Origin of the sequence: Pseudomonas muyukensis (assembly GCF_019139535.1) — a bacterium.
Classification (GTDB): domain Bacteria; phylum Pseudomonadota; class Gammaproteobacteria; order Pseudomonadales; family Pseudomonadaceae; genus Aquipseudomonas; species Aquipseudomonas muyukensis.
The window spans coordinates 137,501-194,468 of the sequence record NZ_CP077073.1; the positions used below are offsets into that span (position 1 = coordinate 137,501).

At 64.8% G+C, this 56,968-nt stretch carries 51 protein-coding genes and 1 tRNA gene (2 of these 52 cut by a window edge); 29 read left to right on the top strand and 23 right to left on the bottom strand.

Annotated features, from left to right (window positions below; translation table 11 throughout):
- Positions 1-492, bottom strand: the 5' portion of a protein-coding gene (gene tyrS, locus KSS95_RS00725; protein ID WP_217850671.1) for a tyrosine--tRNA ligase. Its footprint begins 708 nt before the window's first position; 492 of the gene's 1,200 nt are visible here — the first part of the coding sequence; it begins with the start codon at positions 490-492; its stop codon lies off the left edge, out of view.
- Between the two features lie 222 nt (positions 493-714).
- Between tyrS and KSS95_RS00730 the strand changes: the two genes are divergently transcribed.
- Together KSS95_RS00730 and KSS95_RS00735 are read left to right on the top strand one after the other, a co-directional pair.
- On the top strand, positions 715-2,130 hold the full coding sequence (locus tag KSS95_RS00730; protein ID WP_217850673.1) for a peptidoglycan DD-metalloendopeptidase family protein: 1,416 nt from the start codon (positions 715-717) through the stop codon (positions 2,128-2,130).
- 4 nt (positions 2,131-2,134) lie between these two features.
- A complete protein-coding gene (locus KSS95_RS00735) occupies positions 2,135-3,226 on the top strand; it encodes an anhydro-N-acetylmuramic acid kinase (RefSeq protein WP_217850674.1) in 1,092 nt (363 codons plus the stop codon).
- Between the two features lie 61 nt (positions 3,227-3,287).
- Here the strand turns inward: KSS95_RS00735 and erpA are convergent, their stop codons facing one another.
- Together erpA and argC are read right to left on the bottom strand one after the other, a co-directional pair.
- Entirely contained in the window at positions 3,288-3,638 is a 351-nt protein-coding gene (erpA, locus tag KSS95_RS00740) for an iron-sulfur cluster insertion protein ErpA (RefSeq protein ID WP_134689776.1), read from the bottom strand.
- A 145-nt stretch (positions 3,639-3,783) separates the two neighbouring features.
- Entirely contained in the window at positions 3,784-4,818 is a 1,035-nt protein-coding gene (gene argC, locus KSS95_RS00745; RefSeq protein ID WP_217850676.1) for an N-acetyl-gamma-glutamyl-phosphate reductase, read from the bottom strand.
- A gap of 140 nt (positions 4,819-4,958) precedes the next feature.
- Between argC and hemJ the strand changes: the two genes are divergently transcribed.
- From hemJ to KSS95_RS00775, 6 genes are all read left to right on the top strand, one after another.
- The gene (gene hemJ / locus KSS95_RS00750; RefSeq protein ID WP_134689778.1) at positions 4,959-5,384 is read left to right on the top strand and encodes a protoporphyrinogen oxidase HemJ; all 426 of its coding nucleotides are present in this window, start codon (positions 4,959-4,961) and stop codon (positions 5,382-5,384) included.
- A 31-nt stretch (positions 5,385-5,415) separates the two neighbouring features.
- Positions 5,416-6,369, top strand: coding sequence for an NAD(P)H-dependent flavin oxidoreductase (locus KSS95_RS00755; protein WP_217850678.1), 954 nt, complete (start codon positions 5,416-5,418; stop codon positions 6,367-6,369).
- A 51-nt stretch (positions 6,370-6,420) separates the two neighbouring features.
- Entirely contained in the window at positions 6,421-7,197 is a 777-nt protein-coding gene (locus KSS95_RS00760; RefSeq protein WP_217850679.1) for an SDR family NAD(P)-dependent oxidoreductase, read from the top strand.
- 63 nt (positions 7,198-7,260) lie between these two features.
- On the top strand, positions 7,261-7,599 hold the full coding sequence (locus tag KSS95_RS00765; protein WP_134689781.1) for a histidine triad nucleotide-binding protein: 339 nt from the start codon (positions 7,261-7,263) through the stop codon (positions 7,597-7,599).
- 66 nt (positions 7,600-7,665) lie between these two features.
- On the top strand, positions 7,666-8,313 hold the full coding sequence (gene coq7, locus KSS95_RS00770) for a 2-polyprenyl-3-methyl-6-methoxy-1,4-benzoquinone monooxygenase (protein ID WP_217850681.1): 648 nt from the start codon (positions 7,666-7,668) through the stop codon (positions 8,311-8,313).
- 10 nt (positions 8,314-8,323) lie between these two features.
- Complete coding sequence (locus KSS95_RS00775; protein WP_217850683.1) at positions 8,324-9,364, top strand: DUF2157 domain-containing protein; 1,041 nt, start codon at positions 8,324-8,326, stop codon at positions 9,362-9,364.
- An 82-nt stretch (positions 9,365-9,446) separates the two neighbouring features.
- On the opposite strand, the gene KSS95_RS00780 is transcribed toward KSS95_RS00775, so the two are convergent.
- Positions 9,447-9,869 carry an OsmC family protein gene (locus tag KSS95_RS00780; RefSeq protein ID WP_134689784.1) on the bottom strand — a complete coding sequence of 141 codons (423 nt, stop codon included), beginning with the start codon at positions 9,867-9,869 and terminating at the stop codon, positions 9,447-9,449.
- A 187-nt stretch (positions 9,870-10,056) separates the two neighbouring features.
- On the opposite strand from KSS95_RS00780, the gene crp reads away from it, so the two are divergent.
- Positions 10,057-10,701, top strand: a complete 645-nt coding sequence (crp, locus tag KSS95_RS00785) for a cAMP-activated global transcriptional regulator CRP (RefSeq protein WP_217850690.1) — start codon at positions 10,057-10,059, stop codon at positions 10,699-10,701.
- Here the strand turns inward: crp and KSS95_RS00790 are convergent.
- From KSS95_RS00790 to KSS95_RS00805, 4 genes are all read right to left on the bottom strand, one after another.
- Positions 10,698-11,402 carry a lipoate--protein ligase family protein gene (locus tag KSS95_RS00790; protein WP_217850692.1) on the bottom strand — a complete coding sequence of 235 codons (705 nt, stop codon included), beginning with the start codon at positions 11,400-11,402 and terminating at the stop codon, positions 10,698-10,700. The genes crp and KSS95_RS00790 overlap by 4 nt on opposite strands.
- 70 nt (positions 11,403-11,472) lie before the next feature.
- Positions 11,473-12,306, bottom strand: coding sequence for an indole-3-glycerol phosphate synthase TrpC (trpC, locus tag KSS95_RS00795; RefSeq protein WP_217850694.1), 834 nt, complete (start codon positions 12,304-12,306; stop codon positions 11,473-11,475).
- Positions 12,303-13,352 carry an anthranilate phosphoribosyltransferase gene (gene trpD, locus KSS95_RS00800; protein ID WP_217850696.1) on the bottom strand — a complete coding sequence of 350 codons (1,050 nt, stop codon included), beginning with the start codon at positions 13,350-13,352 and terminating at the stop codon, positions 12,303-12,305. The genes trpC and trpD overlap by 4 nt, the downstream gene beginning before the upstream one ends.
- 9 nt (positions 13,353-13,361) lie before the next feature.
- Positions 13,362-13,955 (bottom strand): aminodeoxychorismate/anthranilate synthase component II, encoded by a 594-nt coding sequence (locus tag KSS95_RS00805; protein WP_217850703.1) that lies wholly within the window; start codon positions 13,953-13,955, stop codon positions 13,362-13,364.
- A 373-nt stretch (positions 13,956-14,328) separates the two neighbouring features.
- Between KSS95_RS00805 and estP the strand changes: the two genes are divergently transcribed.
- On the top strand, positions 14,329-16,230 hold the full coding sequence (gene estP / locus KSS95_RS00810; protein ID WP_217850711.1) for an esterase EstP: 1,902 nt from the start codon (positions 14,329-14,331) through the stop codon (positions 16,228-16,230).
- A gap of 123 nt (positions 16,231-16,353) precedes the next feature.
- On the opposite strand, the gene trpE is transcribed toward estP, so the two are convergent.
- The 9 genes from trpE to KSS95_RS00855 form a co-directional block, all read right to left on the bottom strand.
- Positions 16,354-17,835: an anthranilate synthase component I gene (gene trpE, locus KSS95_RS00815; RefSeq protein ID WP_217850713.1), complete on the bottom strand. Its 1,482-nt coding sequence runs from the start codon at positions 17,833-17,835 to the stop codon at positions 16,354-16,356.
- 69 nt (positions 17,836-17,904) lie between these two features.
- A complete protein-coding gene (locus tag KSS95_RS00820) occupies positions 17,905-18,723 on the bottom strand; it encodes a phosphoglycolate phosphatase (protein WP_217850715.1) in 819 nt (272 codons plus the stop codon).
- Positions 18,720-19,394, bottom strand: coding sequence for a ribulose-phosphate 3-epimerase (rpe, locus tag KSS95_RS00825; RefSeq protein ID WP_217850717.1), 675 nt, complete (start codon positions 19,392-19,394; stop codon positions 18,720-18,722). The genes KSS95_RS00820 and rpe overlap by 4 nt, the downstream gene beginning before the upstream one ends.
- A gap of 198 nt (positions 19,395-19,592) precedes the next feature.
- Positions 19,593-20,420 (bottom strand): ABC transporter permease, encoded by an 828-nt coding sequence (locus KSS95_RS00830; protein WP_217850719.1) that lies wholly within the window; start codon positions 20,418-20,420, stop codon positions 19,593-19,595.
- Between the two features lie 11 nt (positions 20,421-20,431).
- Entirely contained in the window at positions 20,432-21,679 is a 1,248-nt protein-coding gene (locus KSS95_RS00835; RefSeq protein WP_217850720.1) for an ABC transporter permease, read from the bottom strand.
- Between the two features lie 116 nt (positions 21,680-21,795).
- Entirely contained in the window at positions 21,796-22,830 is a 1,035-nt protein-coding gene (locus tag KSS95_RS00840; RefSeq protein ID WP_217850722.1) for an ABC transporter substrate-binding protein, read from the bottom strand.
- Between the two features lie 40 nt (positions 22,831-22,870).
- Positions 22,871-23,983, bottom strand: a complete 1,113-nt coding sequence (locus KSS95_RS00845) for an ABC transporter ATP-binding protein (RefSeq protein ID WP_217850724.1) — start codon at positions 23,981-23,983, stop codon at positions 22,871-22,873.
- A 280-nt stretch (positions 23,984-24,263) separates the two neighbouring features.
- Entirely contained in the window at positions 24,264-24,893 is a 630-nt protein-coding gene (locus tag KSS95_RS00850; protein WP_217850732.1) for a response regulator, read from the bottom strand.
- A complete protein-coding gene (locus tag KSS95_RS00855; protein WP_217850734.1) occupies positions 24,890-27,292 on the bottom strand; it encodes a PAS domain-containing sensor histidine kinase in 2,403 nt (800 codons plus the stop codon). Before KSS95_RS00855 ends, KSS95_RS00850 begins: the two co-directional genes overlap by 4 nt.
- A gap of 95 nt (positions 27,293-27,387) precedes the next feature.
- Between KSS95_RS00855 and KSS95_RS00860 the strand changes: the two genes are divergently transcribed.
- Positions 27,388-28,398, top strand: coding sequence for an alpha/beta hydrolase family protein (locus KSS95_RS00860; protein ID WP_217850735.1), 1,011 nt, complete (start codon positions 27,388-27,390; stop codon positions 28,396-28,398).
- 96 nt (positions 28,399-28,494) lie between these two features.
- Here the strand turns inward: KSS95_RS00860 and KSS95_RS00865 are convergent, their stop codons facing one another.
- From KSS95_RS00865 to KSS95_RS00875, 3 genes are read right to left on the bottom strand one after another with little or no spacing between them, the layout of a single operon-like run.
- On the bottom strand, positions 28,495-29,259 hold the full coding sequence (locus KSS95_RS00865) for a TerB family tellurite resistance protein (RefSeq protein ID WP_217850737.1): 765 nt from the start codon (positions 29,257-29,259) through the stop codon (positions 28,495-28,497).
- 1 nt (position 29,260) lies between these two features.
- On the bottom strand, positions 29,261-29,932 hold the full coding sequence (murU, locus tag KSS95_RS00870) for an N-acetylmuramate alpha-1-phosphate uridylyltransferase MurU (RefSeq protein ID WP_217850739.1): 672 nt from the start codon (positions 29,930-29,932) through the stop codon (positions 29,261-29,263).
- A complete protein-coding gene (locus KSS95_RS00875) occupies positions 29,929-30,948 on the bottom strand; it encodes an aminoglycoside phosphotransferase family protein (RefSeq protein WP_217850741.1) in 1,020 nt (339 codons plus the stop codon). Before KSS95_RS00875 ends, murU begins: the two co-directional genes overlap by 4 nt.
- 131 nt (positions 30,949-31,079) lie before the next feature.
- On the opposite strand from KSS95_RS00875, the gene KSS95_RS00880 reads away from it, so the two are divergent.
- From KSS95_RS00880 to KSS95_RS00930, 11 genes are all read left to right on the top strand, one after another.
- A complete protein-coding gene (locus KSS95_RS00880) occupies positions 31,080-33,887 on the top strand; it encodes an LPS-assembly protein LptD (RefSeq protein WP_217850748.1) in 2,808 nt (935 codons plus the stop codon).
- On the top strand, positions 33,868-35,187 hold the full coding sequence (gene surA / locus KSS95_RS00885) for a peptidylprolyl isomerase SurA (RefSeq protein ID WP_217850750.1): 1,320 nt from the start codon (positions 33,868-33,870) through the stop codon (positions 35,185-35,187). The genes KSS95_RS00880 and surA overlap by 20 nt, the downstream gene beginning before the upstream one ends.
- On the top strand, positions 35,184-36,173 hold the full coding sequence (gene pdxA / locus KSS95_RS00890) for a 4-hydroxythreonine-4-phosphate dehydrogenase PdxA (protein ID WP_217850757.1): 990 nt from the start codon (positions 35,184-35,186) through the stop codon (positions 36,171-36,173). Before surA ends, pdxA begins: the two co-directional genes overlap by 4 nt.
- Entirely contained in the window at positions 36,170-36,970 is an 801-nt protein-coding gene (gene rsmA / locus KSS95_RS00895; protein ID WP_134689806.1) for a 16S rRNA (adenine(1518)-N(6)/adenine(1519)-N(6))-dimethyltransferase RsmA, read from the top strand. Before pdxA ends, rsmA begins: the two co-directional genes overlap by 4 nt.
- 157 nt (positions 36,971-37,127) lie before the next feature.
- Positions 37,128-37,508 carry a Co2+/Mg2+ efflux facilitator ApaG/CorD gene (gene apaG, locus KSS95_RS00900; RefSeq protein WP_134689807.1) on the top strand — a complete coding sequence of 127 codons (381 nt, stop codon included), beginning with the start codon at positions 37,128-37,130 and terminating at the stop codon, positions 37,506-37,508.
- Positions 37,508-38,365: a symmetrical bis(5'-nucleosyl)-tetraphosphatase gene (locus tag KSS95_RS00905; RefSeq protein WP_217850759.1), complete on the top strand. Its 858-nt coding sequence runs from the start codon at positions 37,508-37,510 to the stop codon at positions 38,363-38,365. Before apaG ends, KSS95_RS00905 begins: the two co-directional genes overlap by 1 nt.
- Before the next feature lie 13 nt (positions 38,366-38,378).
- Positions 38,379-38,708 (top strand): thiosulfate sulfurtransferase GlpE, encoded by a 330-nt coding sequence (gene glpE / locus KSS95_RS00910; RefSeq protein WP_217850765.1) that lies wholly within the window; start codon positions 38,379-38,381, stop codon positions 38,706-38,708.
- Positions 38,709-38,991: 283 nt separating this feature from the next.
- The gene (locus KSS95_RS00915; RefSeq protein WP_217850767.1) at positions 38,992-40,914 is read left to right on the top strand and encodes a PrkA family serine protein kinase; all 1,923 of its coding nucleotides are present in this window, start codon (positions 38,992-38,994) and stop codon (positions 40,912-40,914) included.
- 125 nt (positions 40,915-41,039) lie between these two features.
- The gene (locus KSS95_RS00920) at positions 41,040-42,311 is read left to right on the top strand and encodes a YeaH/YhbH family protein (protein WP_217850769.1); all 1,272 of its coding nucleotides are present in this window, start codon (positions 41,040-41,042) and stop codon (positions 42,309-42,311) included.
- Positions 42,308-43,876, top strand: a complete 1,569-nt coding sequence (locus KSS95_RS00925) for a SpoVR family protein (RefSeq protein ID WP_217850771.1) — start codon at positions 42,308-42,310, stop codon at positions 43,874-43,876. The genes KSS95_RS00920 and KSS95_RS00925 overlap by 4 nt, the downstream gene beginning before the upstream one ends.
- A gap of 54 nt (positions 43,877-43,930) precedes the next feature.
- Positions 43,931-45,028: a tRNA nucleotidyltransferase/poly(A) polymerase-related protein gene (locus KSS95_RS00930; protein ID WP_217850773.1), complete on the top strand. Its 1,098-nt coding sequence runs from the start codon at positions 43,931-43,933 to the stop codon at positions 45,026-45,028.
- Between the two features lie 105 nt (positions 45,029-45,133).
- Here the strand turns inward: KSS95_RS00930 and folK are convergent, their stop codons facing one another.
- On the bottom strand, positions 45,134-45,643 hold the full coding sequence (folK, locus tag KSS95_RS00935; protein ID WP_217850774.1) for a 2-amino-4-hydroxy-6-hydroxymethyldihydropteridine diphosphokinase: 510 nt from the start codon (positions 45,641-45,643) through the stop codon (positions 45,134-45,136).
- Positions 45,634-45,990, bottom strand: coding sequence for a dihydroneopterin aldolase (gene folB, locus KSS95_RS00940; protein WP_217850776.1), 357 nt, complete (start codon positions 45,988-45,990; stop codon positions 45,634-45,636). Before folB ends, folK begins: the two co-directional genes overlap by 10 nt.
- Positions 45,991-46,064: 74 nt before the next feature.
- Between folB and plsY the strand changes: the two genes are divergently transcribed.
- Entirely contained in the window at positions 46,065-46,634 is a 570-nt protein-coding gene (plsY, locus tag KSS95_RS00945) for a glycerol-3-phosphate 1-O-acyltransferase PlsY (protein WP_217850778.1), read from the top strand.
- 26 nt (positions 46,635-46,660) lie between these two features.
- Here plsY and tsaD read toward each other — a convergent pair whose 3' ends face one another.
- On the bottom strand, positions 46,661-47,686 hold the full coding sequence (gene tsaD, locus KSS95_RS00950) for a tRNA (adenosine(37)-N6)-threonylcarbamoyltransferase complex transferase subunit TsaD (RefSeq protein ID WP_134689816.1): 1,026 nt from the start codon (positions 47,684-47,686) through the stop codon (positions 46,661-46,663).
- A gap of 205 nt (positions 47,687-47,891) precedes the next feature.
- Here tsaD and rpsU point away from each other — a divergent pair, with 205 nt between their 5' ends.
- The 6 genes from rpsU to KSS95_RS00980 all read left to right on the top strand — a co-directional run.
- A complete protein-coding gene (rpsU, locus tag KSS95_RS00955; protein ID WP_003255575.1) occupies positions 47,892-48,107 on the top strand; it encodes a 30S ribosomal protein S21 in 216 nt (71 codons plus the stop codon).
- A gap of 282 nt (positions 48,108-48,389) precedes the next feature.
- On the top strand, positions 48,390-50,381 hold the full coding sequence (gene dnaG, locus KSS95_RS00960) for a DNA primase (protein ID WP_217850780.1): 1,992 nt from the start codon (positions 48,390-48,392) through the stop codon (positions 50,379-50,381).
- Positions 50,382-50,448: 67 nt separating this feature from the next.
- The gene (gene rpoD, locus KSS95_RS00965; RefSeq protein ID WP_217850782.1) at positions 50,449-52,299 is read left to right on the top strand and encodes an RNA polymerase sigma factor RpoD; all 1,851 of its coding nucleotides are present in this window, start codon (positions 50,449-50,451) and stop codon (positions 52,297-52,299) included.
- Positions 52,300-52,418: 119 nt separating this feature from the next.
- Positions 52,419-56,162 (top strand): bifunctional diguanylate cyclase/phosphodiesterase, encoded by a 3,744-nt coding sequence (locus tag KSS95_RS00970; protein WP_217850784.1) that lies wholly within the window; start codon positions 52,419-52,421, stop codon positions 56,160-56,162.
- Between the two features lie 17 nt (positions 56,163-56,179).
- A tRNA-Ile gene (locus KSS95_RS00975) sits at positions 56,180-56,256 on the top strand.
- Between the two features lie 150 nt (positions 56,257-56,406).
- Positions 56,407-56,968 carry the 5' portion of a TetR/AcrR family transcriptional regulator gene (locus tag KSS95_RS00980; protein WP_217850786.1) on the top strand. 20 nt of this gene lie beyond the right edge of the window, so 562 of the gene's 582 nt are visible here — the first part of the coding sequence; it begins with the start codon at positions 56,407-56,409; the stop codon falls past the right edge of the window.

The window sequence follows — 56,968 nt, forward strand, 5'->3', positions numbered from 1 at the left end:
GATCGCAATCGGCTGGTTGCTGCTGTAACGCTTGTCGAAGTCGTCACGCTCGAGCATGCGCGCAACCGTGTACTGCGAGGCCAGACGAATGAAGTCAGCGGGGGTCAGCTGGTCCATCCAGGTGGAGTTGAACGCGACCTCGGTCTTGGCCGGATCGAGAATCTTGAACACCTGCTGCTTGTAGGTCTCGGCGTTGTCCAGCACCTGCTCACGGGTCAGCGGCGGACGGGTGGCACTTTTGCCGCTCGGGTCGCCGATCATGCCGGTGAAGTCACCGATCAGGAAGATGACCTGGTGGCCCAGCTCCTGGAACTGGCGCAGCTTGTTGATCAGCACCGTGTGCCCCAGGTGCAGGTCGGGCGCGGTTGGGTCGAAGCCCGCTTTAATGCGCAGCGGTTGGCCGCGCATGAGCTTCTCCACCAGTTCCGACTCGACCAATACCTCTTCCGCACCGCGCTTGATAAGCGCCAGCTGCTCTTCAACCGACTTCATAGACAGACCCGCAAGGCTCAGATTCAAGGGGAGCCAACCATACAAGATCGGCCATCAAATACAAGTTTCGCAAAGGAATGTGACCCGAACGGCGTACCGCGGCGTCTACGCGCCCTTGCGCGAGAATGGATTTGGTTATATTTTATACAGTTATTTCATCTTCATCATGTCATTCATCTTTTCCATTTCATTTTTCATTCACTTTTCAAAGTCACCTTACCTATGACCAACGAACCGCCTAAAGCGCCCCCGCTTTATCCGAAAAGCCATCTGTTGGCCGCCAGCGGCATCGCCGCCCTTCTCAGCCTGGCCTTGCTGGTCTTTCCTTCCAGCGAAGTCGAAGCCAAGAAAACCACCCTCAGCCTCGAGCTGGAAAGCCCGGCCGAACAGCTGAAGGACGAGTCCCGCGCCGCGCCACTGGTGCAGGCCGAGCAGAACAGCGACTCGCCCTTCGCCCAGATCGAAGGCGAACAGGCCACCACCGCCGAGACCAAGGCCGCGCCAGCCGCCGTCGCCAAACAGGAAGAAAAAGCCCCCGGCCACCGCGAAGTGGTCGTGGCCCGCGGCGACACCCTTTCCACCCTGTTCAACAAGGTCGGCCTGCCGGCCAACGTGGTCCACGACCTGCTGGCCAGCAACAAGCAGGCCAAGCAATTCAGCCAGCTCAAGCATGGCCAGGTGCTGCAGTTCGAACTGGACAAGGACGGCCAGCTGACCAGCCTGCACAGCAAGGTCAGCAACCTCGAGACCATCCGCCTGACCCGTACCGACAAGGGCTTCAGCTTCGATCGCGAGATCAGCAAGCCAGTAGTGCGCACTGCCTATGCCCATGGCGTGATCAAAAGCTCGCTGTCGGCCTCGGCCCAGCGCGCCGGCCTGTCCCACAGCATGACCATGGACATGGCACGCATCCTTGGTTATGACATCGACTTCGCCCAGGACATCCGCCCCGGCGACGAATTCGACGTGGTCTACGAACAGAAGATGATGGACGGCAAGGTGGTCGGCACCGGCAACATTCTGTCGGCCCGCTTTACCAACCGCGGCAAGACTTACACCGCCGTGCGCTACACCAACAAGCAGGGCAACACCAACTACTACACCGCCGACGGCAACAGCCTGCGCAAGGCGTTCATCCGCACCCCGGTGGACTTCGCCCGCATCAGCTCGCGCTTCTCGGCCGGGCGCAAGCACCCGATCCTGAACAAGATCCGCGCCCACAAGGGTGTCGACTATGCCGCCCCGCGTGGCACGCCGATCAAGGCCGCCGGCGATGGCCGCATCGAGCTGGCCGGCCGTCGCGGTGGCTACGGCAACACCGTGATCATCGCCCACGGCAACGCCTACAAGACGCTGTATGGCCACATGCAGGGCTTTGCCAAGGGCATCAAGACCGGCAGCTCGGTGAAGCAGGGCCAGATCATCGGCTATATCGGCACCACTGGCCTGTCCACCGGCCCACACCTGCACTACGAGTTCCAGGTCAACGGTGTGCACGTCGACCCGCTTAGCCAGAAAGTGCCGATGGCAGACCCGATCGCCAAGGCCGAGCGCCAGCGCTTCAACCAGCAGAGCCAACCCCTGATCGCCCGCATGGATCAGGAAAAAGCCACCCTGCTCGCCGCCAACAAGCGCTGAGCCCATGGCCCTCTATCTGGGAGTGATGTCCGGGACCAGCCTCGATGGCCTGGACATCGCCTTGATCGAACAACACGAGCAGCCCCGGCTGCTCGCCACCCATTACATCCCCATGCCCGTCGACCTGCGCCAGGACCTGCTCGAGCTTTGCGCCAGCGGCCCGGACGAGATCGCCCGGGCGGCCCTGGCCGAGAATCGCTGGGCCACCCTCGCCGCCCAAGGCATCGAGCACCTGCTGGCCGGCCAGGGGCTTGCGCCCGCCGCCATCCGCGCCATCGGCAGCCACGGCCAAACCATCCGCCACGAACCTGCCCGCGGCTTTACCGTGCAGATCGGCAACCCAGCCTTGCTGGCCGAGTTGACCGGAATCTGCGTGGTCGGTGATTTCCGTCGACGTGATGTCGCCGCCGGGGGCCAGGGCGCGCCGCTGGTGCCCGCTTTCCATGAGGCGCTGTTCGGCCACCTTGGCCAGCGCCTGGCAGTGCTCAATGTAGGCGGTTTCAGCAACCTGAGCCTGATCGCCCGGGACACTCCGGTGCATGGTTTCGACTGCGGGCCGGGCAATGTGCTGCTGGACGCCTGGATCGAGCGCAAGCGCGGCCAGCCCTTCGATGCCGATGGCGCCTGGGCGGCCAGTGGCGTAGTGCAGGCCGACCTGCTCAATACCCTGCTCGGCGACCCCTTCTTCGCCGGCAGCGGCCCAAAGAGCACCGGCCGCGAAGTGTTCAACCTGGCCTGGCTGGACAGCCACCTGGGCGCCCTTCCCGGCTACCGCGACGAAGACGTACAAGCCACCCTGCTTGAGCTGACGGCACGCAGCATCATCGATTCGCTGCGCCAGGCGCAGCAGGGCACCGAAGCCTTGCTGGTCTGCGGCGGTGGCGCACGCAATGCTGCGCTGATGGCGCGCCTGGCGCAGTTGCTGCCCGGCGCCCAGGTGTCGAGCACCGCGGCGCAAGGTATCGACGCGGACTGGGTCGAGGCCATGGCCTTCGCCTGGCTCGCCCACTGCTGCCTGGAAGGCATTCCCGCCAACCGCCCGAGCGTGACCGCTGCCAAGGGCTTGCGCGTCCTCGGCGCGATCTACCCCGCCTGAGCACCCCGCAGAATGCAAAACGCCGCGCAATAGCGCGGCGTTTTGCATGACGGCACAGCGATCAGATCGAGAACGACGAACCGCAACCGCAGGTGGTGGTGGCGTTCGGGTTCTTGATCACGAAGCGCGAACCTTCCAGGCCTTCCTGGTAATCCACTTCGGCGCCAGCCAGGTACTGGTAGCTCATCGGATCGACCACCAGCGCCACGCCTTCGCGCTCGACGATGGTGTCGTCGTCGGCGACGTCTTCATCGAAAGTGAAACCGTACTGGAAGCCCGAGCAGCCGCCGCCTGTCACGAATACCCGCAGCTTCAGCCGGTCGTTGCCCTCTTCACTGACCAAGGTCTTGACCTTGTGCGCGGCCCCGGGGGTGAACTCCAAGGCCGTGGGGGTGAAGGTTTCGACGCTCATGTTGATTCTCCCGGCGCAATGCCGCCATAAAACTCGATGGGGCGTATTATCCGCTTGTCCGAGAAAATCGGTCAAGAATTGTGCGGCTTTAGTCGTGCCCATGAAAAAGGCCCGCACAAGGCGGGCCTGTTCATCCAGCGTGCGGTTATGGCAACAGGCCGGCGTGGGACAGCCCCATGCGCTCATCCAGGCCGAACAGGATGTTGAGGTTCTGCACGGCCTGGCCCGACGCGCCCTTGACCAGGTTGTCGATGACCGACAACACCACCACCAGGTCACCGCCCTGAGGCCGGTGCACGGCGATACGGCAAACGTTGGCACCGCGCACGCTGCGGGTTTCCGGGTGGCTGCCGGCCGGCATCACGTCGACGAACGGTTCATCGGCGTAACGCTTCTCGAACAGTGCCTGCAGGTCGACCGAGGTGTCGGCGACGGTGGCGTAGAGGGTGGCATGGATACCGCGGATCATCGGGGTCAGGTGCGGCACGAAGGTCAGGCCGATGTCCTTGCCTGCGGCCAGGCGCAGGCCCTGGCTGATTTCCGGCAGGTGCCGATGCCCTTTGACCGCATAGGCCTTCATGCTTTCGCCAGCTTCGCAGAACAGCGAGCCGACCGCGGCGCCGCGGCCAGCGCCACTGACACCCGACTTGCAGTCGGCGATCAGCCGGGACGGGTCAGCCAGGCCTGCTTCCAGCAGCGGCAGGAGGCCCAGCTGGGTGGCGGTGGGGTAGCAGCCAGGGACGGCGATCAGACGTGCCTGGCGGATCTTCTCGCGGTTCACTTCCGGCAGGCCGTAGACCGCGTCCTTGAGCAGCTCAGGCGCGCCGTGGGGCTGGCCGTACCACTTGCCCCACTCGTGGGCGTCCTGCAGACGGAAGTCCGCCGACAGGTCGATGACCTTGGTGCCAGCGGTCAGCAGCTCACCGGCCAGGGCATGGGCCACGCCATGGGGGGTGGCGAAGAACACCACGTCGCAGGCGGCGAGGGCCTTGCTGTCCGGCACACTGAAGGCCAGGCCGTCATAGTGGCCGCGCAGGTTCGGGTACATGTCGGCAACCGCCACGCCCGCCTCGGAGCGCGAGGTGATTACCGCCACCTCGGCCTGTGGGTGCTGCGCCAGCAGACGCAGTAGTTCGACACCGGTGTACCCCGTGCCGCCGACGATACCGACCTTGATCATGACACTTGCCCCTTATCAACCAGACCACTGGAAAGCGCACGATAATAGGGGCGCCGAGCGCCTGTAACAACTCTTCGGATGACCCTTCGGGCCCTTGGCCTCTACTATCTGACGACCGTGAAAACCTGAAGGAACCCTCCATGCTCTATCTATGGATCAAGGCGCTGCATATCGTCAGCGTGGTCTGCTGGTTCGCCGGCCTGTTCTACCTGCCGCGCCTGTTCGTCTACCACGCCCAGAGCCAGGACAGCATCAGCCTCGAGCGCTTCATCACCATGGAGCGCAAGCTGTATCGCGGCATCATGAACCCGGCAATGATCGCCACCTATGTATTCGGCGGCTGGATGCTGTACCTCAACCCGGGCTGGCTGAGCCAAGGCTGGCTGCATGCCAAGCTGACCCTGGTCGCCGTGCTTACCGTTTACCATCACATGTGCGGCGCCCAGCGCAAACGCTTCGCCGCTGGCACCAATACCCGCAGCCATGTCTACTACCGCTGGTTCAACGAAGCCCCGGTGCTGATTTTGCTGGGCATCGCAATTTTGGTGGTGGTCAAGCCGTTCTAAGGGTAACCCGTTCTTTACAAGGAGTTTCACCATGTCCCTGCCCGCGTCGCTACAACACCTGCGCCTGCCCCTGGTGGCCGCGCCGATGTTCCTGATCTCCAACCCCGAGCTGGTACTGGCCTGCTGCGCCAACGGCGTGGTCGGGAGTTTCCCGGCCCTCAACCAGCGCGACACTGCTGGTTTCAAGGCCTGGCTCGAAGAGATCGAGGCAGGGCTGGCGAAACTGGACCAGCCAGCGCCCTACGCCGTGAACCTGATCGTGCATGCGAGCAACCCCCGCCTGCAGGCCGACCTGGCCTTGTGCGTCGAACACCGGGTACCGATCGTCATCACCAGCCTGGGCGCGGTGAAGGAAGTAGTCGATGCGGTGCACGGCTATGGCGGCCTGGTGTTCCACGACGTGACCACCCGCCGGCACGCCGAGAAGGCCGCCGAAGCTGGCGTCGACGGCCTGATCGCCGTGGCCGCGGGCGCAGGCGGCCATGCCGGTAGCTGGAGCCCGTTGGCGCTGCTGGCCGAGATCCGCCAGTTCTTCGACAAGACCGTGCTGCTGTCGGGCTGCCTCAACCACGGCCATGAGCTGCTGGCTGCCCAAGTCCTGGGGGCCGACCTCGGCTACATGGGCACGCGCCTGATCGCCACCCGCGAAAGCCAGGCCCAGGACGCGTACAAACAGATGATCCTCGGCGCCAAAGCCGCCGATGTGGTACTGACCCCGGCAGTCTCCGGCATCCCCGCCAGCTTCCTGCGCCAGAGCCTGGAACAGGCCGGCTACGACCAGGCGGCGCTCAAGGGCAGCCACCAGGCCGGCAAGCTCAAGCCGATCGGCGACGAGGCCAAGGCCTGGAAGACCATCTGGTCGGCGGGCCAGGGGGTCGGTGACATCAACGACCTGCCCAGCATCGCCGAGCTGGTCGAGCGCCTGGGCCGCGAGTATCGCGCGGCACTGGAACGTACCCAGCAGCTGCGCAGCAACGTCTTGTAGCAAAGCGGCCAGGCTGTACACTAGGCGCCCCTCACGCCCCAGGAGCCTTGCATGACCCGTTACGCCATGATCACCGGTGCTTCCAGCGGCCTGGGCCTGGCCCTGGCGGAAGCGCTGGCACGGCGCGGGCGCAACTTGATCCTGGTGGCGCGCCAGCGCGAGACGCTGGAGCCGGTGGCCATCGAACTGACCCAGCGCTTCGGCGTCGAGGTGCTGTTCCGGGCCTGCGACCTCAGCCAGCCCCTGCGCCTGTCGGGCTTCGTCCTGGAGCTGGAGGAAGGCGAGCGGCGCATCGACCTGCTGGTCAACTGCGCCGGGCAGCGCACTTATGGGCCGTTCCTGGCCCATGAGTGGGCCGACGAGCAGGACCTGCTGGAGGTCAACATCCTGGCCCTGAGCCGGCTGTGCCACGCCATCGGCAACCTGATGGCAATCCAGGGGGGCGGGCAGATCCTCAATATCGCCGGCCTGGCCGGTGTCGCTCCCGGGCCGTGGATGGCCGCCTATGCCGCCAGCAAGGCCTATGTGCTGAGCTTTTCCGAGGCACTGCGTGAAGAACTGCGCCGCACCGGCATCAAGGTCTCGGTGCTGTGTCCGGGCCCGGTACGCTCCGCGAAGCGCCCTATCCCCCGCCTCGACGCCAGCAGCCCCAGCCCCGAGGAGATCGCCCTGTACACCGTGCGGGCGCTGGACAAGAACCGCGCGCTGATCCTGCCTGGGCGCGGCAATCGCTGGCTGGCCTTCGCCCCACGCCTGCTGCCGCGCTGGCTGACGCGCAAGCTGGCCGGGGCGATCCACCGCCGCTACTGCCCCGCCGGCCTGGAATAAGCACTGGGCGAGCGCCCCCCGCCTCAGTACACTCGGGCCCACACTCACCATGGAGCACGTGCTGTGGACGATCTATTCCTCAAAATCATCAACCGGGAAATCCCGGCGGATATCATCTACGAAGACGAGCAGATCCTCGCCTTCAAGGATATCGCCCCCGCGGCGCCGGTTCATTTCCTGGTCATCCCGAAGAAACACATCCGCACCCTCAACGACCTGACCGAAGAGGACAAGGCCCTGGCCGGGCACATCCTGTTCACCGCCCAGCGCCTGGCCGTCGAACAAGGCTGCGAGGAAGGCTTCCGCGTGGTCATGAACTGCAACCCGAAAGGCGGCCAGACCGTCTACCACATCCATATGCACGTGCTTGGCCAGCGCCAGATGAACTGGCCTCCGGGCTGACCCAAGGCAAGCTCCACCTGGACGATTGAGGTAGACTGTCGGGCATCACTTCAGCGGAGGTGCCCGATGGCTACCGAACGTCACTACTCGCCGCTCGACCGCTTGTTGCTGCAGGCCGATACCGCCATGCGCACCTTGCTGCCCTTCAGCGGCCAACCCGCCCGTCCCTCGCCGGCCATCGTCCAGCCGGACGCCGAGCTCGACGAACAACAGGCCCGTCATGTCGCCGGCCTGATGCGTATCAACCATACCGGCGAAGTCTGTGCCCAGGCGCTGTACCAGGGCCAGGCCCTGACCGCCAAGCTGCCCCAGGTGCGCAAGGCCATGGAGCATGCGGCGGAAGAAGAAATCGATCACCTGGCCTGGTGCGAACAACGCATCCGCCAGCTCAACAGCCACCCCAGCGTGCTCAACCCGCTGTTCTACGGCATGTCGTTCGGCATCGGCGCCCTCGCCGGCCTGGTCAGCGACAAGGTCAGCCTGGGCTTCGTCGCGGCTACCGAGCACCAGGTCTGCAAGCACCTGGACGAACACCTGGAACAAATCCCGGAGAACGACGGCAAATCGCGCGCGATCCTCGAGCAGATGCGCGTCGACGAGGAGCATCACGCCGAATCCGCCCTCCAGGCCGGTGGCTACCGCTTCCCGGCGCCGGTGCGCTTTGGCATGAGCCTGCTGGCCAAGGTCATGACCAAGAGCACCTACCGCATCTGAGGAACCACCGATGGAACGCTTCGACGCCAAGGACCTGGCACGCGCCGTAAGCGCAGGCATTCTGCAGCCCGGCCAGGACCAGGCCCTGGCGGACTTCCTGCGCCGCCAAGCCGAGGCTGGCGGTAGCTTCCAGCTGGCCCATGTCGCCTTCTACTTCGGCGCCTTGCTGATCATGGGGGCCATGGGCTGGTTGCTCACCGAAGCCTGGATGACCCTCGGTGACGGCGCGCTACTGAGCATCGCCCTGGTCTATATCGCCGGCATCACCCTGTTCGCCCTGTCGTTGCAACGCCGCGCCCAGCCCATCGCCGCCGGCGTGCTGGCCGCCGTGGCGGTGGCCATCGTGCCGCTGGCGGTATTCGCCATCGAGCGACTGGTCGGCTGGTGGCCGCTGGACGACAGCCAAGGCGACTATCACCAGTACTACACCTACGTGCAAGGCGGCTGGCTAACGATGGAGGTGGCGACGGTACTGGCCGGCCTGTTGATGCTGCGGCTCGTTCCCTTCCCGTTCATCGTCATGCCGATTGCCGTGGCGCTATGGTTCATGTCCATGGACTTGAGCGAATGGTTCTACGGCGATGTGTTCAGCTGGGAGCAACGCCGCACCGTGTCGCTGTGGTTTGGCCTTGGCCTGCTGCTGGTATTCGTCGTGATCGACGGGCGCACCGAGCGGGACTATGCCTTCTGGGGCTATCTCGCCGGGCTGACGGCGTTCTGGGGCGGGCTGACCTTGCTCGACAGCGCCAGCGAGTGGGGCAAGTTCCTCTACTGCCTGGTCAACCTTGGGCTGATGGGCCTGGCGGTACTGCTGCGCCGGCCAGTGTTCATGGTGTTCGGGGCAATGGGGGTAGCGGCTTATCTGGGCTATCTGTCGTACGAGGTGTTCGCCGACTCGCTGCTGTTCCCCGTCGTGCTGACCCTGATCGGCCTGGGCGTGATCGTGCTGGGGTTGCAGTACCAGAAGCGCCGCGAACGGCTCAGCGCGTCACTGCAGGCAAAGCTGCCGCAGTGGCTACAGGCAGCGTTGCCGGCATTGCGTCGCGGATAGATGCCATCGCGGGGTAAAGAGCCCGCCCCCACGCATGCCCGTGCCGTAGCCAGCGTGGGAGCGGGCTTGCCCCGCGTTCGTTTCAGCCCAGTTCGACAATCTCGTAGCCGTGGCTGATTTCCACACCGGCACGCTCGAGCATGATCGACGCCGAACAGTACTTCTCGGCCGATAGCTCTACCGCGCGCTTGACCTGCGCCTCTTTCAGCCCGCGGCCCTTGACCACGAAGTTCATGTGGATCTTGGTGAATACCTTCGGGTCTTCACTGGCGCGCTCGGCCTCGAGGAAGGCTTCGCAGCTTTCCACCGCCTGGCGCGATTTCTTCAAGATGCTCACCACATCGAAGCTGCTGCAGCCGCCCAGGCCCAGCAGCAGCATTTCCATCGGGCGCACACCGAGGTTGCGGCCCCCGGCTTCGGGCGGGCCGTCCATGACCACGACATGACCGCTCCCCGACTCGCCGAGGAACATCGCTTCACCGGCCCACTGGATGCGTGCCTTCATCTATCCGGACTCCAAATACGTAAAAGGGTGTCAGCTTAGACCTTGCGGCGCCGTCGGAAAAGCTCAAGCCGTGGCGCTTTTGTGCCGATGCAGGGAGAAGTGTCTGATAAGCTGGCGCCAAACGACTGGCGCTTGCCGCCAGACAATCTATAAAAAGCCAATGCGTAGCATCGAACAGGATTTCGTGATGGTCTCCTCAGCCCTGCCACCCAAGATCAAGAACATCGACAAGTTGCTGGCCCACTGCCAACGCCGTCGCTATGCCGCCAAGAGCAGCATCATCTGCGCCGGTGATCGGGCCGAGACGCTGTCGTTCATCGTCAAGGGCTCGGTGACCATCCTGATCGAGGATGACGACGGTCACGAAATGATCATCGCCTACCTCAACAGCGGTGATTTCTTCGGCGAGCTGGGCCTGTTCGAGCCAGCCGGCCAGGAACAACAACGCAGCGCCTGGGTGCGAGCCAAGACCGAATGCGAAGTGGCCGAGATCAGCTACGACAAGTTTCGCGAGCTGGCCCGCCAGGACCCGGAGATCCTCTACGCCCTCGGCAGCCAGATGGCTCAGCGCCTGCGCAACACCACGCGCAAGGTCGGCGACCTGGCGTTCTTCGATGTCACCGGGCGGGTCGCCCGCTGCCTGCTCGACCTGTGCAAGCAACCCGATGCCATGACCCACCCCGACGGCATGCAGATCAAGATCACCCGCCAGGAGATCGGCCGCATCGTCGGCTGTTCGCGAGAAATGGTCGGCCGCGTCCTCAAGGACCTCGAGGAGCGCAGCCTGGTGCAGGTCAAGGGCAAGACCATGGTGGTCTACGGCACCCGCTAATCCTGCGGCAGTGCCGCAAGCACCTGGTCATACGCCTGGCTCAGGCGTTCGAACCAGGGCACGGCCGGCGCCACTTCGTGCAGGGCGATATGGCTGTCGGCCCGGCAGCGCTGCTCAAGATCGCAACACTCGTTGAAGCGGTTGACCGCGGCGACCATCGATTCGCGCTCGTTGTCCAGCAACAGCGCGCCATGCACCAGCACCACCGGGCGCTTGCCGCCCAGGCCCTGGCGCCAGCGCTGGGCGGTGCCTACCAGTTTGCGGCCGTTGAGGTTGACGTTGTAGCGACCGTCGCAGAACGCCCCGTCGATTTCCCCAACCGAGGCCACCCCACCCCACTCGCGCAAGACATCGCACAAGGGCAGGCACAGCCGTTCGTAGGCGTTCTCGATGCGGCCATGGTCGCCTTCGCTGCGGGGCGCTACGTACACCAGGGCGATATTCACCGTGGCATGGGACTGCGGCACCGGCTCGCCGCCGGTTTCACGCAGTAACACCGGCCAGCCGGCGATGGCCAGCTCGGCGCAGGCGGCCTCGAAGTTGTCCAGCCGGCTCATGCGCCGTGGCATCACCAGGGCGTGGTCGGTCGGGCGCCAGAACAGCACGCCGGCATCGCGCTCGCCACCGCAGACGGCGGCCAGCAGCTCCTGTTCGGCGTGCAGGCCCTGCTCGACGGTGAGGGCCAGGGGTTGATCGCTCATTGTCCACCTTTGATGTGATGAGGCCCTCGAATACAAAAAAGCCGGCAAACGATGCCGGCTTCCTGTTCGATCAGTCCAGTTGCTGAACGGTTTTCTTCACCTGGTCCGGGAAGAACAAGCGTTGCAGTTCCAGCCCCGGCTGCTCGGCGCGCATGAACGCCTCGCCGACCAGGAACGAGTACACCTCGTTGATTTCCATCAGCTCGACATCGGCCCGGTTGAAGATCCCGCTCTCGGTAATCGCCAAGCGATCACGAGGGATGCGTGGCAACAGGTCGAGGGTGGTATCCAGGCTGACCTCGAAGGTGTGCAGGTTGCGGTTGTTGACCCCGACCAACGGCGTGTCGAGGGTCTTCAACGCGCGCTCCAGCTCATCGCCATCATGCACCTCGACCAACACGTCGAGGCCGACGTCCTTGGCGGTGGCGGCCAGCTCGGCCATCTTCCCGTCATCCAGCGCCGAGACGATCAACAGCACGCAGTCGGCGCCCAGGGCACGGGCCTCGACGATCTGGTACGGATCGACCATGAAGTCCTTGCGGATCACCGGCAGCGACACCGCGGCGCGGGCCTGCTGCAAGTAAAGGTCGGCACCCTGGAAGTAGTCCACGTCGGTGAGCACCGACAGGCAGGTCGCCCCGCCCTTCTCGTAGCTGACGGCGATTTCCGCCGGCACGAAGTGCTCGCGGATCACCCCCTTGCTCGGCGACGCTTTCTTGATTTCGGCGATCACCGCTGGCTTCTTGAGCCTGGCCTGCTTGATCAGCGCATTGGCGAACCCGCGCGGGGCCTCGGCGGCCTTGGCCAGTTGTTCCAGTTCGCCGAGGCTGACGCGGGCGCGGCGCTCGGATACTTCCTGGAATTTGCGGGCGATGATCCTTTCCAGCACCGTCGGCACGCTCATGCTTGGTTCTCCACCTTGAATACCGCAGTAAAGGCGCCCAGCTCCTGCAGTTTTTCCCAGGCCAGGCCGGTGTGCAGCACATCGTGGGCCAGCTCCACGCCCTGGGCCAGGGTCATGGCGTGATCGGCGGCGTACAGCGCGGCGCCGGCGTTGAGCACGATCATCTCGGCGGCCTTCTGGCCGTTCTCGGTCTTGCGCCGGCCCAGTGCATCGCGGATCAGCTCCAGCGATGCCTGCGGGCCGTCGACCGCCAGGCCATGCAGGCTCTGGCTCTTCATGCCGAGGTCCTCGGGTTCGACCCAATACTCGATGATCTGGTCGTTCTTCAGTTCAGCGACAAAGGTTGGCGCAGCCAGGCTGAACTCGTCCAGGCCATCCTTGGAGTGCACCACCAGCACATGCTTGCTGCCCATGCGCTGCAGCACTTCGGCCAATGGACGGCACAGGGCCTGGGTGAACACCCCGACCACCTGGTGCTTCACACCGGCCGGATTCGTAAGCGGGCCGAGCATGTTGAACAGGGTACGCAGCCCCAGCTCGCGACGCGGGCCGGCGGCGTGCTTCATGGCGCTGTGGTGGGTCTGGGCGAACATGAAGCCGATGCCCAGGCTGTCGATGCAACGGCCCACTTGCACCGGCGTCAGGTTCAGGTAGATGCCCGCGGCTTCCAGCAGGTCGGCACTGCCGCTCTTGCCAGACACTGCGCGGTTGCCGTGCTTGGCCACGGTGCAACCGGCCGCCGCGATGACGAACGCCGAGGCGGTGGACACGTTGAAGATATTGGCGCCATCGCCACCGGTACCGACGATGTCGACCACGCCGTCGAGGGTCTTGAGCTCGACCTTGTCGGCCAGCTCACGCATCACCGACACCGCGCCGACGATCTCGTCGATGCTCTCGCTCTTCATGCGCATGCCCATCAGGAAGGCGCCGATCTGCGCCTCGCTGCATTGGCCGGTCATGATCTGGCGCATGACGTCGCGCATTTCCTCGGTGCTCAGGTCCAGGTGGCCGACGATGCGGCTCAATGCGTTCTTGATCTCCATGATCGCTCCTTAACGGCGTCCGCCGGTCTGCTTGAGGAAGTTGGCGAACAGCTCGTGACCCTGCTCGGTGAGAATGGACTCGGGGTGGAACTGTACCCCTTCGACGTTCAGGGTTTTATGACGCAGGCCCATGATCTCGTCGACCGAGCCATCTTCATGGGCGGTCCAGGCGGTCACTTCGAGGCAATCAGGCAGGGTATCGCGCTTGACCACCAGCGAGTGGTAGCGGGTGACGGTGAGCGGGTTGTTCAGGCCGGCGAACACCCCCAGGTCGCGGTGCAATACCGGGCTGGTCTTGCCGTGCATCACCTGGCGCGCGCGCACCACGTCACCGCCGTAGGCCTGGCCGATGGACTGGTGGCCCAGGCACACGCCCAGGATCGGCAGCTTGCCGGCAAAGTGCAGGATGGCCTCGATGGACACACCCGCTTCGCTCGGGGTGCAAGGGCCGGGAGAAACGACGATGCGCTCGGGGTTCAGGGCTTCGATCTGGGCGATGGTCATTTCGTCATTGCGAATGACCTTGACCTCGGCACCCAGCTCGCCGAGGTACTGCACCACGTTGTAGGTGAAGGAGTCGTAGTTGTCGATCATCAGTAACATCTGCAACGAACCTCTTGAATACTGACTTTTGATTCGAGCCTTCCCCTACCGGCATGGATGCGGGTAAATCCGCATTGAGCGGCCGGTGAAGCGAAAGGAAGGCAAACAGGAGCGGGCCGGGCTAGCCGGCAGGGGATAAAGTCAGGCGCGCCAACGCCAACGGGCGTGGGCCTTGATAACGCGCATCAAGAGTTTGCTGACGATCAACACAGGGTAGGTCTCGTTCATACGTCACGGCACAGTAGCCTACCGGCGCGGCGGGCGCAATATGCCGGTAAACACGGGGAAACGAATGCAATGACGGGCAATGCGCGGTGATTTGCTATGGTCATGCCGCTTGCTTCGATAAAAACAACGAAAAGGACATTCATGCATGCACACGGCACCCTTCCTGCGTTCCGCCCTCGGCATCCTTGCCCTCGCCTGCAGCCAGGCCATGGCCGCGCCCTCGCCCTATTCGTCGATGATCGTCTTCGGTGACAGCCTCAGCGACGCCGGGCAGTTTCCCGACCTGACCGGTGGCACCCCAGGCATGCGTTTCACCAACCGCGACGCCAACGGCAACTATGCGCCGGTCTCACCGATGATCCTCGGCGCCAGGCTGGGTTTCTCCGGCGCGGCACTGGGCCCCTCCACCTCGCTGACCAACCAGTTGCAGGGCACCCCCGACGGCAACAACTGGGCGGTGGGTGGCTACACCACGCAGCAGATCCTCGACTCGATCACCGACACCTCGAAAGCCGTTATCCCGCCTGGGCGCCCCGGTGCCGGCGTGGTCCTGCGCGAGCGTGACGGCTACCTGGCCAACGGCCTGCGCGCCGACCCCAACGCGCTGTACTACCTGACCGGCGGCGGCAACGACTTCCTCCAGGGCCTGGTCAACAGCCCGGCCGACGCGGCAGCCGCCGGAGCACGCCTGGCCGCCAGTGCCCAGGCCCTGCAACAGGGGGGCGCACGCTACATCATGGTCTGGCTGCTGCCAGACCTGGGCCAGACCCCGAACTTCAGCGGCACGCCCCAGCAAGGCCCGCTGTCGCAGCTGTCCAGCGTGTTCAACCAGGCGCTGGTCGGCCAACTCGGGCAGATCGACGCCCAGATCATCCCGCTCAACGTGCCCCTGCTGCTGCGCGAAGCCCTCGCCAGCCCCGGCCAGTTCGGCCTGGCCAGCGACCAGAACCTGGTCGGCACCTGCTACAGCGGCGACGGTTGCGTGGGCAACCCGGTCTACGGTGCCAACGGCAGCAGCCCGGATCCAACCCGGCTGCTGTTCAACGACTCGGTGCACCCAACCATCGCCGGCCAGCAACTGATCGCCGACTACGGCTTTTCGATCCTGGCCGCGCCGTGGGAACTGACACTGCTGCCGGAAATCGCCCACGCCAGCCTGCGCGCCCACCAGGACGAACTGCGCAACCAGTGGCAGACACCCTGGCAGGCCGTCGGCCAGTGGCAGGCGTTCGTCGCCACTGGCGACCAGGACCTGGACTTCGGCAGCCAGCGCAGCGCCGCCAGTGGCGACGGGCGCAGCTACAACCTGACCCTCGGCGGCAGCTACCGGCTGGATGAGGCCTGGCGCCTGGGCCTGGCCGCCGGGGTCTACCGGCAGAAACTCGAAGCAGGCCAGCACGACTCGGACTACAAGCTCGACAGTTACCTGGCCAGTGCCTTCGCCCAGTTCCGCCAGGACCGCTGGTGGGCGGATGCGGCGTTGACCGCCGGCCACCTGGACTACCGCGACCTCAAGCGCACCTTCGCCCTGGGCGTGAACGAGCGCAGCGAAAAAGGCGATACCGACGGCGAGGCCTGGGCCATCAGCGCCCGCCTGGGCTACAACCTGGCGAGCGAGGGCAGTGCCTGGCAACTGGCGCCGTTCGTCAGTGGCGACTATGCGCGGGTCAAGGTCGATGGCTATGACGAGAAGAGCGGGCGCTCGACAGCGCTTGGCTTCGACGACCAGGCGCGCAAGTCGCGGCGCCTGGGCGTAGGCCTGCAGGGCAGCGTGCAGGTGTTGCCCAGCACCCGGCTGTTCGCCGAAGTGGCCCGCGAGCATGAGTTCGAGGATGACCAGCAGGACCTGACCCTGCACTTGACCCGCCTGCCGGCCAACGACTTCACCCTGACCGGCTACACGCCGCACAGCAACCTGACCCGCGCCAGCCTGGGGGTGAGTCATGAACTGGTGGCCGGGTTAACCCTGCGGGGGAACTACAACTGGCGCAAGAGTGATGAGTTGACTCAGCAGGGGCTGAGCCTGGGGGTCAGCGTCGACTTCTAGATCGTTGGGGCCGCTCTGCGGCCCTTTCGCGACACAAGGCCGCTCCTACAGAAGAACACAATCGCCTGTAGGAGCGGCCTTGTGTCGCGAAAGGGCTGCGAAGCAGCCCCGCAAGCCAGTGAATTACTGGATCGTGGTCTGCTCGGCCAACGCCACCGCGCGGAACATCGCCCGGCGCTTGTTGAGGGTTTCTTCCCACTCCAGCGCCGGTACCGAGTCGGCGACGATACCGCCGCCGGCCTGTACATGCAGCTCGCCATCCTTGATCACCGCGGTGCGGATGGCGATGGCGGTGTCCATGTTGCCGTTCCAGGCAAAGTAGCCCACCGCGCCACCGTAGACACCGCGCTTGACCGGCTCCAGCTCGTCGATGATCTCCATCGCGCGAATCTTCGGCGCCCCGGACAAGGTGCCCGCCGGCAGGATCGCGCGCAGCGCGTCCATCGCCGTCAGCCCCTCACGCAACTGGCCAGTGACGTTGGAAACAATGTGCATGACGTTGGAATAGCGCTCGATCACCATCTTCTCGGTCAGGCGCACGCTACCGGTGGACGACACCCGCCCCACATCGTTGCGGCCCAGGTCGATCAGCATCAGGTGCTCGGCGATTTCCTTGTCGTCCGACAGCAGGTCGTCTTCCAAGGCGCGGTCGGCCTCTTCGGTAGCCCCACGCGGGCGGGTGCCGGCTATCGGGCGCACGGTGACCAGGTTGTCCTCGACCCGCACCAGCACTTCCGGCGAACTGCCGACCACGTGGAAGTCGCCGAAGTTGAAGAAGTACATGTACGGCGTCGGGTTGAAGCAGCGCAGGGCGCGGTACAGGTCGATGGGCGCAGCCTTGAAGTCGATGGACATGCGCTGCGACGGCACCACCTGCATGCAGTCGCCGGCGAGGATGTACTCCTTGATCCGCCCCACGGCGTTTTCATAGTCGTCACGGGTATAGCTGGAACGGAATTGCGGCTCGGCCGCCTGTGGGCCGCTGAGGTCCAGGCCGCGGCGCGGGGCGATGGGCTGGCGCAGCGTGGCCAGCAGCCCTTGCAGGCGCGCCTGGCCCTGCTCGAAAGCCTGCTCGTCGGCCGGGTCGACCAGCACGATGGCGTGCATCTTGCCAGCCAGGTTGTCGAACACCACCACCGCGTCGGAAACCATCAACAGGATATCCGGCACGCCCAGCGGATCCGGGTTCGGGCTGGCGCCGAGGCGTTTTTCCACATAACGCACGCAGTCGTAGCCGAAGTAACCGACCAGGCCACCGTTGAAGCGCGGCAGGCCCGCAATGTCGGCGACCTTGTAGCGGTCCTTGAAGGCCTCGACGAAGGCCAGTGGATCCTCGACGTCATGGCTTTCCACCTCGACGCCATCCTCCAGGATGCTCACGTGGTAGCCATGCACCCGCAGCACGGTGCGCGACGGCAGGCCGATCATCGAGTAACGGCCCCATTTTTCGCCGCCCTGCACCGACTCGAGCAGGTAGGAGTTGGGTTGGTCGGCCAGTTTCAGGTAGATCGACAGCGGCGTGTCGAAGTCGGCCAGGGTTTCACAGGCCAAGGGGATGCGGTTGTAGCCGGCAGCGGCCAGGCGCAGGAATTCTTCGCGGGTCATGTGTAGCCTCGGGCAAGCAGCAAAGGGGGCGGGCAAACGGACGTACCGGCGGGTGCCGGTGGGCAGCAGTCAGGCGCGCCAGCGCCAGCGGGCCAGGGCCTTGATGACTTTCATCCAGAGTTTGCCGGTAACCACCACGTTGTTGTCTCTGCTTGGCGGGGCTTGAAGGTCCGTCAACGTTATCCCAGTGTCGGAGACTAAGCAACCGGGCAGCAGCAAGCGCAGGTCGTCGATGACCAGGCTGGGGGATTCCTCGTCGATGGGGCGGCCATGATTGTAGCCGTAGCTCAGGCCTACGCACTTGACGCCGGCGGCCTTGGCAGCCAGCACGTCGCTGCGCGAATCGCCGACGAACAACGATTGTTCGGCGCTGACACCGGCCATCTTCATCACGAACAACAGTGCCGCCGGGTCGGGCTTCTTCTGCGCCAGAGTATCGCCGCCGATGATCCAGCGGAAATAGCGACCGATCTTCATCTGGTCGAGCAAGGGGGCGACGAAGCGTTCGGGCTTGTTGGTGATCAGCGCCATCTCCACGCCCTGCTTGCGCAGCCAGCGCAAGGTGTCGCGCACGCCGGGGTAGACCACGGTCAGCTCATGGCTTTCGGCGTAGGCCTCCATGAACAGCGCCAGCGCCTGCTCGGCCAGCGCGTCGTCCACCGCCTGGTGCTCGATGCTACCGGCCAGGGCGCGGCGCACCAGCACCTGGGCGCCGTTGCCGACCCAGTGGCGTACCGCCTCCAGCCCGGCGGGCGGTCGCCCGAGTTCGAGCAGCATGCGGTCGACGGCTGCGGCCAGGTCGGGAACAGAGTCGATCAGGGTGCCATCCAGATCGAACATCACCAGCCTGGGCAGCGTCCCCGGGAACAGCTGCTCGAAGCCACTCATGCGCGGGCCAGCGCCAGTTCGGCACGCATCTGGTCGATGACCTGCTTGTAGTCCGGGGCGTTGAAGATCGCTGAACCGGCAACGAAGGTGTCGGCACCGGCGGCAGCGATCTCGCGGATATTGCCGACGTTGACGCCTCCGTCGATCTCCAGGCGGATATCGCGGCCGCTGGCATCGATCAGCGCACGGGCTTCACGCAGCTTGTCGAGGGTGCCGGGGATGAACTTCTGGCCGCCGAAGCCTGGGTTGACGCTCATCAGCAGGACCATGTCGATCTTGTCCATCACGTACTTCAGGGCATCCAGGCTGGTGGCCGGGTTGAACACCAGGCCGGCCTTGCAGCCACCGTCCTTGATCAGTTGCAGCGACCGGTCGATGTGCTGCGAGGCTTCCGGGTGGAAGGTGATGTAGGTGGCGCCGGCCTCGATGAAATCGCCGATGATGCGGTCGACCGGGCTGACCATCAGGTGCACGTCGATCGGTGCGGTCACGCCGTACTTGCGCAAAGCGCTGCAGACCATCGGGCCGATGGTCAGGTTGGGCACGTAGTGGTTGTCCATGACATCGAAGTGGACGATGTCGGCCCCGGCGGCCAGGACCTTGTCGACGTCCTCGCCCAGGCGGGCGAAATCGGCGGACAGAATGGAGGGGGCAATAGCGTAGGGCTGCATGGCGCACCTGTTGGGCAGAATCACGGTGGCGCGCATTGTAACTCAGGCAAAGCGATGAGGGCTGATTGGTATCAAGGGTGTGCGTCGGTCGATAACTCACACCGCGTGGGAGCGGGCTTGCCCCGCGATGGCGGCGGTGGGTTTACCATCGCCATCGCGGGGCAAGCCCACTCCCACGTGCGCTTCGCAGCATGGGAATCAGCCCGGCTGCTGGGTCCTCAGCTTCTCGCTACGCCCGCGCAACCACTCAAGGGTCAGCAGCAACACCACCGAAAACGCGATCAGCAAGGTGGCCGCCGCGGCGATGGTCGGGCTCAGGTTCTCGCGGATGCCGCTGAACATCTGCCGTGGCAGGGTCGCCTGCTCGGGCCCGGCGAGGAACAGCGTCACCACCACTTCATCGAACGAGGTGGCAAAGGCGAACAACGCCCCGGAAATAACCCCCGGCGCGATCAGCGGCAGGGTCACCCGGCGAAACGCCAGTAACGGCGAGGCCCCCAGGCTGGCTGCCGCGCGTACCAGGTTGTAGTTGAAACCCTGCAGCGTCGCCGACACGGTGATGATCACGAACGGCACGCCCAGCACCGCGTGCACCAGGATCAGCGAGGTGAAGCTGTTGCCCATGCCCAGCGGGGCGAAGAACAGGTAGCTGGCCACGCCGATGATCACCACCGGTACCACCATCGGCGAAATCACCAGCGCCATCACCAGCGACTTGCCGGGAAAATCGCCGCGGGTCAGGCCAATGGCGGCCAGGGTGCCGAACACCATGGCCAGCACGGTGGCCGCCGGGGCGACGATGATGCTGTTCTTCAGCGCGCGCATCCACTCGGCCGAGGCGAAGAAGTCCTGGTACCAATGCAGCGAGAAACCTTGCAATGGATACACCAGGAAGCTGCCACTGTTGAATGAAAGGGGGATGATCACCAGCACCGGCAGCACCAGGAACAACAGGATCAGGCCGCAGAGAATCCGCAGGCTGTAGAACCACACCCGCTCCACGGGCGACATATAGGGGCTCAGCATGACAAGGCTCCTCAGCTCAGGCGCAGGCGGCTGGCGCCGACCAGCCAGCTATAGATCAGGTACAGCAGCACGGTCGCCAGCAGCAGCAAGCCGCCCAATGCGGTGGCCATGCCCCAGTTGATGCTGGTGTTGGTGTAGAAGGCGACGAAGTAGCTGACCATCTGGTCGTTGGGGCTGCCCAGCAGCGCCGGGGTGATGTAGTAGCCGATGGCCAGGATGAACACCAGCAGGCAGCCGGCGCCGACACCGGCGTAGGTCTGCGGGAAGTACACCCGCCAGAAGCTGGCGAACGGGTGGCAGCCAAGCGAGATCGCCGCGCGCATGTAGCTGGGCGAGATGCCCTTCATCACGCTGTACAGCGGCAGGATCATGAACGGCAGCAGGATGTGCACCATCGAGATGTACACACCGGTGCGGTTGAACACCAGTTCCAACGGTTGGTCGATGATGCCCATGGCCATCAGCGCGCTGTTGATCAGGCCGCCGGATTGCAGCAGCACGATCCACGCCGCCACCCGTACCAGGATCGAAGTCCAGAACGGCAGCAGCACCAGGATCATCAGCAGGTTGCTCTGCCGGGTCGGCAGGTTGGCCAGCAGGTACGCCAATGGATAGGCGAGCACCAGGCAGATGGCGGTGATCACCACGCCCATCCACAGGGTGCGGGCGAAGATATCCAGGTAGATGGCCTGGTCGGGCGTGGCCTTGGCCAGCTCACCGAGGTCGTCGATGCGGTGGTCGAGAGACGCCAGCAGGTAGAACGAAGTGACCGTGCTGGTATTGCGGCGGATCGCCTGCCAGTAGGCCGGGTCGCCCCAGCGCTCGTCCAGCGCTTGCAGGGCCTCTTTATAAGAAGCCGGCTCGGTCTTGAACGGCAAGGCACGGGCGGTCTTGGCCAGCAGGCTGCGGTAACCGGCCAGCTCCATGTTCAGGCGCTTGGACAGGTCGCCCAAGGTCTGGTTCTTGCGCGATTCGGCCAGGTCCTGGCTCAGGGCCTGGTAGACCGGCTCGCCGGGCAGGCTCTTGCCATCCCACTGCGTCACCGCCTCGACGGTGCGCGGCAGGCCGGCGACCACCTCGGGGTTGCCGACGCTCTTGTACAGCAGCGCCGCGATCGGCACCAGAAACACCAGCAGGAGAAACAGCGCCAACGGCGCGATCAACGCCTGGGCCTTCCAGCGGTTGACCCGCTCGGCATGCTTGAGGCGCTGCTTGAGGCTTGGACCTGCGCCTTCGTTGAGGGGCATTGCAATGGCCATGACGAACTCCGGAAAACGGGAAAGGGGCGGTTCGCCGGCAAGCCGGCTCCTACGGATGGATTGCGCGTTTCTGTAGGAGCCGGCTTGCCGGCGATGGGCCGCACAGCGGCCCGTGACTACTTCTTCGCCGCCCAGGCGTTGAAGCGTTGCTCCAGCTGTTCGCTGTTGTCGGCCCAGAACGCCACGTCGATCTGCACCTGGTTGGCGATGTTCTCAGGCGTGGTCGGCATGTCCTTTTTCACCTCGGCTGCCAGCAGGCTCACGGCCTTGCTGTTGGCCGGGCCGTAGGCGATGTTCTCGGAGTAGGTCTTCTGCTGCTCGGGCTGCACGGTGTAGGCGATGAATTTCTTCGCCGCGTCCACATCCTTGGCGCCCTTCGGAATGGCCCAGGCGTCAAAGTCGTAGATACCGCCGTTCCACACCACCTTGAGGTTGCTTTCCTTCTGCACCGCCGCGATCCGGCCGTTGTAGGCCGAGCTCATGACCACGTCACCCGAGGCCAGGTACTGCGGCGGCTGGGCGCCGGCTTCCCACCACTGGATGCTCGGCTTGAGTTCGTCGAGCTTCTTGAAGGCACGATCCTGGCCTTCCTTGGTAGCCAGCACCTTGTACACCTCTTTGGGCGCGATACCGTCAGCCATCAGAGCGAACTCGAGGGTGTACTTGGCGCCCTTGCGCAGGCCGCGCTTGCCGGGGAATTTCTTCGTATCCCAGAAATCGGCCCAACTGGTGGGCGCGCTCTTGAGCTTGTCGGCGTTGTAGGCCAGCACCGTGGACCAGACGAAGAAGCCCACCCCGCACGGCTGGATGGCCCCCGGCACGTAGTCGGCTTCGTCACCGAACAGTGCCGGATCGAGCTCTTCGAACATGCCTTCATCGCAACCCCGGGCCAACTCCGGCGACTCTACCTCGACCAGGTTCCAGCTCACGCTCTTGGTATCGACCATGGCCTTGACCTTGGCCATTTCACCGTTGTACTCCCCGGCGACGATCTTGCCCTTGCCGGCCTTCTCCCACGGCTCGTAGAACGCCTTGGTCTGGGCCGCCTTGTTGGCGCCGCCAAAGGAGATCACGGTGAGGTCGGCCGCCAGGGCCTGGCCGGCGGCGAACAGCCCCAGGGCCAGGGCGGTCAGTTTCAACTGCTTGCGCATTATTATTCTCTCCACAGTACAGGGTTGGTGACGCAAACCATCAGTGGGCTTCGGTGATCGGATCGAGCGCGCGGCCGTGCTCCACCTCCCACCCCAGCGGTACCACATCGCCCACGGCCAGGGCCGGGTCGAGCTCGGCGATTGGCTGCTTGACGAAGAAATCGGCCTTGCCGCAGACCTCCAGGCGCACCCGCACGTGGTCGCCCAGGTAGATGAACTCGGCCACACGGCCAGAGAAGCGGTTGACGCAGCGCTCGCTGTGGCCGTTCAGGCGCACCCGCTCGGGGCGGATCGACAGGGTCACCGGCTCGCCGGCCTGGCCGACCTTCACCGCCAGCGCCTCGACCCGCTCGCCCCGGGCCAGTTGCACCTGGCAGCGGTTGCCGTCACTGGCCAGCAAGGTGCCGTTGAGGCGGTTGTTCTCGCCGATGAAGTTGGCGACGAAGGTGTTGCAGGGTTGTTCGTAGAGCGTGCGCGGGTCGGCGATCTGCTGGATTTCGCCCTGGTGGAACACCGCCACCCGGTCGGACATGGTCAACGCCTCGCCCTGGTCGTGGGTCACATAGACCACGGTCACGCCCAGGCGCTGGTGGATGTGCTTGATCTCCATCTGCATGTGTTCGCGCAATTGCTTGTCCAGGGCGCCGAGCGGTTCGTCCATAAGCACCAGTTGTGGCTCGAACACCAAGGCGCGGGCCAGGGCCACCCGTTGCTGCTGGCCACCGGAGAGCTGGCCGGGATAGCGCTTGGCGAAGGCATCGAGCTGGACCATGTTGAGCACGCGCTTGACCCGCTCGCTGATGTCGGTCTTGCTCAGGTTGCGCACGGTCAGCGGGAAGGCCAGGTTCTCGGCCACGGTCATGTGCGGGAACAGTGCGTAGTTCTGGAACACCATGCCGATGTCGCGCTTGTGCGGCGGCACGTTGTTGATCGAACGGCCGGCCAGCTGGATCTCCCCGGCGGTGGGGGTCTCGAAGCCGGCGAGCATCATCAGGCTGGTGGTCTTGCCCGAGCCGGACGGGCCAAGCAAGGTGAGGAACTCGCCTTTGCGGATGTCCAGGTTGAGGTCCTTGACGATCAGCGATTCGCCGTCGTAGCTCTTCTGCACACCCCGGAAGCTGACCAGCGTCTCGTTCGACTTCGCCTCGCTCATGCCCTGCACCTTCTTGTTGGAATGACTGCGTAGGCCAAGCGTAGAAGAGGCGCAAGCGCCCGGAAATCGGGGCGACTGAGAGAATGCCCTCATCCGGGTGGAAGAGTTGTTGTAGGGATCGCCCTACAAGGATGGCGTTTTCAGGTAACTCGAGCTTTGTAGGAGCGGCGTTAGCCGCGATCACCCGCCAAGCGGGTGTCAGAGACAGCGGCGCTGGTATCGCGGCTAAAGCCGCTCCTACGCTGAGATCGCGTAAAAGCCATTGTCGTAACCAGGACACTCACACCAACTTGTGTTCCATGGCGTACTTCACCAGCTCCGCCAGCGAGTTGACCCTGAGCTTCTGCATCAAGCGCGCCTTGTGGGTGCTGATGGTCTTGCTCGACAGCGCCAGCTGCTGGGCGATGTCGTTGACGTTGGCACCCTGGGCCAAGCGCTCGAACACGGAAAACTCGCGTTCGGACAACAAGGTATGCAGTGGCCGGGTCTCGGTCAGGCCCACTTCGAACACCATGCGGTCGGCCAGGGCCGGGTCGATGTAGCGCCCGCCCCCGGCCACCCGGCGGATGGCCGTCAGCAGCAGGGCCGGGTCGCTGTCCTTGGTCGCATACCCCGCCGCGCCAGCTTTCAGCGCGCGGGCCGCCATCTGCGCCTCGTCATGCATCGACAGCATCAGGATCGCCGGCGCGCTGGCCAGCGCACGGATCCGCGGGATCGCCTCCAGGCCATTGACCCCGGGCATGGAGATATCCAGCAACACCACCTCGCACGGGGTATGGCGCAAGGTCTCCAGCAACTGCTCGCCATTGCCCGCCTCGCCCACCACCTGCATGTCCCTGGCCAGGCCGATCAACTGCTTGATGCCCTCGCGGACGATGGTGTGGTCTTCGGCCACCAGCACTCGAATCACGGTCGTGTCTCCTGTTGCAAAGGAATCGCCACGCTCAGGCTGGTGCCCTCGCCCGGCTCGCTGTCGAGGGTCATGCTGCCCCCAAGCATCAGTACCCGCTCGCGCACGCCAACCAGGCCGAACGAGGTTGGCCGCGCCGCGTCGACGACGAAGCCGGCACCATCGTCGATGACGGTCATGCGCAAGGCATCCTGTTCGTGCGCCAGGGTAATCTGCACGGTATGCGCCCTGGCATGGCGCATGACATTGGTCAGCGCCTCCTGGAGGATGCGGAACAGCCCGGTAGCCTTGGCATCGCTCAAGGGCGGCAGGTGGTCAGGCACCTGAACCAGGCAGGGAATCTGCGTGCGCGCCTCGAAGCGCCGGCCTTGCCATTCGATGGCCGAGGCGATCCCGGCGTCGAGAATCGGTGGGCGCAGGGCGGTGGCCACGTCACGCACCAGCTGGAACAACTGGGCGATCAGGCGCTTCATGCTGGCCAGGCGCTCATTCAGCCCGGCATCCAGCTCGGCGTAGGCCAGTTCGCACATCGACACCTCCAGCTTGAGCACGGTCAGCATCTGGCCAAGCTCGTCATGCACTTCCCGGGCGATTCGGGCTTTCTCTTCCTCGCGCACGCTCTCCAGGTGCGCCGACAGTTCGCGCAGCTGCTCCTGGGAGGCAGCCAGCGCCAGCTCGGCCTGCTTGCCCTGGGTGATGTCCCAGACCACGCCGTCCCAGACCATGCGGCCGTCGGCCAGGCGCCGGGTGGTGGCCTTGATGTCGGCCCAGCGCCTGGCGCCGTCACGGGTAAGGATGCGGCCCTGCCAGGACCAGTCACGGTCGCAGGCCAGGGCCAGGTCCTGGACCCGGTGATAGTCGGCGCGGTCCTCGGGGTCGACCAGGTTGCGCAGGCCCATGTCCGGGTGCTGGATCTCGACGGGCGTGTAGCCGACCAGTGCCGCGCTGCCCTCGCTGATGTAGGGGAACTCCGGGTCGCCTTCGGCCGGGTCGCGCTCCAGGCGGAACACCAGGCCCGGCACGTTGCCGGCGATGCCCTTGAGCCGTGCCTCGCTCTCGCGCAATGCCGCCAGGGCACGACGCCGCTCGGTGATGTCGGCGACGAACACAACCAGGTACTCGGCATCGCGAAAGCGCAGGAACGACAACGACAGCTCTACCGGCAACTCGCTGCCATCGGCGCGCCGGCACTGGGTCTCGAACTGCTGGTCGGCGCCGTCGCCGGCCCGCGCGCGCTTCCACAGCTGCAGCCAGCGGTCCATGTTCAGGTTGGGTTCGATAGCGGCCAGTGGCCGCTCCAGTAATGCCCCCTCGGCAAAGCCGAGCATGTGCTCGACGGCGTGGTTGGCGTAGCGCACATGGCTGTCCCAGTTGACCCAGAGGATGCCCAGCGTGCTCTGGTCGAGGGAAAACTGGCTCAGGCGCAAGGCTTCTTCACGCACCTGCCGCGCCACCAGGCTTTCCCGCGCGGCCAGCAAGGCCCGCTCCAGCCTGCGTTGTTGCCGGCGTTGCCATACCAAGGTGGCCAGGGCGCACAGCAACAGCAGGCCAAACAGCAGGGCGAGGTTCTGCCAGAAGCCTGCCGACTCCGAGAACCTGGGGTACTTGGGCTGCAACCAGCGCTGGTGCAACTGCTCCAGCGTCTTGGCCGGCATGGCTTGCAGCGCGCGCTCGAGCACCTCGGCAAGCGCCGGCCAATCGCGCCGCGAGCCGACCCGCAACAGCTGTGGCAAGCCGATATCGCCGACCACCGCCAGCTCGCCGAACTCGCTCTCGCGGGACAAGCGGCTGAGCTGCGCCTCGTCCAGCACGGCGAAACCGGCCTGGCCAGCCAGCACCAGCTGCAACGCCTCGCGCTCGTTGGGCACGCCCTGCAGGTTGAGATTGGCGTAGTTGCTGCGCAGGTAGTCGGCCAGGGTGCCGGGCATGCGCACCGCCACCCGGTCGCTGGCGCCTAGCTTCTCCAGCTCCACCGCCACGCCGCCGCTGCGCAGGCCCACCACCAATTGCGGAATACGCATGTAGGGATCACTGAACAGCCACAGGCGCAGGCTCGTCGGGGTCTGGGTCAGCCCGGGGGCGAAATCGATCTCCCCGGCCTGCAAGGCGTGCTCAAGGGCTGCCTGGTCTGGGAAACCGCGCCAGGTCAGGTCCAGTTTCAGCGCCTGGGCAATGGCGCCGACCAATTCCACGTTGGCTCCATAGAACTGTTGCAGGCGGCGGTCGAACTGGGCATAGGGCGCCTGCAACACCAGGCCGACGCGCAGCGCGCGGTGCGCATCCAGCCATTGCTGCTGGGCCGGCGCCAGTATCACCGTCGGCGGCGCCTCCGGCCTTGCCAGGGCGATCAAGGGTAGACACAACCAGCCGATAACCCACAGGCAACGCACTCGCTTCATCTCTACGCTCGTCTTGGCAATGATGGCCGCCTGGCGTGGCCGTCGCGGGCAAATACCATTAGGCTGCCGGTATGATTCTGGCCTTGGATTGATCGATGTTCACACTTTATCGCACGACGCTGGCAATGTGCTGCCTGGCAGCGGCCCTGCCGCTCGGGGCGCAAGCCGCCGATGCCGAACAAGCGCAAACCGCCGCTGAAGCGGCCGCCCCCGCCCCTACCCCGCGCGCCCCGCTGCTCGAGCGCAGCCAGGACGATGCCCGGGCCCTGGAGCGCCAGGTGCCCAAGGCCGAGCAGCAGATGCTGCAGGCCAATGGCGAAAGTTTCCTGGCGTTGTGGAAACCTGCCAACGACAGCGACCCCAAGGGCGCGCTCATCATCGTCCCGGGCGCCGGCGAGAGCGCCGACTGGCCCACCACCGTCGGCCCGCTGCGCCGTGGCTTCCCCGATGTCGGCTGGGGCACCTTGAGCCTGAGCCTGCCCGACCGCCTGGCCGAACGCCCGCAGGCGCGGGTCGACGCCAAGCCTGCGCCCGCAGCCGCGGCAGAAAAGGCCCAGGGCGAGTCAGCCCCGGCCAAGGACACCCCGGCCGATGCCAACGCCAACGTCGCCCAGGCCACCGCGCCAGAGACGGATGCCGCTGAAAGCACCGACGCGGTGGAGGCCGACGAGCACACCGCCGAGGAAGATGTCGAGCGTATCTTCGCCCGCCTCGACGCCGCCGTGGCCTACGCCCAACAGCAGAAGGCGCGCAGCATCGTCATGCTCGGCAGCGGCAGCGGCGCCTATTGGGCAGCGCGCTACCTCAGCGAGAAGCAGCCGCCCCAGGTGCAGAAGCTGGTAATGGTCGCCGCCCAGACCCCGGCGCGGGTCGAGCATGACCTGCTGAGCCTGGCGCCAACCCTGAAGGTGCCGACCGCCGACCTCTACTACGCCACCCGCACCCAGGACCGCCTCGCCGCGCAGCAGCGCCTGCAGGCCAGCAAGCGCGAGAAGGACAGCCAGTACCGGCAGTTGTCGCTGATCGCCATGCCGGGCAACAAGGCCGCGGAGCAGGAGCAGTTGCTGCGCCGGGTACGCGGCTGGTTGACGCCCAAGGACGAGTGACACGCCACGCCCCCGTAGGCGCCAGCCTTGCTGGCGAACCAAGCGCCGCGCTGCCAGTGTTCGCCGACCAGCCGCTGCCTACGGGCAGCGATCAGATCAAAGCCCGCGCCTTTTGCGGATCATCGCATAGGCCTGGTGCAGCTCCCGCGTATGCTCGGTCGCCTCGCGCACCTTCGCCTCGCTGGCACCACTGCCCACCAGCTTGTCCGGGTGGTGCCGGCTGAGCAGCCGCCGATAGGCCTGCTTGACCCGGTCCGCCTCGGTGTCCGGCTCGACCCCCAGCAGCCGCAACGCCGCCGCATAGGTCATGGCGCCGCCCTCGACCGCCGATTTGCGCGGTTCATACTCCAGCGCCAGGGCCTGCACCTGATTGCGGCTCAGCCCCAGTTGCTGCCCCCAGCCCAGCAGCAGGTCACGCTCCTGGCGCCCGGCCTTGCCATCGGCCCAGACCATCCGCCAGCACGCGCGCAAGGTGCCCTCGGCAGCATGCGGCTGCTGCTTGATCCGGCGCAGATGCTGCCCCAGCCGGTCCTTGCCCGCCTTGCCGCGATTGAACGCGGCAATCGCCCGCAACCGTGCCGGCTCGCTGAGGTCCAGCCGGGCCATTTCCTGACGCGCCTGCTGAATGTGCCCCTCGGCCACCCGACCATCGCTCTTGGCCAGCCGCCCAAGCAGCACGAACAGCAGCTCGTCATCGCGCAGCGCCGGACGCCCGCCCAGGCGTTCGCGCACATCGTCCCATCCCTGCAGGCGCAGGCGCCGATCCATGGCCTGGCCCAGCAACGCCCCGAGCAGTGCCCCGGGGATGCTGGCCACGGCGAAACCGGCGCCGGCACCGATCACTGTGCTCGGCCACCACATATCAGGCGCGCTCGCCGATCAGGCGCTCGACATCGGCCAGGCGCTCGAGGGTACCGACATCGACCCACTGCCCGCTGTAGTGCTCGCCGCTGACCCGGCCCTCGGCCATGGCCTGGCGCAGCAGTGGCGCCAGCTTGAAGGCACCAGGCTGGCAGCCGTCGAACAACGCCGGGTCGAGCACCGAGATACCGCTGTAGGTCAAGGTCCCCGGGGCCGCGTCGCCGTCGCGCACCTGACCGTCCGTCAGGCGGAAGTCACCGCGGTCGTGGTGCCCGGGGTTGTCCACCAGCACCAGGTGCGCCAGCCCCGGCAAGGGCGCCTGCAGGCGAGCGAAGTCGTAGTCGGTCCAGATATCGCCGTTGACCAGCAGGAACGGCGCCTCGCCCAGCAACGGCAAGGCCTTGAAGATACCGCCACCGGTTTCCAGCGGTTCGCCCTCCGGCGAATAGCGGATGCTCAGGCCGAAGCGCTGGCCATCGCCCAGGTGGTCCTCGATCTGCTGGCCCAGCCAGGCGTGGTTGATCACCACCTCGGTGATGCCGGCACGGGCCAGTGCCTCGAGGTGATACTCGATCAGCGGCTTGCCGGCCGCCGGCACCAGCGGCTTGGGGGTGTGCAGGGTCAGCGGGCGCATGCGCTCGCCCTTGCCCGCGGCCAGGATCATCGCCTTCATGGGCGCGCCCCCGCCTTGAGCTCGGCAAGCAGTTGCCCCAGCTCGGCCAGCTCCGGGCGGCGGCCGATCACTTCATCTATATAGGCGAAGAAGCGCGGCACGTCGGCCAGGTAGCGCGGCTTGCCGTCGCGGTGGCAGATACGGGCGAAGATGCCGATGACCTTGAGATGGCGCTGCACGCCCATCAGGTCGCTGGCACGCTGGAACGCCTCGAAGCTGTCCTGCACTGGGATGCCGGCGGCACGCGCCCGGTGCCAATAGCTACGCAGCCAGCCCTCGACGCGCGGCTGGGGCCAGCTGAGAAAAGCATCCTTGAACAGGCAGGTGATGTCGTAGGTGACCGGGCCGTACACCGCGTCCTGGAAGTCCAGTACCCCTGGGTTGGGCGCGCTGTGCATCAGGTTGCGCGGCATGTAGTCGCGGTGCACCAGTACCTTGGGTTGCGCCAGGGCGCTGTCGATCAGCAGTTGGCTGACCCGCTGCCAGCTCGCCTGCTGGGCCTCGCTGAAGCTCAGGCCCAGTGCGCGGCCGACGTACCATTCGGGGAACAGTTCGACCTCACGGCGCAACAGCGCGACATCGTAGCTGGGCAGCGCTGCGTCCATCGGCAGGCGCTGCAAGGCCAGCAACGCATCGATGGCATCGGCGAACAGGGCATCGGCGTTGTCCTGGTCAATGATGTCCAGGTATGTCTGGCGCCCCAGGTCACCCAGCAGCAGGAAGCCGCGCTCCAGGTCCTGGGCATGGATCACCGGCACGTTTACCCCCGCCGTGGCCAGCAGGTGATCGATATCGACGAACGGGCGGCAGTTCTCCTGGGGCGGCGGCGCATCCATGATCACGAAGCTGTGGCCGGCGCCTTCCCAGCGGAAGTAACGGCGGAAACTGGCGTCGCTGCTGGCGGCGGTCAGGCTGCCTGCGGGCACGTCACCCCAGGCGTTGGTGCGGAACAGGTTCTCCAGCTGCCCGGCGAGCCAGGCGGTCAGTTGTTGCAGGCGTACATCGTGATCGGGCATTACAAGGGTCTCCGACGGCCCTAGCCGTCAAGCGGGTCATGCTTTATTATCCAGCATCTTTTTCAGACCATCGAGAGGCGTGCGGCCCCCACACGCGGGCAGATGGCACGCAGGAAGCCCGGACTAATAAGATGGCATTGAAATCCCCCGCGTTTCGTAGAAAGTTTCCGTTGCTGGTGACTGGCGGTCTGCTAGCCCTGCAACCTCTGGCCACCTCGTACGTGGTCGCGGCCGAGCAGTTCGACTGCCAAGTGTCCGCCTCCGGTGGTTGGGACTGCAAGCCCAAGACCGCAGCCAACCTGCCTCCGCGCCCGGTACACCCGGGCGCTGCCGCGGCCAGCTCGGGCACCGACGCCTCGGGTGAGGCCGTCGCGGTCGAAGCCGACAAGCCGATGCTGGTCACCGAGGCCAAGGGCCGTGGCCTGAAGTCGCGCAGCGAAGACTACAGCCACCTGGACTGGGTCCCGCGCGAGAAGCTCACCGCCGCACAGCTGGCCGAAACCGGCCCGTACTGCGGTGGCGCCTACATCGAGCCGACCCGCCCGGGCATGAACGACTCCACGCCCAAGGACGAATCGCCGACCTACATCAACGCCAAGGTCTCCAAGTACCAGCAGGAGCAGCAGATCGCCACCCTGGCCGGTGACGTGGTCATGCGCCAGGGCAGCATGCAGGTCGAATCCGACGAGGCCAACCTGTACCAGGCCGAGAACCGCGGCGAGCTCAAGGGCAACGTCAAGATCCGTGACAACGGCACCCTGGTGGTCGGCGACGAAGCGCAGATCCAGCTCGACACCGGCGAAGCCCGGGTCGACAACGCCGAATACGTGATGCACAAGTCGCACATCCGCGGCAACGCGCTGTACGCCAAGCGCGCCGAGAACGCCATCATCCGCCTCAAGGACGGTACCTATACCACCTGTGAGCCGGGCAGCAACGCATGGCAGCTCAAGGGCAACAACATCACCCTGAACCCGGCCACCGGCTTCGGTACCGCGACCAACGTCACCCTGCGGGTCAAGGATTTCCCGGTGTTCTACACACCGTACATCTACTTCCCGATCGACGACCGTCGCCAGTCCGGTTTCCTGCCGCCGTCGTTCAGCACCAGCAGCGACACCGGCTTCATGCTGGTCACGCCGTACTACTTCAACCTGGCGCCGAACTACGACGCCACCTTGTACCCGCGCTACATGGCCAAACGCGGCATGCTCATGGAAGGCGAGTTCCGCTACCTGACCAAGTCCAGCGAAGGCCAGTTCGGCGGCGCCTACCTGAGCGACCAGGATGACGACCGCAAGCTGCAGACGGACTACAAGAAAGAACGCTGGATGGTCAACTGGCAGCACAAGGGCGGCCTGGACGAGCGCCTGATGACCGAGGTGGACTACACCGACATCAGCGACCCGTTCTACTTCCAGGACCTGGAGTCGGACCAGATCGGTGTCGAGAGCCGCGACTTCATCAACCAGCAGGGTGCGCTGACCTACCGGGGCGACAGCTATACCGCGCGCCTGAATGTGCACGCCTACGAACTGGCGACCATTTCGCAGATCACGCCGTATGACAAACTGCCGCAGGTCACCTTCAACGGCATGTTGCCGTTCCATCCGGGTGGCACGGACCTGACGTATGAAACCGAGGCCGTGCGCTTTGACCGGGATCTGAAAAACGACCTTGTCAAAACCAAAGATGGATTGCTGGACACCACCACCACCATCCCGGGCCAGCGCCTTGACGAAAACGTCAGTGGCATCGCCCGTGCCAACGGTACCCGCCTGAACGCGGCCCCGGCCATCAGCCTGCCGATGCAAGCGAGCTACGGCTATATCACGCCCAAGCTCAAGTACGTCTACACCAAGTACGACCTTGACCTCGACAGCCAAGGCAAGGCACAGGCAGCAAGTCAAGCGGCGCTGCCGGGTTACGGCAGCTACAGCAGCTCGATCAACCGCAACATCCCGATCTTCAGCGTCGACAGTGGCCTGTATTTCGACCGCAACACCCAGCTGTTCGGCACCAATTATCGCCAGACGCTCGAACCGCGCCTGTTCTACCTCTACGTCCCGTACAAGGATCAGAAAGACATCCCGCTGTTCGACACGTCCGAGAACACCTTCAGCTATGCCTCGCTGTTCCGCGACAACCGCTTCAGCGGTATCGACCGTATCGGTGACGAGAACAAGCTGTCGCTGGGCGTGACCAACCGCTGGATCGAAGACAACGGCTTCCAGCGCCAGCGCTTCAGTATCGGCCAGGCGTACTACTTCAACGACCGCAAGGTCCAGTTGCCGGGCATCAATTACCGCACGCGCAAACAAAGCCTGTCGGATGTTTCGCCGTACGCGCTGGAATACGAATACGCCTTCAACCGCGACTGGCGCTTCAACTCGGACTTCAACTGGGATCCAGACAGCCGCAGCACCCGCTCGGGCAGCGCGATGTTCCACTACCAGCCTGAAGAAAACCCGAACAAGATCGTCAACCTCGGCTACCGCTACCGTAACGACACGATCACCTACGACTCCTTGACTGGCACCTGGAAAGACCAAGGTGGCAGCTACGGTCAGCCGGGCGATCCGAACTACATCAAGGACTACTACAAGATCCAGCAGCACGACTTCTCGGTCATCTGGCCGATCGTGCCGCAATGGAGCGTCATCGCCCGCTGGCAGCATGACTACAACCGCAACCGCACCCTCGAGGCGATGGGCGGTTTCGAGTACGACAACTGCTGCTGGAAGCTGCGCCTGATCAACCGCTACTGGATGGACTACGACGACTTCAGCCAAGCCACCCCACAGAACGAGAAGGGCGACCACGGCGTCTTCCTGCAGATCGTCCTCAAGGGCCTCGGCGGCGTGATGGGCAACAAGGTCGAGACATTCCTGGACAAAGGCATTCAAGGTTACCGTACACGTGAAGACCAAGCTTATTGATCGTCTGCGCCCGCTGATGCTGGGCGCCGTACTGCTGAGTGGCGCGGCGCATGCCGCCCCACAACCCCTTGACCGCGTGGTGGCCATCGTCGACAACGACGTGGTGATGCAAAGCCAGCTGGATCAGCGCGTGCGCGAAGTGCAGCAGACCATCGCCAAGCGCGGTGGTGGCGTGCCGCCGGCCGGTGCGCTGGAGCAGCAGGTGCTGGAGCGCCTGATCGTCGAGAACCTGCAACTGCAGATCGGCGAGCGCTCGGGCATCCGTATCACCGACGAGGAGCTGAACCAGGCCGTCGGCACCATTGCCCAGCGCAATGGCATGTCGCCGGAGCAGTTCCGCGCCGCCCTCGCCCACGATGGCCTGTCGTACGACGACGCCCGCGACCAGATCAAGCGCGAGATGATCATCAGCCGCGTGCGCCAGCGCCGCGTCGCCGAACGTATCCAGGTATCCGAGCAGGAAGTGAAGAACTACCTCAACTCGGACATGGGCAAGATGCAGATGTCGGAAGAGTACCGCCTCGCCAACATCCTCATCCCCACCCCGGAAGGCGCCAACTCAGAAGCCATCCAGGCTGCCGCGCGCCAGGTCGGCGATGTCTACCAGCAACTCAAGCAAGGTGCGGACTTCGGCCAGATGGCCATCGCCCGCTCACGCAGCGAGAACGCCCTGGAAGGCGGCGAAATGGGCTGGCGCCAAGCCGGCCAACTGCCACCTGACTTCGCCAAGATGCTCAGCAACATGGCGGTGGGCGACATCACCCAGCCGATTCGCATCCCCAACGGCTTCATCATCCTCAAGCTCGAGGAGAAGCGCGGTGGCAGCCAGAGCGTGCTGCGTGACGAAGTGCACGTACGCCACATCCTGATCAAGCCAAGCGAAATCCGCAGCGACGCCGCCACCGAGCAACTGGCCGAGCGCCTGTACGACCGGATCAAGAGCGGGGAAAACTTCGGCGAACTGGCGAAGAGCTTCTCGGAAGATCCAGGTTCGGCGCTCAACGGCGGCGACCTCAACTGGGTCGACCCGAACAGCCTGGTGCCGGAGTTCCGCGAGCAGATGGCCAACGCCCAGCAAGGCGAAGTGACCCGTCCGTTCCGCACCCAGTACGGCTGGCACGTGCTGGAAGTCCTCGGCCGCCGCGCCACCGACAGCACCGACAAGGCCCGCGAACAGCAGGCGATGAACGTGCTGCGCAACCGCAAGTACGACGAAGAGCTGCAGACCTGGCTGCGCCAGATCCGTGACGAAGCCTACGTCGAGATCAAGCTGCCTGGCGCCGACCAGGCCGCCCAGTGAAGCCACTGCGCTTCGCCGTCACGCCCGGCGAGCCGGCCGGCATAGGCCCCGACCTGTGCCTGCTGCTCGCCGCCGAGGCCCAGCCCCACCCCCTGATTGCCATCACCAGCCGTGACCTGCTCGCCGAGCGGGCCACCCAGCTGGGGCTGGCCGTCACCCTGCTGCCGGTCGTCCCAGGCCACTTCCCCGACCAGCCCGCCGCCGCCGGCAGCCTGTACGTGTGGGACACGCCCCTGGCCGCGCCGGTGCTGGCCGGCCAACTGGACAAGGCCAACGCCGCGTTCGTGCTCGAGACGCTCACCCGCGCCGGCCAAGGCTGCCTCGCCGGTGACTTCGCCGGCATGATCACCGCCCCCGTGCACAAGGGCGTGATCAACGAAAGCGGTATCGCCTTCTCCGGCCATACCGAGTTCCTCGCCGACCTGACACAGACCGCGCAAGTGGTCATGATGCTGGCGACCCGAGGCCTGCGCGTGGCACTGGTGACCACCCACCTGCCGCTGCGCGACATTGCCGATGCCATCACCGACGAGCGCCTGGAGCGCGTCACCCGCATCCTGCATGCGGACATGCGCGCCAAGTTCGGCATCGACAACCCCCGCATCCTGGTCTGCGGCCTCAACCCGCACGCCGGAGAAGGCGGCCACCTGGGCCGCGAAGAAATCGACATCATCGAGCCCACCCTGGCGCGCCTGCGCGCCGAAGGCATGGACCTGCGTGGTCCGCTGCCGGCCGATACCCTGTTTACCCCCAAATATCTGGAGCACTGCGACGCGGTGCTGGCGATGTACCACGACCAAGGCCTGCCCGTACTCAAGTACAAGGGCTTCGGCGCCGCGGTCAATGTGACGCTGGGCCTGCCGATCATCCGCACGTCGGTCGACCATGGCACCGCCCTGGACCTGGCCGGCAGCGGCAAGGTCGACACCGGCAGCCTGCGCGTCGCCCTGGAAACCGCCTACCAGATGGCCGAGAACCGACCATGACCGAGCACTACCAACACCGGGCGCGCAAGCGCTTCGGCCAGAACTTCCTGCACGACGCCGGAATCATCGACCGCATTCTGCGCGCGATCAACGCCAAGGCCGGCGAACACCTGCTGGAAATCGGCCCTGGCCAGGGCGCCCTCACCGAGGGCCTGCTGGGCAGCGGCGCGCAACTGGATGTGGTCGAGCTGGACAAGGACCTGGTGCCGATCCTGCAGCACAAGTTCGCCGGGCGCGACAACTTCCGCCTGCACCAGGGCGATGCGCTGAAATTCGACTTCAACCAGCTGGGCGTACCGCCGCGCAGCCTGAAAGTCGTCGGCAACCTGCCGTACAACATCTCCACCCCACTGATCTTCCACCTGCTCGATCACGCCGGGCTGATCCGCGACATGCACTTCATGCTGCAAAAAGAAGTGGTCGAGCGCATGGCCGCCGGGCCTGGCGGCGGTGACTGGGGCCGCCTGTCGATCATGGTGCAGTACCACTGCCGCGTGGAACACCTGTTCAACGTCGGCCCCGGCGCGTTCAACCCGCCGCCAAAAGTCGACTCGGCGATCGTGCGCCTGGTGCCCCACGAGGTGCTGCCGCATCCGGCGAAGAACCCGAAGCTGCTCGAGCACGTGGTGCGCGAAGCCTTCAACCAGCGCCGCAAGACCTTGCGCAACACCCTCAAGGGCCTGCTCGACAGCCAGGCCATCGAAGCCGCCGGCGTAGACGGCAGCCTGCGCCCCGAGCAGCTGGACCTGGCCGCCTTCGTGCGCCTGGCCGACAAGCTGGCCGAACAGCAGGCCTGACCCCCGGTTCGCCGGCAAGCCGGCTCCTACAGGCGATACGCCCCCTCGTAGGAGCCGGCTTGGCGGCGAACGGTCCCCAGCCACTCCCACACCGCTAGCCTCCCCCCCAGCAATGGCCTAGACTGCGTTATTGCGTCAGTTCGCCCAAGGCCCTTGCATGTCCGACCCCCGCTATCAGATCGACGTCAGCGTCGTGACCCGCTACCTCAAAGACCAATCCGACCCTGAAAGCAGCCGTTTCGCCTTCGCCTACACCATTACCGTGCACAACAACGGCACGCTCAAGGCCAAGCTGATGTCCCGTCATTGGCTGATCACCAATGGTGACGGTGAAGTCGAGGAAGTGCGCGGCGCCGGGGTGATCGGCCAGCAGCCGTCGATCGAGCCAGGCCAGAGCCACACCTACAGCAGCGGCGCGGTGATCAGCACCCGGGTGGGCACCATGCAGGGCAGCTACCAGATGTTCGCCGAGGACGGCAAACGCTTCGATGCACCGATCGCGCCGTTCCGCCTGGCCGTACCCGGGGCCCTGCACTGATGGCCACCTACGCCGTCGGCGACCTGCAAGGCTGCCTGCAACCGCTCAAGTGCCTGCTCGAGCGCGTGCGCTTCGACCCGGCCGTGGACCGCCTGTGGCTGGTGGGCGACCTGGTCAACCGCGGCCCCGAGTCGCTGGAGACCCTGCGCTACCTGTATTCGATCCGCCAGGCGCTGGTCTGCGTGCTGGGCAACCACGACCTGCACCTGCTGGCCGCCTGGCACAACGTCGAGCGCCTGAAAAAAAGCGACACCCTGCGTGAAATCATCGAGGCACCCGACGCCGACCCGCTGTTCGACTGGCTGCGCCAGCAGAAGCTGCTGCACTACGACGAGGCCCGCGGCATCGCCATGGTCCACGCCGGCATCCCGCCGCAATGGACCCTGGGCCGCGCCCTGGAGCTGGCGGCCGAGGTCGAGCAGGTGCTGCGCGACGACACCCGCCTGAAGCTCTACCTGGACGGCATGTACGGCAACGAGCCGAACAAGTGGAGCAAGAACCTCAGCGGCATCGAGCGCCTGCGGGTGATCACCAACTACTTCACCCGCATGCGTTTCTGCACCGCCGCCGGCAAGCTCGACCTCAAGAGCAAGGAAGGCCTGGACACCGCGCCGAAAGGCTACAAGCCCTGGTTCGACCACGCCGAGCGCCGCTCACGCCACGTCAAGATCATCTTCGGCCACTGGGCCGCCCTCGAAGGCCGCGTCGACGTACCGGGCGTGATCGCCCTGGACACCGGTTGCGTCTGGGGCGGCGCCATGACCCTGTACAACGTCGACAGCGGCGAGTATCACCGCTGCGATTGCACCCGTGAGGGCACCCCTCGCCCACCAGCACCCAACAACCATCACCCCTGAAGGAAGCGCAGCCATGAGCGAATTCAAACGCATCACCCCCGAGCAAGCCCTCGCCCTGCGCGCCGACGGTGCGGTCGTGGTCGACATTCGCGACCCGCAAGCTTTTGCCGCCGGGCACATCGCCGGCGCCACTCATCTGGATAACCATTCGGTGGCCGACTTCATCCGCAGCGCCGACCTCGACGCGCCTACACTGGTGGTTTGCTACCACGGCAATTCCAGCCAGAGCGCCGCCGCCTACCTGGTCGGCCAGGGCTTCTCCAACGTCTACAGCATCGATGGTGGCTTCGAGCTGTGGCGCAGCACCTACCCGGCGGAAACCGCCCAGGGCAGCGCTGAATAATTTTTTTCATTGTTCCTGCAGCCCGCGTTCCGTGCGGGCTTGCGCCCGGCCTGACGAACGGTCGTAGGCGCGTTCTCCACTCCCCGCCCTTGACCTTGCCCAGAACCAACTATTCTTAAGCCCAGGCCATCCAAAAAAGGGGAGAGCCGGTACACCGGCGTGCGGGTCATCGGTAGCGTTACAGGGTGTTCTGGGGGGTATACAGCAATCGGCGAGCCCGGTTGCATGCCAGCATCAGCTGACTGATCCGGCGTCGTCTCCACGTATCGAGCGAGGTGACGTCATGAGCATTTTTAGCCACTTCCAACAACGTTTCGAGTCCACCCGCCAGGAAGAACTTTCGCTGCAGGAGTACCTCGAGCTGTGCAAAGAGGATCGCAGCGCCTACGCCTCGGCGGCCGAGCGGCTGTTGCTGGCCATCGGCGAACCAGAGCTGATCGACACCTCCACCAACTCCCGGCTGTCGCGGATCTTCTCCAACAAGGTGATTCGCCGCTACCCGGCCTTTGCCGACTTCCACGGGATGGAAGAGTGCATCGACCAGATCGTCTCGTACTTCCGCCACGCCGCCCAAGGCCTGGAAGAGAAGAAGCAGATCCTCTACCTGCTGGGCCCGGTGGGCGGCGGCAAGTCGTCGCTGGCCGAAAAGCTCAAGCAACTGATGGAAAAGGTCCCCTTCTACGCCATCAAGGGCTCGCCGGTCTTCGAGTCGCCCCTGGGGCTGTTCAACGCCACCGAGGACGGCGCGATCCTCGAAGAGGAATTTGGCATCTCCCGCCGCTATCTGAACACCATCATGTCGCCCTGGGCCACCAAGCGCCTGCAGGAGTTCGGCGGCGACATCAGCAAGTTCAGGGTGGTCAAGCTCTACCCCTCGATTCTCAACCAGATCGCCATTGCCAAGACCGAGCCGGGTGACGAGAACAACCAGGACATCTCCGCCCTGGTCGGCAAGGTCGATATCCGCAAGCTCGAGGAGTTCCCGCAGAACGACGCCGACGCCTACAGCTATTCAGGCGCGCTGTGCCGGGCCAACCAGGGCCTGATGGAATTCGTCGAGATGTTCAAGGCGCCGATCAAGGTCCTGCACCCCTTGCTCACCGCCACCCAGGAAGGCAACTACAACAGCACCGAAGGCCTGGGTGCGATTCCCTATACCGGGATCCTGCTGGCCCACTCCAACGAATCGGAGTGGCACACCTTCCGCAACAACAAGAACAACGAGGCGTTCATCGACCGGATCTACATCGTCAAGGTGCCGTACTGCCTGCGCGTCAGCGACGAAATCAAGATCTACGACAAGCTGCTGATCAACAGCTCGCTGGCCAAGGCCCATTGCGCGCCCGACACCCTGAAGATGCTCGCCCAGTTCACCGTGCTCTCGCGCCTAAAGGAGCCAGAAAACTCCAACATCTACTCGAAGATGCGCGTATACGACGGCGAGAACCTCAAGGATACCGACCCGAAAGCCAAGTCGATCCAGGAGTACCGCGACTCCGCCGGCGTCGACGAGGGCATGAACGGCCTGTCGACCCGCTTCGCCTTCAAGATCCTGTCCAAGGTGTTCAACTTCGACCCGCATGAAGTGGCGGCCAACCCGGTGCACCTGCTGTACGTGCTGGAGCAGCAGATCGAGCAGGAACAGTTCCCGGCCGAAGTCCGTGAGCGCTACCTGCGCTACCTGAAGGAATACCTGGCGCCGCGCTACATCGAGTTCATCGGCAAGGAAATCCAGACCGCCTACCTGGAGTCCTACAGCGAATACGGCCAGAACATCTTCGACCGCTATGTGCTGTATGCCGACTTCTGGATCCAGGACCAGGAATACCGCGACCCGGAAACCGGCGAGATCCTCAACCGCATCGCCCTCAACGAGGAGCTGGAGAAGATCGAAAAACCGGCCGGTATCAGCAACCCGAAGGACTTCCGCAACGAGATCGTCAACTTCGTGCTGCGCGCCCGGGCCAACAACAACGGCAAGAACCCCAGCTGGCTCAGCTACGAGAAGCTGCGGGTGGTGATCGAGAAGAAAATGTTCTCCAACACCGAGGACCTGCTGCCGGTCATCAGCTTCAACGCCAAGGCCAGCAAGGAGGATCAACAGAAACACAACGACTTCGTCACCCGGATGGTGGAGCGTGGCTACACCGACAAGCAGGTGCGCCTGTTGTCGGAATGGTATCTGCGGGTCAGGAAATCGCAGTAACAGCGGCCTGCCACGGTTGCTGCGCGGTGCGCTTCGGCGCACCGCTCGCCCGTGGTGGCGGCGACTGCTTTGGCTTGCAGCTCGTAGCTTGAAGCTTGCAGCTGTACCCAGCTACCGGAGGGCCCATGAGCTACGTCATCGACCGACGCCTGAACGGCAAGAACAAGAGCACGGTCAACCGCCAGCGTTTCCTGCGGCGGTACCGCGAGCACATCAAGAAGGCCGTCGAAGAGGCGGTGAGCCGCCGCTCCATCATGGACATGGAGCATGGCGAGCAGATCAGCATTCCCGGGCGTGACATCGACGAACCGGTGCTGCACCACGGGCGTGGCGGCAAGCAGACCATCGTCCACCCCGGCAACAAGGAGTTCACCGCCGGCGAACACATCGCCCGCCCGCAAGGTGGCGGCGGTGGTGGCGGCCGTGGCAAGGCCGGCAATTCCGGCGAGGGCATGGACGACTTCGTGTTCCAGATCACCCAGGAAGAATTCCTCGAATTCATGTTCGAGGACCTGGAACTGCCCAACCTGGTCAAGCGCCACCTGACTGGCGCCGACACCTTCAAGACCGTGCGCGCCGGCATCGCCAACGAAGGCAACCCCTCGCGCATCAACATCGTCCGCACCCTGCGCTCGGCCCATGCCCGGCGCATCGCCCTGACCGGCAGCAGCCGTGCGCTGCTGCGTGAAGCCCAGCAGGAACTGGCCCGGCTGAAGGTCGAGGAGCCCGACAACTTCACCGATATCCAGGCCACCGAAGCCGAGATCGAGCGACTCAAGGCCAGGATCAACCGCTTGCCGTTCCTCGACACCTTCGACCTCAAGTACAACCTGCTGGTCAAGCAGCCCAACCCCAGTTCCAAGGCGGTGATGTTCTGCCTGATGGACGTTTCCGGCTCCATGACCCAGGCCACCAAGGACATCGCCAAGCGCTTCTTCATCCTGCTGTACCTGTTCCTCAAGCGAAACTACGACCGCATCGAGGTGGTGTTCATCCGCCACCACACCAGCGCTCGCGAAGTCGACGAGGAAGAGTTCTTCTATTCCCGCGAAACCGGCGGCACCATCGTCTCCAGCGCCCTCAAGCTGATGCAGGAGGTCATGGCCGAGCGCTACCCGGCCAGCGACTGGAACATCTATGCTGCCCAGGCCTCGGACGGCGACAACTGGAACGACGACTCGCCGATCTGCCGCGACATCCTGGCCAACCAGATCATGCCGCATGTGCAGTACTACACGTATGTCGAGATCACCCCGCGCGAACACCAGGCCCTCTGGTACGAATACGAACGTATCGGCGAAGCCTACCCCGACACCTTCGCCCAGCAGCAGTTGGTATCGGCCGGCGATATCTACCCGGTCTTCCGTGAACTCTTCCAGCGCAGGTTAGCCACATGACCGCCAGAGAACAGCGACGCCAACCCATTTCCACGGGCTCCGAGTGGACCTTCGAGCTGATCCAGACCTACGACCGCGAGATCAGCCGCCTGGCCGCGCGCTACGCCCTGGACACCTACCCCAACCAGATCGAAGTAATCACCGCCGAGCAGATGATGGACGCCTACGCCTCGGTGGGCATGCCGCTGGGCTATCACCACTGGTCCTATGGCAAGCAGTTCCTCAGCACCGAGAAGTCCTACAGCCGAGGCCAGATGGGCCTGGCCTACGAGATCGTGATCAACTCCGATCCGTGCATCGCCTACCTGATGGAAGAAAACACCATGTGCATGCAGGCGCTGGTGATCGCCCACGCCTGCTACGGCCACAACAGCTTCTTCAAGGGCAACTACCTGTTCCGCACCTGGACCGACGCCAGCTCGATCATCGACTACCTGGTGTTCGCCAAGCAGTACATCGCCCAGTGCGAGGAGCGCCACGGCATCGATGCCGTCGAGGACCTGATCGACTCCTGCCACGCCCTGATGAACTATGGCGTGGACCGCTACAAGCGCCCCTACCCGATTTCCGCCGAGGAAGAGCGGCGTCGCCAGAAGGAGCGTGAGGAGCACCTGCAAAAGCAGATCAACGACCTGTGGCGGACCATCCCCAAGGGCTCGGAAAAGGCCGGCGAGCGAGACGATGCGCGGTTCCCCGCCGAACCCCAGGAAAACATCCTCTACTTCATCGAGAAGCACGCACCGCTGCTGGAACCCTGGCAGCGCGAGGTGGTGCGCATCGTGCGCAAGATCGCCCAGTATTTCTATCCACAGCGCCAGACCCAGGTGATGAACGAAGGCTGGGCGACGTTCTGGCACTACACCCTGATGAACGACTTGTACGACGAGGGCCTGATCACCGAAGGCTTCATGATGGAGTTCCTGCAATCGCACACCAGCGTGGTGTTCCAGCCTGGCTTCGACAGCCCCTACTACAGCGGCATCAATCCCTACGCCCTGGGCTTCGCCATGTACACCGACATCCGGCGCATGTGCGAACACCCCACCGAGGAGGATCGCCGCTGGTTCCCCGACATCGCCGGCAGCGACTGGCTGTCGACCATCAAGTTCGCCATGAGCAGCTTCAAGGACGAGAGCTTCATCCTGCAGTACCTGTCGCCCAAGGTCATGCGCGACCTCAAGCTGTTCAGCATCCTCGACGACGACCAGCGCGACGACCTGCTGGTGCCGGCGATCCATGACGAAGACGGCTACCGCACCATCCGCGAGCAGTTGGCCGCGCAGTACAACCTCGGCAACCGCGAACCCAACGTGCAGATCTGGAGCATCGACCGCCGCGGCGACCGGTCGCTGACCCTGCGCCACCAGCAACACAACCGCAAACCCCTGGGCGACTCCACCGAGGAAGTGCTCAAGCACCTGCACCGCCTGTGGGGCTTTGACATCCACCTGGAAACCGTGCAGGGCGACCAGTTGATGAAGACCCACCACATGCCACCCCGTGGCGAGCATGGCGACAGCGGCGACTATGGCCGCATGGACCTGGCCGTCATCCATCACCTCTGATGCACCGCCATTACTGTCGACAAGGTATCCTGTCGGCAGTAATGGAGGCTGCACATGCACATCTACAAAGTCGGCGGCGCAGTACGCGACCGCCTGCTCGGGCGCCCGGTCAGCGACATCGACTGGCTGGTGGTCGGCGCCACGGTCGAAGACATGCACGCCCAGGGCTTTCGCCCGGTGGGCGCTGATTTCCCGGTTTTCCTGCACCCGAAGACGGGCGAGGAGTATGCCCTGGCGCGCACCGAGCGCAAGAGCGGCCGGGGTTATGGCGGGTTCACCTTCCATGCCAGCCCGGATGTGACGCTGGAGGAAGACCTGATTCGCCGCGACCTCACCATCAATGCCATGGCCGAGGATGAACAGGGTACGGTTTACGATCCCTATGGCGGCCAGGTCGATCTTGAACAGCGTATCCTGCGCCATGTTTCCCCGGCGTTCGCCGAAGATCCCCTGCGCGTGCTGCGCGTTGCGCGCTTTGCGGCGCGCTATGCGCCGCTGGGTTTCCATGTCGCCGAGCAAACCCTGGCACTGATGCGCCAGATCGCCGAATCCGGCGAATTGCAGGCGCTGACGGCTGAACGCAGCTGGAAGGAGATCGAGCGGGCGCTGATGGAGAGCGAGCCGCAAGTGTTCGTCCAGGTGTTGCATGATTCGGGTGCCCTGAAGGAACTGATGCCCGAGCTGGAAAACGGCAGGGATACACTCGCGGCGCTGCATCAGGCCGCGCAGCACCAGCAGCCCCTGGCGGTACGCTGGGCATGCTTGCTGCGCGGGCTGGAGCCGGCGGCGATCAAGGCACTCAACCAGCGCTTCAAGGCCCCCCGTGAATGCCAGGAACTGGCCGTTCTGGTGGGGGAGTTTGCCGGGCATGCTGACGACGCCTTGCAGTTGCCCCCTGCGAGTTTGCTGGAAATGTTGCAGAAGTTCGACGTCTATCGGCGACCGCAGCGGTTCGAGGATTTCATTGCTGCGTGTGCAATGGCACAGGGCGATGCAGGTTATCCACAGGCCGACTATCTGCGCGGGGCTGCGGCAGCGGCGCGGGCGGTGGAGGTGAAGCCGCTGGTGGAGGCCGGGCTGAGCGGGCAAGGCTTGGGGGAGGCGCTCAAGGGCGAGCGGCTGAAAGCGCTCCAGGCTTACAAGCTCGGCTGACGCTACCGGCCTCTTGGCAAACTCGCGCCTACAGGTAACCCTTCACCTTCAACGATGACGATACCCTGCAGGAGCGGGCTTGCCCGCGAAAGGGCCGGCACAGGCTTATGCCGGAGTCAGCTGCAACCCCCGCCACTCGAAGGCGACCGGTGCCAGCACCTGGTCGATCTGCGCCTCCTGCCACAATCGCGCCATGCTTTTCTCCACCCCCGGGTGAATCAGCGCCGGCGCGAGCAACGACAACGGCCAGAGCACGAAAGCATTCTTCAGGATCTCTGCCCTGGGCAGCACCAACCCATCGAAGGTGCCGTGCAGGTCGTCGTACATCAGCACATCGATATCCAACGGCAGCCCCTTGCGGTCTGGCGCATAACGGCCGTTGTCGGCCTCGATGAACTTGAGCCGACGGTCCAGCTCCATCAGCGGCAGGTCGGTCTTGCCGGTCACCACGAAATTGATGAACGGCCCGCTCTTGATGCCCACCGCCTGGCTCTCGAAGGCCGGCGAGCAGCGCATGTCCGAGAGAATCGCCGCCAAGGCATCGAGGCCAGCGCACAGATGCTGGTGGCGGTCGATGTTGCTGCCCAGGCCCAGGTAAACCGTGCTCAGAGACATCCGCGCTCGATCTCCACGCCAACACCACCGCGGGCTGCCGGCACCGCGCCCGGCTTGGTAAGTTTCAGGCGCACCCAGGGGATGTGGAATTCAGCCATCAGTACCGCCACCAGGCGCTCGGCGAAGGTCTCGACCAGCTCGAAGCGCGCCTGCTCGGCGAACGCCTGCACCCGCGCCGAAACACTGGCGTAGTCCAGCGCCAGCGACAGGTCGTCACCGGCGGCGGCCGGGCGGTTGTCCCAGGCGAAACTCAGGTCCAGGCGCAGGCACTGGCGAATATCCCGCTCCCAGTCATAGGCACCGATGACGGTATCGACTTCCAGGCCTTCGATGAACACTCTGTCCAAGCACTTCTCTCCACAGCACGACAAGGGCGACGGGCGCCGTTAGAATCAGGGCGTCCTCGCCCGGAATAGTTAGCATGTTTTGGTCACTGGCGCTGTTTGCCTACCTGCTCGGCTCTCTGTCCTTCGCCATCGTCCTGAGCCGCCTCAGCGGCAGCCCCGACCCGCGTTCCAGCGGCTCCGGCAATGCCGGCGCGACCAACATGCTACGCCTGGCGGGCCGCAAACTGGCGATCCTGACGCTGCTCGGCGACCTGTGCAAGGGCATGTTGCCCGTGCTGCTGGCGCGCCTGGCCGGCCTCGACCAGCAAGAGCAGGCCTGGGTCGGCGTCGGCGCGGTGCTCGGGCACCTGTTCCCGATCTACTTCCGCTTCCAGGGCGGCAAGGGCGTGGCCACCGCCGCGGGCATGCTCATGGCCCTGTACTTCCCCGCCGCGCTGCTGGCCATCGGCGCCTGGCTGCTGACCTTCTACCTCACCCGCACCAGCTCGCTGGCGGCACTGATCGCCACGCCGCTGACCTTGCCCTTGCTGGCCTGGCGCGAACCCGAGGCGCTGCTGCCGATGACCGTGCTGACCCTGCTGATCGTCTGGCGCCACCGCAACAACCTGCGCGACCTGTTCGCCGGGCGCGAGCGTCATTTCTGAGGGCGCGCGCCTGAGCCGGCCAAGTTTCAGACGGCCGGCAACTGCTCCATCGGCCAGCGTGCCTGCACGCTGATCGCCAGGTCCTGCTGCTGCCCGGCCAACAGGCGCTGGCAACCGGCGTAGGCGATCATCGCGCCGTTGTCGGTGCAAAAACGTGGCCGGGCGTAATAGACGTTGCCCTTGATGCTGGCCAGCATCTGTTCCAGCGACAGGCGCAGGGCCTTGTTGGCACTCACGCCGCCGGCGATGACCAGGCGCTTGAGGCCGGTCTGCTTGAGGGCGCGCTTGCACTTGATGGTCAGAGTCTCCACCACCGCCTGCTGGAACGCCAGCGACACGTCGCAACGGGTTTGCTCGTTGTCGTCCCCGGCGTCTCGGCACTGCTGCCAGGTGTTCAGGGCGAAGGTCTTGAGACCGCTGAAACTGAACTGCAGGCCAGGCCGGTCGCACATTGGCCGCGGGAACACGAAGCGCCCCGGCGTGCCCTGCTCGGCCAGGCGGGCGATCTCGGGGCCGCCCGGATAATTCAGGCCAATCAGCTTGGCGGTCTTGTCGAAGGCTTCTCCGGCGGCGTCGTCCAGGCTCTCGCCCAGCAGTTCGTATTGGCCGATGCCATCGACCCGCACCAGCTGGGTATGGCCGCCGGATACCAACAAAGCGACGAACGGGAATTCCGGCGGTTGCTCCTCGAGCATCGGCGCCAGCAAGTGGCCTTCCATATGGTGTACGCCGATCGCCGGGATATCCCAGGCAAACGCCAGCGCCTGGGCGCAAGAGGCCCCCACCAGCAGCGCGCCGACCAGGCCGGGACCCGCGGTGTAGGCGATGGCGTCGATCTCGGTGGCGACGCAGTCGGCCTCCTGCAACACCTGGCGGATAAGCGGCAGCATGCGCTTGACGTGATCGCGCGAGGCGAGCTCGGGCACCACGCCGCCATAGACGCGGTGCAGGTCGATCTGGCTGAACAGCGCGTCGGCCAGCAGGCCGCGTTCACTGTCGTATAATGCGACGCCAGTTTCGTCGCAGGATGTTTCCAATCCCAGTACTAGCATGGGTCCGTGCCTTGTCGAGGCTGAATTCGAAGGCGCGCATGATAGTCCCCGTACCTTGTGCCGACCAGCGGTTTTCGATCAGAGGCTTTGCATTCCGGCCAGCTAAGGGTTAACATCCGCAACCCTTGAAAACCGACGTTCTCCAGCACACCTTATGTTTTGCCAGGAGCACGTCTACCCCGGTAATGAATTAAGGTAGCCCTGGATGCCAGCCGTCAAAGTTAAAGAGAACGAACCCTTCGACGTAGCTCTGCGTCGTTTCAAGCGCTCCTGCGAAAAAGCCGGTGTACTGGCTGAAGTTCGTAGCCGCGAGTTTTACGAGAAGCCGACCGCCGAGCGTAAGCGCAAAGCCGCTGCCGCTGTAAAGCGTCACGCCAAGAAGGTTCAGCGCGAACAGCGCCGCGCCGTTCGTCTGTACTAATACAGGCGTTCTACGCAAAGCTTCTGCCCCGCCCGGCCTCGTGCCGGGCTGATGGCAGCGGCCGCTTCAAGCCCTTGGCCATGCGCCTTGGGTGCCCCGGCAAAAGCCATGGGCAACCTGCCGCAACACGTCAGAACTGGTCTTTGACCAGGCGTGCACGTCCTTTCTGACGAGCCCCTTGCGGGCTGGTGACGAGCACAACACCTCTTCTCAGCTACACCCTCACGCCAAAACCCGCGCACAAGCGTTTAGACTTGCCAGTTGCCAGATGACGAGACTGCCATGGCCGGGCTGATTCCCCAAAGCTTCATCGATGACCTTCTCAACCGCACCGACATCGTCGATGTGGTGAGTTCGCGCGTCCAGCTGAAGAAGACCGGCAAGAACCTGTCTGCCTGCTGCCCGTTCCACAAGGAGAAGTCCCCCTCCTTCACCGTCAGCCCCGACAAGCAGTTCTACTACTGCTTCGGCTGCGGCGCCGGTGGCAACGCGCTCGGCTTCATCATGGACCACGACAACCTGGACTTCCCCCAGGCGGTCGAGGAACTGGCCCGCGCGGCCGGCATGGAAGTACCCCGCGAAGAAGGCCGCCGCGGACAGAAGCCGCGCCAGCCCACCGACTCGCCGCTGTACCCGCTGCTCGAGGCAGCCAGCGAATTCTATCGCCAGGCCCTGCGCGGCCACCCCACCCGCAAGGCGGCGGTGGACTACCTCAAGGGCCGTGGCCTGTCCGGCGAGATCGCCCGCGACTTCGGCCTGGGCTTTGCCCCGCCGGGCTGGGACAACCTGCTCAAGCACCTGGGTGCCGACACCCTGCAACAAAAGGTGATGATCGACGCAGGCCTCCTGATCGAGAACGCCGAGAGCGGCAAGCGCTATGACCGCTTCCGCGACCGGGTGATGTTCCCCATCCGCGACAGCCGCGGCCGGGTGATCGCCTTCGGCGGCCGGGTCCTGGGCAACGACAAGCCCAAGTACCTGAACTCCCCGGAAACCCCGGTATTCCACAAGGGCCAGGAGCTGTATGGCCTGTACGAGGCACGCAAGCACAACCGCAACCTCGACGAAGTCATCGTGGTCGAAGGCTACATGGACGTCATCGCCCTGGCCCAGCAAGGCCTGCGCAATGCCGTGGCTACCCTCGGCACGGCCACCAGCGAAGAGCACCTCAAGCGCCTGTTCCGCGTGGTGCCCAGCGTATTGTTCTGCTTCGACGGCGACCAGGCCGGGCGCAAGGCTGCCTGGCGCGCCCTGGAGTCGACCCTGTCGAGCCTGCAGGACGGGCGCCGCGCGCGCTTTCTGTTCCTGCCCGAGGGCGAAGACCCGGACAGCCTGGTTCGCGCCGAAGGCACCGACGCCTTCCAGGCCCGCATCAACCAGCACGCCCAGCCCTTGGCCGACTATTTTTTCGAGCAGTTGAGCAACGAGGCCGACCCGCGCTCACTGGAAGGCAAGGCGCATATGGTGACCTTGGCCGCACCGCTGATCGAGCAGGTACCAGGCGCCAACCTACGCCAGTTGATGCGCAACCGCCTGAAGGACATCACCGGCCTCGACCCGCAGCAGATGGAACAACTGGCGCAGCAGGCACCGGCTCCCAGCCAGGTACCGGACTACGACCCCGGCTATGACTACGACGCCATGGCCAGCTACACGCCGGACTACGCCGAGCAGGCGTACCAGCCCGACTACGGCGCGCATCAGCAAGAACAACGGCCGTGGACACCGAACAAGGGCGGCGGCAAGAAACAGTGGGAAGGCAAGCCCTGGGACAAGAAGGGCGGCAAGCCCTGGCAGCGCAACGGCCAGCGCGGCGAAGCGCCGCCACGGGTGCCGGCACCGGTGGAACCGCCGACCCTGTCGGCGCTGCGCACCCTGCTGCATCACCCGCTGCTCGCCGGCAAGGTCGAGGACGCCAGCCACTTCGCCGACGAAGAGCAACTGTACAGCCAGCTGCTGGTGGCGCTGATCGAAGCCGCGCAGAAGAATCCTAAGCTAAGCTCTATGCAGCTGATCGCACGCTGGCACGGCACCGAACAAGGCCGCCTGCTGCGCGCCCTGGCCGAGAAGGAATGGTTGATCGATGCCGACAACCTTGAACAACAGTTTTTCGACACCATTACTAGCTTGTCCGCCCGCCAACGCGAGCGCAGCCTGGAACATCTGCTCAGGAAAGCACGTCAAAGCGAGTTGAACGCAGAGGAAAAATCTCAGCTGCTCGCCCTGCTCAGCAGGAATGTTCCCGCACAAACCCCGACCTCATCTGGCGCGTGAGGTCCATGCTCGGGTATAATCCTCGGCTTGTTTTTTGCCCGCCAAGACCTTCAGTGGATAGGGTGTTATGTCCGGAAAAGCGCAACAGCAATCTCGTATCAAAGAGTTGATCACCCGCGGTCGTGAGCAGGGCTACCTGACTTACGCGGAGGTCAACGACCACCTGCCTGAGGATATTTCAGATCCGGAGCAGGTGGAAGACATCATCCGCATGATCAACGACATGGGGATCAACGTATTCGAGAGTGCTCCGGATGCGGATGCCCTGTTGTTGGCGGAAGCCGACACCGACGAAGCCGCAGCCGAAGAGGCCGCCGCAGCGTTGGCGGCAGTTGAGACCGATATCGGCCGCACGACCGACCCGGTGCGCATGTACATGCGCGAAATGGGTACCGTCGAGCTGCTGACCCGCGAAGGCGAGATCGAAATCGCCAAGCGCATCGAGGAAGGCATCCGTGAAGTCATGGGCGCCATCGCCCACTTCCCGGGCACTGTCGACTACATCCTCGGCGAATACGACCGCGTCACCACCGAAGGTGGCCGCCTGTCCGATGTTCTCAGCGGTTACATCGACCCTGACGACAACATCGCCGCACCGACCGAAGAAGTGCCGATCCCCGGCGCCAAGGCCGCTGCCGCGAAGGAAGAGAGCGACGACGAGGAAGAAGAAAGCGCCGACGGCGATGACGAGGAAGAGACCGAGAGCGGTCCGGACCCAGTCGTTGCCGCGCAGCGTTTCGGTGCCGTCAAGGACCAGCTGGTCGACACCCTCAAGGTGTTGAAGAAGCACGGTCGCGGCCACAAGGACAGCATCGGTGCCATGCAGGCGCTGGCTGACCTGTTCATGCCGATCAAGCTGGTGCCCAAGCAATTCGACGCCCTGGTCGAGCGCGTACGCGGTGCCCTGGACCGTCTGCGCCAGCAAGAACGCGCCATCATGCAGCTGTGCGTGCGTGATGCACGCATGCCGCGCGCCGACTTCCTGCGCCTGTTCCCGAGCAACGAAACCGACCAGACCTGGTCCGGTGACCTGGCCAAGCGCAACACCAAATGGGCTGCCGCCCTGGGTGAGAAAGACGCCGCGATCGTCGCCTGCCAGCAGAAGCTGATCGACCTCGAGACCGAAACCGGCCTGACCGTCGTCGAAATCAAGGACATCAACCGTCGCATGTCCATCGGCGAGGCCAAGGCCCGCCGCGCCAAGAAAGAAATGGTCGAGGCGAACCTGCGTCTGGTGATTTCCATCGCCAAGAAGTACACCAACCGTGGCCTGCAGTTCCTCGACCTGATCCAGGAAGGCAACATTGGCCTGATGAAGGCGGTGGACAAGTTCGAATACCGTCGCGGCTACAAGTTCTCGACCTACGCCACCTGGTGGATCCGCCAGGCGATCACCCGTTCGATCGCCGACCAGGCGCGCACCATCCGTATCCCGGTGCACATGATCGAGACGATCAACAAGCTCAACCGTATTTCCCGGCAGATGCTCCAGGAAATGGGCCGTGAACCGACCCCGGAAGAGCTCGGTGAGCGCATGGAAATGCCTGAGGACAAGATCCGCAAGGTATTGAAGATCGCCAAGGAGCCGATCTCCATGGAAACGCCGATCGGCGACGATGAAGACTCCCACCTGGGCGACTTCATCGAGGACTCCACCATGCAGTCCCCGATCGACGTGGCCACGGTCGAAAGCCTCAAGGAAGCGACCCGCGACGTGCTCTCGGGCCTGACCGCGCGCGAGGCCAAGGTGCTGCGCATGCGTTTCGGCATCGACATGAACACCGACCACACCCTCGAGGAAGTCGGCAAGCAGTTCGACGTGACCCGCGAGCGGATCCGTCAGATCGAAGCCAAGGCGCTGCGCAAGCTGCGCCACCCGACGCGAAGCGAGCACCTGCGTTCGTTCCTCGACGAGTAAGACCAACCCCGGCCCAGGCCGGGGTTTTTCTTTTGTGACAGAAGGTCATTGCCAGCGCCTACCCCGCGGCCCGGATGCCCGTCTACACTCGAATCAGTTCACCTGATCGAGAGGCCGCTATGCCCTTTATGCCGGCCCTCCTGTTGCTGATCCTGCTCGCCTGGAACACAACGGCCGGCGCCCTGACCCTGACCGACGAGGAACAAGCCTGGCTCAGCGCCCACCCCCAGCTGCGCCTGGGCGTAGACGCTTCATGGCCGCCGTTCGAATTTCGCGACCAGGAAGGCCGCTACCAGGGACTGGCCGCCGATTACATCGCCCTGATCCAGGAGCGCCTGGGCATCACGCTCAAGCCGGTCGAGCCCAGCAGCTGGACCGAAGTCCTGCAGCAAGCCCGCGGCAACCGCCTCGATTTGCTGCCCGGGATCATGTCCACCCCGGAGCGCCAGGCCTACCTGGCCTTCACCCGGCCCTACCTGGACTTCCCCATCGTTATCCTCGCCCATGCCGGCGGCGCGCAACCGCGCAACCTCAAGGACCTGTATGGCCTCAAGGTGGCCGTGGTGGAGAACTACGCGCCCCACGAACTGCTGCGCACCCACCACCCCGACCTCAACCTGGTGGCCATGCCCAACGTCAGCTCGACCCTGCAGGCCTTGGCCACCGATGAAGTCGACGCGGTGGTCGGCGATCTCGCCTCGAGCATCTGGAGCCTGCGCCAGCTCAAGCTCGACGGCCTGTATGTGAGCGGCGAGACGCCCTACCGCTACCAGCTGGCCATGGCCGTGCCACAACAGCAGAAGATGCTGGTGGGCATTCTCGACAAGGTCATGGCTGACATGAGCAGCGGTGAGGTCAGCCATATCCAGCAGCGCTGGGTGGGCAACGTCGTCGACCAACGGACCTTTTGGCGCGACATGCTGCTCTATGGCCTGCCCGGCGTCCTGCTGCTGGTGGCCATCCTCGCCGTGGTGATCCGCATCAACCGCCGGCTGAGCTCGGAGATTTCCCGACGCATCGCCCTCGAGCAGGAGCTGCGCAGCAGCGAATACCACTACCGCGGCCTGATCGAAAGCCTCTCGGCAGTGGCCTGGGAGGCCGACGCCAACGACTTCAGCTACAGCTACGTCTCGCCCCATGCCGAGGACCTGCTCGGCTACCCCACCGGCGAATGGCTCAAGCCCGGCTTCTGGCGCAGTATCCTGCACCCCGAGGACGCGCTCTGGGCCCAGGCCTACTGCGACAGCGAGACCGCCGCCGGTCGCGACCACAGCCTCGACTACCGGGTGATCCGTGCCGACGGGCACACGCTGTGGGTGCGCAACATCGTCAGCATGATCAAGCATGGCCACAAACCCTTGATGCGCGGGCTGATGATCGATATCAGCGAGGCCAAGCACACCGAAGCCGCCCTGCGCCTGTCCGAGCAGAAGTTCGCCTCGGTGTTCCAGCAGTGCCCGGACATCCTGGTCATCGCCCGCCACAGCGATGGCTGCCTGCTGGAGGTCAACGAGGCCTTCGAGGAACTGATTGGCCTGGGTCCGGCCCAGGTCATCGGCCGCACCGCCACCGAGCTCGGCCTGTGGGGCGTCGCCGGTACCGGCCCGGCACTGCTCGAACGCCTGCACCGCGGCGGCATCCGCAACCTGGAGATGACCTTCCGGCGCAGCAATGGCCAGCTGTTCACCGGCCTGACCTCGGCCGAAACCTTCGAGCTCGACAGCACCCCGGCGCTGGTGGTGGCGATCCGCGACATCAGCCAGCTCAAGGAAACCCAGCAACAGCTGCAGACCTCCGAAGAGAAATTCGCCAAGGCCTTCCACGCCTCCCCCGACGGCCTGTTGCTGTCGCGCCAGAGCGACGGCCTGCTGCTGGAGGTCAACGAAGGCTTCCGCCGCCTGACCGGCTACGAAGTCGACCCCAACGTCGACCAGACCTCGCTGGACCTGGGTATCTGGGTCGACCTGGGCGAACGCCAACGCCTGGTCGAGCAATTGCAACGCGATGGTTTCGTGCGTGATTTCAGCTGCCACCTGCGCCGCAGCGACGGGCAGATCCGCCTGTGCGAGCTGTCGGCCCGGCCCCTGCCGATTGGCGGCGTCGACTGCATGCTGACCATCGCCCGCGACATCACCGAACGCCACCTGATGCAGGAAAAACTGCAACTGGCCGCCACGGTGTTCGAGAACACCGCCGAAGGCGTGCTGATCACCGACACCGACCAGCGCATCAGCGCCGTCAACCGCGCCTTCAGCGAAATCACCGGCTACAGCGAGAGCGAAGCCCTCGGCCAGACCCCGCGCCTGCTCGCCTCCGGCCAGCACGACAGCGCCTTCTACGCCGCCATGTGGCACCAGCTCACCGCCGAGGGCCATTGGCAGGGCGAGATCTACAACAAGCGCAAGAACGGCGAGCTCTACCCCGGCTGGCTGACCATCAGCGCGGTGCGCAACCACGAGCGCGAAATCACCCACTTCGTCGCCGTGTTCGCCGATATCTCCAGCCTCAAGCACGCCCAGGCCAAGCTCGACTACCAGGCTCACCACGACCCGCTGACCGGCCTGCCCAACCGCGCCCTGTTCGAAAATCGCCTGCAAGCGGCGCTCGCCTGCACCCAGGCGTCCAACCGCCAGGGCGCGGTGCTGTTTCTTGACCTCGACCGTTTCAAGCACATCAACGACAGCCTCGGCCACCCGGTCGGCGACCTGCTGCTCAAGGGCATCGCCCAACGCCTCAAGGAGCAGGTGCGCGATGTCGACACCGTGGCCCGCCTGGGCGGCGACGAGTTCATCATCCTGCTGCCCGGCCTGCACAAGCCCAGCGACGCCAGCGCCATCGCCAACAAGTTGCTGGCCGGCTTCCATGCGCCCTTCCAGGCCGGCGACCATGAGTTCTTCACCAGCGCCAGCATCGGCATCAGCCTGTATCCCCAGGACGGCAGCGACGTCGCCAGCCTGATCCGCAACGCCGACGCCGCCATGTACCGTTCCAAGGCCAAGGGCCGCAACCGGGTCGAGGCCTACACCCGCGACCTCACCGCCCAGGCCAGCGAGCGCATCGCCCTGGAGCACGAACTGCGTCGTGCCATCGAGCGCAACGAACTGAGCCTGTGCTACCAGCCCAAGTTCAGCCTCAAGACCCAGAGCCTGGTCGGCGCCGAAGCGCTGATCCGCTGGACCCACCCGACCTTCGGCGAAGTGCCGCCCGAGCAGTTCATCCACCTGGCCGAGGAAAACGGCAGCATCCTCCAGCTGGGCGATTGGGTCCTGGAGCAAGCCTGCCGGCAGATGCACCACTGGAAGAAGGCCTACCACGCCTTCGGCCCGCTGTCGGTGAACCTGGCCGGCGCCCAGCTGCGCCAACCCAACCTGGCCAAACGCATCGAGCAGTTGCTGCGCACCTACCAGCTCAAGGCCGGCGACCTGCAACTGGAGATCACCGAAAACTTCATCATGAGCCAGGCCGAGGAAGCCCTGAGCGTGCTGCACCAGCTCAAGCAACTGGGGGTGCAACTGGCCATCGACGACTTCGGCACCGGCTACTCCTCGCTCAGCTACCTCAAGCGCCTGCCGCTGGACATCCTCAAGATCGACCAGTCGTTCATCCGCGGCCTGCCCGACGACCCCCACGACGCCGCCATCGCCCGCGCCATCATCGCCCTGGGGCGCAGCATGCAATTGACGATCATTGCCGAAGGCGTGGAAAACCAGGCGCAGCAGCGTTTCCTGGCCGCCGAGGGCTGCGAGCAGATCCAGGGCTACATCGTCAGCCTGCCGCTGCCGCCAGCGGAATTCGCCGCTACGTTTCTTCGCATAGCACAAACGGATCTTTCGGATGGCACGCTATCGAAACCCTCGTTATAATCCGGCGCACCTGCTGAGGGCCTATAGCTCAGTCGGTTAGAGCAGAGGACTCATAATCCTTTGGTCCACGGTTCGAGTCCGTGTGGGCCCACCAAATTTGAAGCCGCGTCTGACGCGGCTTTGTAGTTTCTACGCAGCCGTAACCCTGCCTGCGCCAACACCCCTTCCTTGCCCCTGCCTTGACGATGCATGACCACCCTCGCTAGCATACTGACCAACTAGTCGGTTTAGCGAACTCCCCAGCATGCGCCATTTCTCCGAACTCTCCCCTGCTGCCCTGCGCGTGGTCGATGCCGCCGAAGGCCTGCTCCAGCGCCAGGGCTACAACGGTTTCTCCTATGACGATGTGTCGGCGCTGATTGGCATCAAGAAGCCCAGCATCCACTACCACTTCCCGAAAAAAGAAGACCTGGTGGCCATGGTCGCGCAGCGCTACCGCCATCGTTTTCGCGAACAACTGCTGGGGATAGAGGGCACCTGCGCCGACCCGCTCGAGCGCTTGCAGGCCTATGCCGTGCTGTTCGAGCAGACTTTCTCGCAGCGCCGACTGTGCCTGGGTGCGATGCTCGGCGCCGAGTATGAATCGCTGCCGCCGTCGGTGCTGGCGGAGCTCGACGCGTTCTTCAAGGTCAATGTCGAATGGCTCACGCTGATGGTCACGCAAGGGCAGCAAGCTGGCCGTATCCGTAACCTGGGTGCCCCCGCCAGCCTGGCCCAGACCCTGATCTGCACCCTGGAAGGCGCCATGATCGTCGGCCGCGCGATGAACAGCGCCGAAGGGCCCGCGCAAATCGGTGCCACGCTGC

Bases quoted from the DNA above. Each gene is read 5' to 3' on its own strand.
- KSS95_RS00730 (WP_217850673.1), top strand. From the start codon at position 715: ATGACCAACGAACCGCCTAAAGCGCCCCCGCTTTATCCGAAAAGCCAT.
- KSS95_RS00735 (WP_217850674.1), top strand. From the start codon at position 2,135: ATGGCCCTCTATCTGGGAGTGATGTCCGGGACCAGCCTCGATGGCCTG.
- erpA (WP_134689776.1), bottom strand. From the start codon at position 3,638: ATGAGCGTCGAAACCTTCACCCCCACGGCCTTGGAGTTCACCCCCGGG.
- argC (WP_217850676.1), bottom strand. From the start codon at position 4,818: ATGATCAAGGTCGGTATCGTCGGCGGCACGGGGTACACCGGTGTCGAA.
- hemJ (WP_134689778.1), top strand. From the start codon at position 4,959: ATGCTCTATCTATGGATCAAGGCGCTGCATATCGTCAGCGTGGTCTGC.
- KSS95_RS00755 (WP_217850678.1), top strand. From the start codon at position 5,416: ATGTCCCTGCCCGCGTCGCTACAACACCTGCGCCTGCCCCTGGTGGCC.
- KSS95_RS00760 (WP_217850679.1), top strand. From the start codon at position 6,421: ATGACCCGTTACGCCATGATCACCGGTGCTTCCAGCGGCCTGGGCCTG.
- coq7 (WP_217850681.1), top strand. From the start codon at position 7,666: ATGGCTACCGAACGTCACTACTCGCCGCTCGACCGCTTGTTGCTGCAG.
- KSS95_RS00775 (WP_217850683.1), top strand. From the start codon at position 8,324: ATGGAACGCTTCGACGCCAAGGACCTGGCACGCGCCGTAAGCGCAGGC.
- KSS95_RS00780 (WP_134689784.1), bottom strand. From the start codon at position 9,869: ATGAAGGCACGCATCCAGTGGGCCGGTGAAGCGATGTTCCTCGGCGAG.
- crp (WP_217850690.1), top strand. From the start codon at position 10,057: ATGGTCTCCTCAGCCCTGCCACCCAAGATCAAGAACATCGACAAGTTG.
- KSS95_RS00790 (WP_217850692.1), bottom strand. From the start codon at position 11,402: ATGAGCGATCAACCCCTGGCCCTCACCGTCGAGCAGGGCCTGCACGCC.
- trpC (WP_217850694.1), bottom strand. From the start codon at position 12,306: ATGAGCGTGCCGACGGTGCTGGAAAGGATCATCGCCCGCAAATTCCAG.
- trpD (WP_217850696.1), bottom strand. From the start codon at position 13,352: ATGGAGATCAAGAACGCATTGAGCCGCATCGTCGGCCACCTGGACCTG.
- KSS95_RS00805 (WP_217850703.1), bottom strand. From the start codon at position 13,955: ATGTTACTGATGATCGACAACTACGACTCCTTCACCTACAACGTGGTG.
- estP (WP_217850711.1), top strand. From the start codon at position 14,329: ATGCACACGGCACCCTTCCTGCGTTCCGCCCTCGGCATCCTTGCCCTC.
- trpE (WP_217850713.1), bottom strand. From the start codon at position 17,835: ATGACCCGCGAAGAATTCCTGCGCCTGGCCGCTGCCGGCTACAACCGC.
- KSS95_RS00820 (WP_217850715.1), bottom strand. From the start codon at position 18,723: ATGAGTGGCTTCGAGCAGCTGTTCCCGGGGACGCTGCCCAGGCTGGTG.
- rpe (WP_217850717.1), bottom strand. From the start codon at position 19,394: ATGCAGCCCTACGCTATTGCCCCCTCCATTCTGTCCGCCGATTTCGCC.
- KSS95_RS00830 (WP_217850719.1), bottom strand. From the start codon at position 20,420: ATGCTGAGCCCCTATATGTCGCCCGTGGAGCGGGTGTGGTTCTACAGC.
- KSS95_RS00835 (WP_217850720.1), bottom strand. From the start codon at position 21,679: ATGGCCATTGCAATGCCCCTCAACGAAGGCGCAGGTCCAAGCCTCAAG.
- KSS95_RS00840 (WP_217850722.1), bottom strand. From the start codon at position 22,830: ATGCGCAAGCAGTTGAAACTGACCGCCCTGGCCCTGGGGCTGTTCGCC.
- KSS95_RS00845 (WP_217850724.1), bottom strand. From the start codon at position 23,983: ATGAGCGAGGCGAAGTCGAACGAGACGCTGGTCAGCTTCCGGGGTGTG.
- KSS95_RS00855 (WP_217850734.1), bottom strand. From the start codon at position 27,292: ATGAAGCGAGTGCGTTGCCTGTGGGTTATCGGCTGGTTGTGTCTACCC.
- KSS95_RS00860 (WP_217850735.1), top strand. From the start codon at position 27,388: ATGTTCACACTTTATCGCACGACGCTGGCAATGTGCTGCCTGGCAGCG.
- KSS95_RS00865 (WP_217850737.1), bottom strand. From the start codon at position 29,259: ATGTGGTGGCCGAGCACAGTGATCGGTGCCGGCGCCGGTTTCGCCGTG.
- murU (WP_217850739.1), bottom strand. From the start codon at position 29,932: ATGAAGGCGATGATCCTGGCCGCGGGCAAGGGCGAGCGCATGCGCCCG.
- KSS95_RS00875 (WP_217850741.1), bottom strand. From the start codon at position 30,948: ATGCCCGATCACGATGTACGCCTGCAACAACTGACCGCCTGGCTCGCC.
- KSS95_RS00880 (WP_217850748.1), top strand. From the start codon at position 31,080: ATGGCATTGAAATCCCCCGCGTTTCGTAGAAAGTTTCCGTTGCTGGTG.
- rsmA (WP_134689806.1), top strand. From the start codon at position 36,170: ATGACCGAGCACTACCAACACCGGGCGCGCAAGCGCTTCGGCCAGAAC.
- apaG (WP_134689807.1), top strand. From the start codon at position 37,128: ATGTCCGACCCCCGCTATCAGATCGACGTCAGCGTCGTGACCCGCTAC.
- KSS95_RS00905 (WP_217850759.1), top strand. From the start codon at position 37,508: ATGGCCACCTACGCCGTCGGCGACCTGCAAGGCTGCCTGCAACCGCTC.
- glpE (WP_217850765.1), top strand. From the start codon at position 38,379: ATGAGCGAATTCAAACGCATCACCCCCGAGCAAGCCCTCGCCCTGCGC.
- KSS95_RS00915 (WP_217850767.1), top strand. From the start codon at position 38,992: ATGAGCATTTTTAGCCACTTCCAACAACGTTTCGAGTCCACCCGCCAG.
- KSS95_RS00920 (WP_217850769.1), top strand. From the start codon at position 41,040: ATGAGCTACGTCATCGACCGACGCCTGAACGGCAAGAACAAGAGCACG.
- KSS95_RS00925 (WP_217850771.1), top strand. From the start codon at position 42,308: ATGACCGCCAGAGAACAGCGACGCCAACCCATTTCCACGGGCTCCGAG.
- KSS95_RS00930 (WP_217850773.1), top strand. From the start codon at position 43,931: ATGCACATCTACAAAGTCGGCGGCGCAGTACGCGACCGCCTGCTCGGG.
- folK (WP_217850774.1), bottom strand. From the start codon at position 45,643: ATGTCTCTGAGCACGGTTTACCTGGGCCTGGGCAGCAACATCGACCGC.
- plsY (WP_217850778.1), top strand. From the start codon at position 46,065: ATGTTTTGGTCACTGGCGCTGTTTGCCTACCTGCTCGGCTCTCTGTCC.
- tsaD (WP_134689816.1), bottom strand. From the start codon at position 47,686: ATGCTAGTACTGGGATTGGAAACATCCTGCGACGAAACTGGCGTCGCA.
- rpsU (WP_003255575.1), top strand. From the start codon at position 47,892: ATGCCAGCCGTCAAAGTTAAAGAGAACGAACCCTTCGACGTAGCTCTG.
- dnaG (WP_217850780.1), top strand. From the start codon at position 48,390: ATGGCCGGGCTGATTCCCCAAAGCTTCATCGATGACCTTCTCAACCGC.
- rpoD (WP_217850782.1), top strand. From the start codon at position 50,449: ATGTCCGGAAAAGCGCAACAGCAATCTCGTATCAAAGAGTTGATCACC.
- KSS95_RS00970 (WP_217850784.1), top strand. From the start codon at position 52,419: ATGCCCTTTATGCCGGCCCTCCTGTTGCTGATCCTGCTCGCCTGGAAC.